Source organism: Nonomuraea sp. IBHARD001 (assembly GCF_056106265.1).
The window spans coordinates 56,588-109,207 of the sequence record NZ_JBWBBW010000002.1; the positions used below are offsets into that span (position 1 = coordinate 56,588).

Sequence of the window (52,620 nt, forward strand, 5' to 3'; positions counted from 1 at the left end):
GGCCGCCGTCGAACGCGGAGCGCCGGTCGAGGTCGTCGCCGAGGTGGTGAACGTCGTGCTCGGCATCCGCGACGATCTCGGCGTCGCGGGTCAGGCCGCGCCGGTCCGGCTCGCCGACGCCCTGCGCGGGCGCTCGCCGCTGCTCGTGCTGGACAACTGCGAACATGTCGTCGAGCCGGTCGCCGAGCTGGTCGCGGTCCTGCTCGCCGCCTCGCCCGGGCTCCGGGTGCTGACCACGAGCCGGGAGCCGCTGGCTCTCACCGGTGAGGTCGTGCTCGCCGTACCTGCGCTCGAACTTCCGGATCCGGCCGCCGGGCCCGCCGAGGTGCTGCGGTCGGACGCCGTGCGGTTGTTCGCGGCCCGTACGGCCGCCGCCGCGCCCGGTTTCACGCTGGGGGAGCACGATGCCGAGGCGGTGGCCGCGATCTGCCTGCGGCTCGACGGGCTGCCGCTGGCGCTGGAGCTGGCCGCGGCCAGGGTACGCGTGATGGGCGTGCGGGAGCTGGCCGACCGGCTCGGCGGGGGCGACGACAGGTTCAGGCTGCTGGCCGCGGGACACAGGGGCGCGCCGCCCAGGCAGCGGACGCTCAGGGCGATGATCGACTGGAGCTGGAACCTGCTGGCCGACGACGAGCGCGTGCTCCTGCGCCGCCTGACCGTGCATGCCGACGGCTGCACGCTGGAGGCGGCCGGGTTCGGCGAGCTCGACGTCCTCGACCCGCTCGGCAGGCTGGTCGACAGGTCGCTGGTGAGCGTCGTGGCGGGCCCCCGCTACCGGCTGCTCGAATCGGTGTCCGCCTACGCGGCCGAACACCTGCGCTCATCGGGCGAGGACCACCGGGTACGGCAGGCACACGTGCGCTACTACCTGGCGCTCGCCGAACGGGCCGAGCCGTACCTCAGGGGCGAGGGCCAGGCCGCATGGCTGCGGAGGCTGGACCGCGAGAGCGCCAACCTGCGTGCGGCGCTCGCGGCGGCCGACGGCGACCAGGCGGAGCGGCTGACCCTCGCGCTGGCCTGGTACTGGGTCCTGCGCGGTCGTCTGGGCGAGGCGCACCGGGCGTTGGCCGAGGTACGCGGTCGCAGTGCCAAGGCCGGGGTGTGGCATGCCGCGATCGGCCTCATGCTCGGCGGCGAGCCCGTCGAAGGCGTCGAGGAGTGGCCCGCCGATCCCGCCGACGCCTGGCTGCTCGCCTATGCGTACAGGGGGTTCGACCTCGACCGCTCGGCGGCGCTCGCCGAACGGGCGCTGGCCGGGTTCGGCGAGAACGGCGATGTGTGGGGCACGGCCGCCGTGCTCGCCGTACGCGCGACCGTGGCGAGAGCGAGGGGCGACCTGGCCGATGCCGAGCGGGACGCGGCCAGGGCCGAAGGCCTGTTCGGGCAGGTGGGCGACGGGTGGGGTCGGCTGCGGGCCACCAATGCGCTGGCCGAGCTGGCCGAGATCGGCGGCGACTACGACCGGGCCGCCCGGCTGCACCGGGAGGGGCTGGCACTCGCCGAGGAGTTGGAGCTCTGGACCGAGGCGTCCTACCGGCTGTCCGGGCTGGGGCGTATCGCACTGCTGACCGGCGATCTCGACGCCGCCGCCGCATTGCACGAGCGGGCCCTGGAGCTGGCGCTCGCCCAGGCGGACAGGAGTGCGCAGACGTTCGCCGCGATCGGCCTGGCGCTGGGCGCGCGGAGGCAGGGCAGGCTGGAGGCGGCCGAGACCCACATGCGGGCCGGGCTGCAGTGGCTGCGCATGGCCGGAGGGGAGCCGGGCGCGGCTCTGGCGCTGGCCGAGCTGGGATTCGTCGCCGAGTTGAGGGGGGACACCGAGGCGGCCATCGCCCTGCACACCGAAGGCCACGCGGTGGCGACCGGCCTCGGCGACCCTCGTGCTGTGGCCCTGGCGTGCGAGGGGCTGGCCGGGGCGTGGGCGCTGGCGGGGGAGTACGACCGGGCGGCCGATCTGCTCGACGCCGCGACGGCGATGCGGGCGTCGGTCGGCGCTCCGCTGCCCGATGGCGAGCGCGGCGATGTGGAGCGGATCAGGCGTCGGCTCGACGAAGCCGGATATGTCAGGACCGGAGACCGGGCCCCGGCTGCTCGTGCTGTGGCCGACGACGAGCAGCGGGGCGCCGAGCGTGAGCGCTCCTAGGCGTCACGACGGCGAGAGGTAGACGACCTTCCAAGCGCGTGCGTAGAGGCAGTGGTCGGACGGCTTGCTGGTCCTCGCGCCCGCGCAGACCTTGACCTCGACCTGGTAGACGTTGTGGTCGGTGAAGGAGAAGCTCTTGGCCGAGTTGTAGCTGCAGTCGCGGTAGCTTCGATGCTTGAACGGCAGGTTGCCCTGCTTGAGGTAGGTCACGCGGAACACCACCCAGCCGCAGCTCGACGCCTTGCGTGCAAGGTCGGTGAGCTTGCCCGAGACCTTGAGGGAGTCGGCGGTGGGGATCGTCGCGTGGTCCTCGCCGGTCGCGGTGACCGTGCCCTTGGCCTTGGCGAGGTTCCCGGAGGCGTAGTAGGTGCCCCAGGACTTGGTGCCCTGGGCCTGGGCTTGGGCGTGGGCCGGGGTGACGGATAACAGGACGGCTGAGGCGACGGCTGCCGTCGTCAGCAGACGGAGAGCCTTCATTGGCACGTTCCTTTCGAGGAGCCGAGCGGGATGCATGGGCAAATATGTGCTTTTCATCACGCTTCGCCTAGAATCACGCTATTTCGGCATACCGACGTTATGATGAATATAACGATATTCTTCCCATTGTGGTCAAGAAGCGGAGCTATCAATCCCCGCTGCGTGAGGACAGCGCCCGCCGTACCCGGCAGACGATCGTCGCCGCAGCCGCCGAGCTGTTCGTCGCGCGAGGGTACGTGGCCACCTCCCTGGCCGAGGTCGCCGCGCATGCCGGTGTCGCCAGGCCCACCGTGACGGCCGCCTTCGGCTCCAAGCCCGCCCTGCTGCGCACGGTCCTGGACGAGGCCATGGCCGGGGACGACGAACCCGTGCCCGTCGCACAACGCCCCTGGTTCAAGCCCGTCTGGCAGGGCGCCACCCCCGCCGAGGTCCTCACCGCGTACGCCCACGTCTGCACCCTCGTCGCCGCCCGCGCCGCCGCGATCGTCGAAACGGTACGGCGAGCGGCCGACAGCGGGCCCGAGATGAGCGAACTCTGGGCGAGCGTCCAGGCCAACCGCAGGACCGGGGCGCGCATGGTCGTCGAACACGCTCGATCACTCGGCGCGCTCAGGCACGAGGGCGAACGCGCCGTCGACGTCATGTGGCTGCTGAACGACCCCGCCCACTACCGGTCGATGGTGGTGGAATGCGGCTGGCGCGAGGACGACTACCGCCACTGGCTGACCACCACGATGCGCACGTCACTGCTGTAGCGGTGCATGGTCATGGGCTCGGACGTACGACACGACTGGCCCGATGAGCCCAAATACGTGACGAGACACCGGTCGAACGTCCAAGATAGGACACGGGATGTCCAAGTTAGGACATCAGGAGGACAGCGATCACCTGTGCCTCACCTGGACCGATGCCGCGTCTCGGCCGAATTGGTCCAAGCGTGCAAGGGGGAGCACGCCCAACCCTTGCTAGGCTGCTTTGCAACCGTTGGAACCGGGCGTTGTCTCACCCCGGCAGGTGAGACCGTCGAAGAAGTGGGGTCACACCGTGAAGAAGCTGCTCATCCTGGCACTGATCGCTCTCGGGGGGCTGCTGGTTTGGCGCAAGGTCCAGGCTGACCGCGCCGAGCTCGACCTCTGGACCGAGGCGACCGGCAGCGAGAACTAAACCGGCGTGGCGTGAGCATCAAACTCGCCTGTCTTGATCTCGCCGGGACCACCATCGGCGACATCGCGATGGTGGAACGGGCGTTCGCCGAGGCCATCGCCACCCAGGGCATCGTCCCCGGCACCGGTGCGTACGCGCGGGCCATGGTCCACGTGCACCGGTCCCGGGGCTGTCCGAAGATCGAGGTCTTCCGCGGCCTGTTCCCCGACAACGAGCCACAGGCCCAGGCTGCCAATCTGACGTTCGAACGTTCCTACGAGGGCGCCATCGAACGCGCCGGACTCGTGCCGCAGCCCGGCATCCTCGACGTGCTCGACAAGCTACGCGGCTCCGGCGTGCGCGTCGCCCTGATCACCGGCTTCTCGCGCAACACACTGAGCCGCGTGCTCGGCGTGCTCGGCTGGGTGGACAAGGTCGACCTCGCCATCTGCCCCGAGGACGCCGGCCGCGGCCGCCCCTGGCCGGACATGATCCTGCACGCCGTCCTCCGCCTCGGCATCGAGGACGTACGCGACGTGGCCGTGCTCGGCGACTCCGAGAACGACATGCTCGCCGGCCGCCGCTCCGGCGCCTCGATCGTCGCCGGCCTGCTCAACGGCGTCCACTCCCGCGAACGCCTCGTCAAGGGCGGCGCCACCCACATCCTCAACTCCACAACCGACTTCCCCACCCTGATCCTCACCGACACCCCCGACACGCACCAGGTAGCCGCCACGGCCCGGTAAGCTATGTCATGGTGAAGGGGCCTTAGCTCAGCTGGCAGAGCGCCTGCTTTGCAAGCAGGATGTCAGCGGTTCGAATCCGCTAGGCTCCACCAGCCAAAACGCCCCGTTCCGGATCTTGGAACGGGGCGTTCGTGCCATTGACGTGCCATTAGCTGTCCGGCCCTGCCTCCTTGCGCCGCCGCTTCTTGGCCTTCTTCCTCGCCGCCTTCACCTGTGCGCTCAGCGCGTCGGCGATCCGCTGGTCGGCATCCTTCGTCGCGTGCTGGTAGATCAGGGCAGCCCGGTCGCTGTCGTGTCCCATGCGCGCCTTGAGGTCGGCCAGGCTCGCCCCTGACTGCGCGGCGAGCGTGTTGCCCGTGTGCCGCAGGTCGTGGAAGTGCAGACCGGTGAGGCCCATCTCCTTGAGAGCTTCGGCCCACTTGGCTTCCCGCCTGAAGTTCCCGCCACGCAGGAAGGCACCACGCTTGCCGAGAAACACGAATGCGTCATCGGCTGTATCGACGTAGATCTCGAGGTGCTAAGCGAGCACCGGAACGATCACCGAGAGGATTGCGACCGCCCGCTTGCCGGCCCGCGACTTGGGCGGTCCGATACGCATAACTCCGCCCTCAAGTTCGAGTAGCTGTTCCCGAACCCGAACCGTGCGTGCCGTCAGATCAAGGGCGGCGCTCCGCCACGCGGCCCGCGCACGCCCGCACGCTGTGCGTGCGGCCTGGGGGCGTTCTCTCGCGCGACGCGCCCGGGCCGCGAGATGTTCCACCAGAGGCATGGGCGTTCTACGACGGTTCCTGCTGATCGTTCTGGCTCATCGGACGCTCCTCCCACTCACGCTGCTGTGTCACGCGTTCCGCCGTCACGCGCTCGTGGCGAGCACGATTCTCCGATTCCCGCGAGCTCGGTTGCCGCCCATGATTTCTCTCATGCCTTATGGCCAGCCGTATCGCCCAGTAGACGAGGAAAAAGAACAGCGCTGCTATGAGCGCCCATGACACAAGCGCCATCAGAGCCGCGGAGACTTCGAATCGCAAGGTAGATCAGCCTTTCATGAGGGAGCTCCAGCCTGCCGGAACTGGCAACTCAGGTCTAGTTGCCTCCGGCGGGGGTACTCCGGCTCCGGGATGACCCGATCCGCTCCCCCTTCGGGCGGGACGACGGCAGACGGGAAGATCCGGCAGGGAGGGTGTGCGCGTTCGCGCAGGAAGGGCGAGTGATCGCCGTGCCACTAGCGTGCCATTGAGGGCGGTCAACAGCGGTCAATCACGGTACGTCGTGGAGGTCCCGCCGCCCAGGTCAGCCCCACCGACGTGCATGATCCGGTCGATTTGCAGGCAGGATGTCAGCGGTTCGAATCCGCTAGGCTCCACCAGCCAAAACGCCCCGCTCCAGATCTTGGGACGGAGCGTTCGTGTTGTGGATGGTGATCGCGCCGCTCCTGCCGCACCGACGCCGCAGATTCCGGTATCCAGGCCGCAGTGGACTTCTCGCAGATCCGGGCGCTACAAGGGGGCCGCAGACCGGCCTGTCCCCGGTCGACCGAGGACGGACCGGCGGCAAACACCACGTGATCACCGACGCTGGCAGACAACGTGGGTCGTCGAGCAGACCTGCGCCCTTCTGCGCGTTCTCCTGATCACTCAAGAACCGGTTCATCCTCAGCAAGCGCCTTTGTTACCGGCTCCATGCATTCGAGTTACGTAAAGTCATCGCCGTACTGCACATCTGTGAGTGCGTTCGAGAATGAAAAGAATCAGTAGACCTCTTGATATGACTGTATGCCGCTAGTAGGCTGAACAAACAAGATCATCCATACTGCACAGTCAACCAGCAAGACGATTCCTCAAGGAGAACGCATGCGATTCCACCTTGGATCGCTGGCACTGGTCATGGGTTTGACAATGGCGGTGACCGCCCCGTCGCAAGTGGCGAACGCGACTTCGGTCTCGACACTTGCCCACAACACGGTTGTTGCTTATGCGTATGACCAGATCGGCAAGAGCTACTGCTACGGCGGCACTGGTCCGACGTGCTTCGATGCTGCGGGACTGACCAAGAAGGCATGGGCTGCGGCGGGAGTGTCCCTTCCCCGGACGACCGCAGATCAATACAGTGCCACTCGCCGGGTGTCGCTCTCCGACCTGAGGCCTGGAGATCTCGTTTTTTTCGTCGACAATAGAAGTCATGTGGGAATATATGTGGGCTCGGGGTATTTTATTCATGCCCCTCATACTGGTAGCTTGGTCGAAAGATCCAGCATGACCAGTGGATACTATCGTGCGAATTACTATGGAGCGGGCCGCCCGTAGGGCCGCATCTTCGAGCGGGACGAGCACCCTCAGCCTCGATATCTGCCGCTCCTGTGAAGTGAATGCAGCTTTCCCGGCATGGCCTTACGTTCAGGAGTCGAGGACGGCGGCGACTGCTTCGATCTCGACGAGTTGGTCGGCATAGCCGAGTACGGTGACGCCCAGCAAGGTGCTTGGTGCGTCGTGGGTGCCGAACGAGTCCCGGACCACCTTCCAGGCGGTTACCAAGTCCTCGCGTCTGGTGGAGGCGACGAGAACTCTGGTGCTGATGACGTCCTGCAATGATGCGCCGGAGGCGGCGAGGGCTGTCTGCATGTTCTCGATGGTTTTGGCCGCCTGCCCGGCGAAGTCGCCGATTGCCGCCGTTGAGCCGTCCTCGTTCAGGGGGCAGGCGCCGGCGAGGAAGATGAGGCGTGACTCGGCGGGTGCCGTGGCTGCGTAGGCGTACTGGGCGACGTCGGACAGTGATGTGGCGCGGATCAACGTGATGGCGCTCGGCATGGTCGTTCAGTCCTTTCACGTCAGGTGCAGGGCGATCATCCTCACAGAGGCATCCTGATCGCCGCCTCCCATTTACGCAGGCCAAGACGCCCGACCACCAATGGCTGCTAGCGGCAGCCGCCTTCGGACTTTTCCGCGGCGACGATCTGTTCGATGGACTTCGTTCGGTAGGGGGCCAGGGTTTCCGGCTGGGGTGCGAAGCGCCATTTGCCGGACTGGTAGGCCAAGGTGTAGTTCTCGACCAGGATCAGGCGGGCGGCGCGGACTGTCGCGCGGGTACCGCGTACGGTCACGGCCTGGATGGTCCAGCGGATTCCCTGGGCGCTCTGAGGGCACAGTTTGAAGCGGCGTACATAGTCCTTGCGGGACACCACCTGCTGGGCCTGCCGGGTCCACGTGTCCCAGAATCGACCGTAATCGCCGACCGAGTAGGCGTCGAATGCCCTGGCCGCGGTCTTCTTCGCGGCTGCCCTCGTCCGGGGTTCGGTTGGTGGGCGAGGCTTGGGTGGAGGCGTCGACGCGCTCGCAGAGGGGGACGGGGTGACCGCTGTGGCTGTGGCCTGCTGAGGGACGGGCCTGGTCAGGAGGAGTACGGCGAGCACGACCGCGACCAGGGTGGCCACCACGGCGACCAGGGTGGCGACGATCGCGACCGTTCGGTCAGGGCCGCCGTGGTGGGGGCGCCGCTCGGGCATCACCTCGTAGGGCGGGTGGTTCACCAGTGCCTCCGGCGGTTCGAGGGACTCATGAGACAGCGGTCGTCACGCAGGAGGACGCCTATGTGCGCACGATGGACCAGGGGCCGTCGGCGCTGACCGTCAGGTACTTCGTGCCCGGGGGCAGGGCGACGCGGCCCTTGTAGGCGCCGACGTCGTTCACCAGCAGGGAGTCGGCTCGGCCCGACGCGCTGAGTGCCCAGATCGCGAAATGGCCCTCGCCCGAGTGCCGGATGGTGAGGGTTCGCAGGCCGCGGGTGGGAGTGGCCAGGCGGAGGACGTCGTCCCCTGCGCCCTTGGCGGTGATCGGCCAGGAGCGGGCCGAGCCGATCGGCAGGATCTGGAGTGTCCACGCCCCGTCCGCGTTGATGGTGAAGGCGGCTGTCGAGGTCGATGCGTAGAAGAGGGTGTTGAACGCCCTGGTGCCCTTGTACGCCCCGACCGTGTTGGCCAGGAGGTCGTGCTGCTTGCCCTTCGGGGTGAGGGCCCAGACGGCGAAGTGCTGCTCTCCGTTGTGGGAGATCTTGGCGATACTCGGCTTCGAGGTCGTCTTGATCGTGACCACGCTGTCGCCGACTCCGCGATAGATCCGGGGAGCCGTGGCGGTATGACCGGGAGCCGGGGCGGCGACCAAGGCGACGACGAGCGACAAACCGACGGCGACGATACTCCGCAACCCGCGCATGGTGACTCCTGGGAGAACTGTGACAGGACGTTCAGGAGACGCGCCGCCCCGCACCGAGGATGACCACATCACCCGGAACGTGATCGAACCGGATTGCCATCACGCGGCCGAAAAACCTGGACACTCACCCGTGCCTGAGTCGGCCCAGGTAAACGCGGAAAGCGTCGGCGAGCACGCGATCGCGGAGTTGCTCGGCGGTGAGACCGGCCCGGGCGGCGGCGGCCAGGGCGTGTGCGCTGAGGTCGAAGGCGACTCGACCGCCAGGCGGGCACGTCAGGAGGGCGTCGAGCGCCTTGAGCAGCATCTCGTCGTAGGCGTCGCCGGGTGCGGGAGTCCATAGCCTGTCGAGGGGGATCATGCGGCATCGTCCTGTCCCATGGCAGGGACGGTAGGCCGCAGCAGGAGCGAGCGGAAAGCACAGTGCGTCAAGATGCGCACAGCGTCGAGCACCAGGCTTCCCCGAGCACTGTGAAGCACCTCGACTACAGAGCAAGACCGGCAGCGGCGCGCTCGATGACCTCCCTGGCCTCGCGGCCGTAGACCGCGCAGTCGGCGAGCCGGGCGAACGCGGTCAGAAAGGTACCGACCTCCTGAGGCTGGTCGACGGTCACGGCGGCGGTGAGTGTTTCGACCGATACCTGGCGATCGTCGAAGATCCACCAGCCGTGTACGGGCGCGACGGGATAGACGACCTCGAACGGAATGACCCCCATGTGGATCGAGCGCAACGTCGAGGCCACCGAGAGCTTCTCCAACTGCCCGAGCAGGACGTCGGGCGGGCACAGCCGTAGACGCAGTACGGCCTCGGTCATGACGAAGTGGAAGCGGCGCCCGCTGTACAGGATCTGCTGGCGATGCATACGGGCGGCGACCGCCTCATCGAGGTCATCGTGGGCCCCGTCGTACGCCACGGCCTCGGCCAGGCGGTATCGGGCGTACTCCGGCGTCTGCAGCAGCCCGGGAACGAAGCAGGTCTCGAAGTTGCGGATGAACGCGGCTCCGGCCTCGGCCTCGGCGAAGGTGTGTTGCCGACCGGTCATACCGCCGCGAAAGAGACGCCGGAACTCCAGGTACTGGCCCTCCAGCGAGCGCAGAGCGGCAATGAGTTCGGGAGTACGCTCCGGAACGCCACACGCCGCCGCCCACGCTTCGAGATCGGCGTCCGACGGCGTCTGCTTGCCGGTCTCGATCTTGCTGATCTTCGTACGGTGCCAGCCGTGGGCCTCGGCGATGTCCTGGCCGTTCAGCCTGGCGTCTCGCCGAAGCTCACGGAGGCGGAGCCCGAGCGCCTCACGGGCCTTCTGGAACGTCGACACTCACATACTCCTGCCAGGGGACGGCGTAGTGCTGGGCCACGTCCCGGTAGTAGCAGTGCTTCACCACGATCGCCGGGTCGGTCACCAGATCGGCTCCGAGCAGGATGTCATCCTCCGCGAACCGCAGGATCAGCAGCAAGGACGAATCGACCAGCCAGAAGTCATGACCAGGCAGGTCGAGCCCGTGAGCCCGGTCGCGAGACAGGTAGCGAATGTCCTCTCCGGCCGCGATGTTGTGCACGGCCAGGCGCAGCCCGAAGCGCGTGTAGTCGGAGTGCGGCCGCGACACCACCCGCACACGCTCCATGCGCTCACCACCTGCGGTGCGCGGGGCGAACTCGGCGATCCAGTCGTCCATGTACGTGCCGTCGACCTCGCCCGTCGCCAGGAATCGGCCCAGGACAGGCCGCTCGCCGGGCTCGTCGTACCGATCCCGGACTTCGAGCCGGAACGCGGTGTGCCTGAAGGCGTGCAGTGCGGCGACGAACCCCGGGACGTCGACGAACGTCTTCACTTCGCCCCTCGCGGTACGAAGTTCAGGAGTTCGGCCGGGACCTCGACATAGAACTCGTCCTCCCGCAGGCCGGCGAGGCCGGCGAGTGCCTCCTCGTCGTGTACGTACTTTCCTTGGACGACGTAGGTGCCGCGATCGGTCGCGTAGAGGGCCGGACAGCCGTTCTTGCCGCTGGAGACGCCGAGCAGGGTGAGCTTCATGAGCGACCTTCCTGAGCGTGTGGATGTCATCGCCTTGATGCTCAGATGTGCATGTGAATGCGTCAAGGTGCTGTCCGAGTGACAGTGGAGTTCCGTGGGCAGGCAGCATTTACCATCACGATGAGGAACGAGGAGAGGGGGTGCCGATGGCCGAGGTGATGGTTATTGGGTTGGATCCGGCCAGGATCGATGGTTGGGATCCTGGGCCGGTGCAGAGGGCAATGGTGCGGGGGCAGGAGCGGTTCGACGAGCGGGGGATCGAGGTGGATTGGTGTTTGGTCACGGCCGATGCGGAGGGGGAGGCGGCTGTGGTCGAGGCGTTGCGGGGGAAGGCGTACAGGTGTGTGGTCGTCGGGGGTGGGATTCGTAAGCACGAGCCGTTGCTGGAGTTTTTCGAGACGGTCGTGAATTTGGTTCGCAGACATGCGCCCGAGGCGGCGATTGCGTTCAACAGGAGTCCTGTGGACTGTGTGGACGCGGCGTTGCGGTGGTTGCGCTAGACGCAGCCGGGAAAGCGGGTTGTCGGAGCCCGGAAGGCGAAGCCAAGAAAGCGGACTGTCGGAGCCCGGAAAGCGCGGCCCGCCCCGCCTTACCGATCGGTGTCCCTCACCCCAAGGCGTACCCGCCCTTCGGGTGCGAACGGCAGGCCGGTCATCAGGGCGCGCCAGCCGAGGGTGGCGGCTTCGCCGAGCAGGCTGACGCCGATCGACAGCGTGATCGGTCGTGCCTGCTCCGCGACTCCGGCCGATGAGGCGAGTGCGCCGATGCCCAGGTTCGTCGCCATCGACGCGGCCCAGACGAGCAGGGTCCAGATCGTGTAGCGCTGCCAGAGGTGGCCGTGCCTGGCGAACAGGCGTGGTGTGAGTCCGCGCACCGCGCCGAACGCCAGTCCGGCGACGGAGGCGCCCGCGACCCAGGCGATGTCGCGACCGCTCGGATGTACGGTCCTGACCAGGCCGAGCACGCCGATCCCGACCAGGACGACCGGCGGCAGGAACAGGTCGCGTGCGCTGAGCGCCGTCCCCATGAACCTCCTGACGACCACGCCGATCACCAGCGCGGCCACGACGACGACCAGCAACGGTCCTTCCATGAGGTCCTCCGGGGAAGTTTGGTAGCACGTACATGCTAAAAAAATGTAGCACGACCGTGCTATAAAAGAAGGGTGCCGAAGCTCGTGGATCCGAAGGAGCGGCGTCTCGCCGTGGTCGAGGCGGTGTTCCGCGTGGTGGAGCGCGACGGCCTGGAGCAGGCGTCGCTACGCCAGGTGGCGGCCGAGGCGGGGCTGGCGATCGGCTCGGTGCGGCATTACTTCACCTCGCACACCGAGCTGATGGTGTTCGCGATGCGGGCGATGAGCGAGCGCGTCTCCGAGCGTCTGACCGCCCATGCCGAACGCCTGCTGGACACCACCGAGCCCCTCCCGCCGGACGAACGCCGTGAAACGGTCGTGCGCATGCTGTCGGAGGTGCTGCCGCTCGACGACCGGCGGCGGCGCGAGAGCATCGTGTGGCTGGCCTTCATCACCGCCGCCCGTACCCAGCCCGACCTGCGCCCGCATACCGACGAGCTCTACGACGGGCTGCTCGCGCTGACCACCCGCGTGCTGGAGGGCGCGCACCGCACCGGCCGCCTGCGCCCGGGCACCGACATCCCCCTGGCCGCCCGCACGCTGTGCGCGCTGATCGACGGCATGTCCCTGCAGGCCGTACTTCATCCGGGCCGCCTCGACCCGGACACGATGACCGCCGCCCTGACCACCCACCTGGCCGGCCTGACCACCGGTGATCAGCAGAGCTTGTAGTCCGCTCGTGAGGAGTTGTACGCGCACGAGTCGACGACCCGGCCGGAGGCGTTGCGGAGGTAGCCGATGTCCTTGGTCTGGTTCCAGATGTAGGTGAAGGTGCCGCTGCCGCTGCGGCCCCAGTACTTGGTGGTCGTGGTGTCGCGGCCGACTCCGGTGCGCAGGGTGACGGTCTTCCCGGCGCGCAGGGTGTAGGCGCCGAAGACGTAGACGTGGTCGTCCCTGGTGGTGTCGTCGTGGACGCTCCAGCCCTTGAGGCTGACCGCCCGGCGGGTGGTGTTCTTGAGCTGGATGTACTCGCCGTTCACACTGCTGTTGGCGCCGTTGTCCGGCGAGCCGGGGGAGTCGTAGTAGATCTTGGTGATCTGTACGGCGGGGCCGGCGGCATGGGCGGGCTGGCCCGCAGCGCAGATCACACTGGTCACACTGGCGGCGAGGGCGGCGGAAATGGCCAGGGAACGGGTACGCATGGCATTTCTCCGAAGGCCGGGGACGGCATGAGCAAATCGCATGATATTCCCGGCGATTGCCGTACTTGGAACGTTCCCGTATCGGTTTGATATCTCCGGATATGCCGCCAAGCTGGGGTTCCTATTGGAGTTCGTCGAGTTGTTGCAGCGCGTACGAGCGGATCTCCTCGTCCTCGGCGGTCGCCGCGTGGGCCAGCAGGTTCGTGTCGCCCTCGTCGGACAGGCTGGAGGCGGCGGCCGCGGCGAACAGCCTGACCACGGCGTCGTCGCCCTCCAGCCCGGCGACGATCTCGCGCGGGTCGTAGTCCTCGCTCTCCAGGCGTACCAGCCAGTCGGTGAGCTCCTTGAGCTGCTCGTCAGCCACGGACGCGGCCCCGGCGGTCAGCTGTTCGGTCGAGGCGGTGGCGAGGAAGCCGAGCACCTTCCAGCGCACGGCGTCGTCGGGGTCGCGGCTCAGGGTCAGCACCTGGGCGATGACAGGCCCGTCGCCTGCGCCCGCGTTCGCCATGACGGCGTCGACGGCGAAGAAGCGTCCCTGGCGCAGCGGGCCGGCCAGCAGGACCGGAACCTCGCTCATCAGCGGCGCCGCCAGGTCGCCGAGCTCCGACAGCAGCCACGCGCCCGTGCGCACGACCTTGTCGTCGTCGCTGTGCAGCAGCCTGACGAGGTTCGCCACGTCGTAGCCGTCGAAGAACGCGCTCAGCAGGTCGTTGGACGCGGGACCGACGACGGCGTCGTCGGCGGAGTGCGTGAGGAGGAGCTCGATCAACTCGTCACCCGTGTGCGTCGGCATATCCGTTCCCAGTCGTGTCGGCCAAACTCTGGCGCAGTTGTTTCCCATGGTCGCCCGAACTCCGGCGTAGCTGTTTCCGAAGGTCCGTCAGCTCTCCCGGGAAGGTTCCGAAGGTCTATCAGCTTTCCCGGGAAGGTTCCGAAGGTCTATCAGCTCTCCCAGGAAGGTCCGGCGAGTCCTCTCCCGAAGAAGGTGCACCGAGTCCCGAAGAAGGTGCACCGAGCACCCGCCTAGCCTCTCCCGAAGAGCCTTCTCAAGGCCCCCTCTTCGCGTCTCACTCTCTCCGCATGGCCGGTCTCGACGCCCAGTCTCTCCTCCTCCTTCTTGCGTGTCCTGATGCTGGCCTCCAGGTCGCGCTTGAGTTTCTCCTTCTGGTCGGCCGTCATTCCCCTCGTGCTCTGCGGGATTTCGCCGTGGAACTTGCCGGTCTCGTCCATGCCGCCCGACTGGCGACCGCCGCCTCTGCCGCCTCTGGAGTTGCCGTCCGACCTGTTGTTGCGCCGGCCCATCTGGGCGATGCCGTCCCGGACCGAACGAGGGCCCTGGGGGTTGCGCAGTCCGGAAGGACGCAGCGGTACGCCTCCTCGCGGACCGGCGACGGCCAGGCGTGGGCCCATCGGGCCGCGGGGCAGCTTGAGGTTGTCCAGGATGTCGCGCATCCGCTGGGTCGACTTGGTGCGCAGCAGCGGCGCGATGACCTTGCCCGTGCCTTCGCCCGCCTCGCGCAGGGCCCTGCCGTACGCCTGGCGTCTCATGAGGATGCGGGCGGTGGCGGCGGTGGCGCCGGTCAGGCCGCCGAACATGAGCAGCCTGGTCACCTCGACCGTGGTGAACATGGCCTGGGTGCCCGCCACCACCTTCACCGCTGACACCACGCCCGCCGTGCCTTCGAGCGCGATGGGTGTGATCTTCAGCGCGGCGTTGGCCTGCGCCATGTGGCCGTTGCCCGCGCCGGTCGTGTCCCAGTACGAGGCCATCGCGGTGGCCGAGCGGCCTTGGTAGGCCTGCTGGGTGTTGCGTACCGTCGCGTCGGTCCCGGCCGAGGCCTGCGCGGTCGTGGCATGAGCCGTGCGTACGGCGTCGCGTTCCTTACGGATCTGGTCCTCGTCGATGGCGGGAAACGGGCCGAGCATCGACATCACCCCGGCGAGCGCCGGAGGCAGGGTCACCGCCATGACCGGCCGAGGTCGTCGACGGCGGCGGCGTTGAGCGCTTCGACGTCGCGGGTGCTCACGGCCGTCTGCCGCAGGCCGTCGCCCGTCGTGCCGATCACGGTGTGCAGGGCGTCGAGCGCCGCGACCGAGGTGTCACGGCATTCGGCGTAGACGTTGGTGAACATGGCGAAGAGGCCGCAGTCCCCCCACGAGGACACGCCGTCGCCGCCGGTCCGCAGGGTGCCGGGCGCGGCGCCGTAGTCCTCGCCATGGGTCCTGATCCGCGCGGCGTAGGACTCCACCTCGCCGGTCGCGATCTCAATTCCGGTCATGCCAAACGACCATATAGGACGGTATTGCGGTGTTTGCGGCACTTCCTGGACATGAGAGATAGATCGCTTAGACTCGTGCCCGCTCGTCTGTCGAAGGAGGTCGATATGCCGGTACCCAGGCCGGAGGACGACGTCGAATATCTCGCCGCGTACGTCGCCCAGGGGCAGGGCATCGTCCGCGACCTCAAGGCGGCGCAGGCTGCGATCATGCAGGTCGAGGGCAGGGCGCGCAGCGACGACGGATACGTGGAGGCCACGGCCGACGGCCAGGGCGGACTGACCTCGCTGTCCATCGACCCCAGGGCGCTGCGGCGCGGCGAGGCGGCACTCGGCCGCGAGGTCACCGCGGTGCTCCGCGCGGCCCAGGACGAGGCGGAGCGCATGGCCCGCAAGATCGCCGATGAGGCCGAGGCCGGCATCGGCGCCCTGCCGGAGCCGCTGGACGCCGCCTTCGTCCGCGAACGGGTCGAACAGGCAGCACGGGATCTACTCTGAGTTCGGAGGGCGAGTGTTCGAGCACGGGTACGACCCGGCCGACATCAGGCAGAGCGACATCGAGGAGGCCGCCCGCCAGGGTGAGCGGCTGCTCGCCTGGCTGGAGGACGCCCAGGACGAGCTCGACCAGATCGTCGGCACGGCCGGGGCCCCGTCCGGCCAGGTCACGGCCACGGTCGATGTGAACGGCCGTGTGCTCCGGATCGCCTACGGCCCGCGCGCCGTCCGCACGGCGAGCGCGGAGCTGGCCCGGGAGACGCTCATCGCGGTCCGTATGGCCTGCGACGACGCCCAGCGCCAGACCTACAACCTCATGCGCGAGACCATACCCGGCTACGACCCGGCCGAGGCGAACGACCACCTGGAGCAGCTGCTGTCCGAGTGGGAGTGAGAAGCCCGGAGGTGTGTGAGATCAATCCCGTGAGGGTCTTGCGCTCATCGCGGTGGCCGCAGTGCAATAGGGCGCCTCTTGATCTTTCGCTGGTCGTCGTGCCTCAGGGAGTCGTGCATGACACGGGATCACATCGAACACGCGTTGCGCCGGGCCGAGGCGTTGGCCGACGAGGCGGAGGGCGGGCTCGACCGCGTGGTGGCGCTCATGGCGCAGGACGTCTGGACCGGGCAGGCCGCCCAGCGTTTCGGCCAGGACCTGGCAGGCCAGCGGCAGGTGCTGCTGCGGGCGAGCCGCCAGGCGGTGCACGAACTGCGGGCGCTGCTGGCCCGTACTCCCGCCGACACGCACGGCTGAATCCGTGACCGGGCTCGAGGGCATGGTCCCCGATGGTGTCAGATCGCTGAAGGACGCGCTGAGCAGTGCCGAAGCCTCCCTGGCCGAGATCGGCGAGGAGTTGTGGGAGGTCATGCGCGAGGCCCTGCTCCCGCCGCTCGCGGCCGACGCCATCCGCCAGGTCGCCGCATGGGCGGGCGAGCAGGGGCCGCAGATCCACCGGCGGCTGCTCCTGCTGGAGCGGATGGACCTCGACGGCAAGGGCGCCGAGCAGGTCTATGTCGACTCCGCCCTGGTCGCGCCCGGGGCCGTGCTGCCCACGCACGGCAGCATCGCCGAGCAGGCGGGCCAGCGGCTGCGGGACCTGGCCGACCCGGACCTGAACTCGGGCAACCCCGTCGCCGAGCAGGCGAAGGGCCTCGCCGAAGGCGTGATCGACCTGACCAGGGCGGCCATCGAGCTGTCGCCCAACCGCCTGTTCGTCGACCGGCTCGGCTGGGAACGCACGGTCGACGACCTCGCCCAGGCCGTGCTCGCCGCCGTACGCGACCCGGCCTCGGCCGCCGGGGCCGCCATCGGCCTGGACACCTTCGCCACCAACCCCGACCGGGCCGTCGGCGGCCTGCTGCCCGGCCTGGCCGCGTCCCTCGCCACGGGCGCGCTGGGCAGGGCGGCGGCGGCCAAGGTGAAGAAACCGCGGGCACTTCCCTGAGACGTACAACCCTTTCGCCGGTCCCTGACGTTGGGACGGGCGAGGGGTGATGACATGCGAGATGAAGAGGGCTTCAGGGAGTTCGTGCTCTCGCGTCAGCAGGCGCTGATGCGGGCCGCCTACCTGCTCACGGGGGACGCCCACCTCGCCGAGGACCTGCTGCAGAGCGTGCTGGCCAGTGTGGCCGGGCATTGGCACAAGCTGTCCAGGAACGGCAATCCCGAGGCGTACACCCGTAAGGCGCTGGTCAACCAGTACATCTCCTGGTGGCGGCGGGCCAGACCCGAGGTGTCGAGCGCCGCGCCGCCCGAGCGGGGCGTCTCCTACGACGAGGCCGTGCTCGACCGGATCGTCCTGCGGCAGGCGCTGGCCAAGCTCACGCGCAAGCAGCGTGCCGTACTCGTCCTGCGCTTCTGGGAGGACCTCACCGAGGTGCAGGCCGCCGAGACGCTCGGTTGTTCGGTCGGGACGGTCAAGAGCCAGGCGCATCACGCGCTGACCAGATTACGTACGGTCGCGCCGGAGCTGGCGCATCTGCTGATCGATCACCAGGTCAAGGAGGTGGCCCGATGAACAGGCTGCACGAAACGCTGGACGCCATCGCCGACGAGGCGCCTTCGGTGAATCTGGTCGAGGGGGCCATCACCGTCCATCGGCGCAGACGGCGAGGCGCCGTGCTGCTGAGCGCGGTGGCGGCGGTCGCGGTGCTGGGGGCGGCGGCGGCCACACTGACCCTGCCGCGTACGCAGGCCGCCGAGGTGGCGACGACCAGCGGGATGAACACCAGCGGGATGGACACGGTGCCCGTCCTGCCCGACGGGAAGGTCGGGGCGATCAACCTGGCCTACATGCCGACGTGCACGGAAGGGGAGAAGGCGAAGAAGGGGCCTCCCGACTGCACAGGCGTCGACTGGCGGGTCGTCACGCGTGCGGCCGGGACCTACAGGGTTCCGGACGCGCTGGTCAGGCCGTACGGCAAGGGCATGCCGGTCGCGATCAGCAGGGACGGGCGATGGTTCGCCTACTACAGTGTCAAGGCCGGTGCGCACGTCGTCCACGACCTGGTGGAGGGGCGCAGGACGATCTCTCCCGTCAAGATCGAGGAGAAGCGCCTGGGGCCGGGCACCGAGCTCGCGCTCTCCGACGACGGACGCTACCTGGCCTTCGACCCGCGCGTCGGCAGCAAGGAGCCGGGTCAGCTGATCGACATGTCGACCGGCAGGACGACACCGATCGACTACCGGTACCGGCTGCTCGGCGTCAAGGACGGCGTCGTCGCGCTGATGAGGTACTCCAAGCAGGATCTGTGGCTGATGCCCATGGGAGGCGGAGGCAGGAAGGTCAGGCTGGACAGGCTGTACCTGCCCTCCAGCGAGCTCGCCCCCGACGGCAGGACGATCGCCGCATTCGACTACCACACGAAGGACTGGTCGAAGGGAGTGATCAGCCTGGTCGACGTCAGGTCGGGCCGCCTGGTCAGGAAGGTCGTCGTCCAAGGGCTGCCCAAGCCGACGAGCGGCGGCATCGAGAACCTGTCGTTGTGGCGGAGCGCCTCGGAGCTGCAGCTGCTCTGGACGGGCAGGTCGGGCGCCTTCGGCTACCTGGTCGACCTCACCACGGGCAAGGCCCGCGTGGTGACCAGCTACCTCCTCAACACGGCCCAGCTCGTCCTGCCGGGCACGGTGAACAACTAGGGCCGGTCACGCCCCTGACGGGGATAGGTCGTCGTGGGGACGTAGTGCTCGGTGGGTACCTGTTCGGCCGAGCGCATGCGCAGCAGCGTGTCGACGGCGACCTCGGCTATCCGCTTGGGATCCTGGGCGATCGTCGCCCGGAAGGGCGAGGTGTCGGCGTTGATGGTGGCGAGGGCCTCGGCGATTCCGTCGACCCCGATGATGACCAGGTCGTTGGGCACTATTCCGGTCGCCGCATTTTCCTGTACGGCGTCGAGAGCGCCCAGTGCCATTTCGTCGTTCGTGCAGAAGATGGCGTTCACGGTCTCGCCCGGCTGGCGGTGGCGTAGATGGTGGCCGACTATTCTGCGCGCCTGTTCGCGGGCGAACTGGCCCAGCAGGTTCGTCTCCAGTTTCACCGAGGGGACCATTTCCTTAATACGTTCGGCGAATCTGGTGCTACGGCCTGCCTGGGCGTCGCCGCCGACGATCAGGACGGAGGGGTTCTCGATGGGCCGGTCGGTCAGTTCGTTGGCCACCCATTGGGCGGCCTTCTCCCCGATTTCGTAGGCGTCGCAGCCGACGAACGCGGCGTTGTCGGGGTAGGCGTCCTCGCTGGAGAAGGGCCGCACATCGATGAAGACGACCGGGCGGTTGATCGCCTCGCAGAACGCGGTCAGCTCGCGTGCGATCCGGACGGGCTGCTCGGGCAGGATGAATCCACCGATGTAGGCCGGTCTGCGCCTGCGGATCGTGTCCAGGTGCATGACCTGGCTCCTGCCGCTGTGGTCGTGCGCGGGCAGCTTCACCACCAGGTCGACGCCGTGCTGGTCGAGCGAGCGTGACAACGAGTCGAGCACGTCGCCCTGCCACCGCGTCTGGCTGAACGCCGACATCACGACGAAGGCCTGGTCGGCGTTTCCGTACAGCAGGTGGCGGGTCAGGAAGAACGTCAGCAGGGCCGTCGTGGGAATGGCCGCGATCAGCAGCCACAGCGGGAGCGAGCCGGTCGGGACGGGCATGACGGTCATGGTGAGGCCGTTGGCGCCCACTGCCAGGATGAGGCCGCTGGTCAGTGATATCAGCAGCTCAGTGAGCAGGTCTTTTCGCCGGCTGGTCTCCGATTTCAACCGCCCGCCGACCCCGGATTTCCTTCTCGCTGATTTCAACCTGGCTCCTGGGCGGCCGGGTGACTTTGTGGTACCCGTCACTCTCGCGTACGCCTTGGAGACTGTAAAGGCTCTGCGACCGCATCGGCATTTCGATCCGATTTCACGGCCATCAGGGCGACGACAGGAGAATGTCGGTGCGAAGGGAGCTTTGTGGGCGTCTATTACGCCTACTATCGGGCAACCGCCGGGCTACGGCACGCCGGGAGGAATTCCGGGAAATATGCCGGTCGGGGGCGCCTGTCGTGATCGAGGCGCCCCCGCAGGGCGAACGGCTACCAGGACCCGATCAGGCGGGCGATCCGGCCCTGCTCGCCGGAGGCCCAGCAGCCCGCGTACGCGGTGCAGGTGATGGTGTCGTACGAGCCGGTGTCGAAGGTTTGCCAGGTCTTGCCGCCGTTGTGGGTGATGTCGCTGCCCGAGGGGCCGACGGCGATGGCGGTGGCGGGGAGTTTGGCCAGCCAGCTCACGCCCGAGCGGTAGGCGGGAGGCGGCGTGCTGGCGGGTGTCCAGGTGCGACCGCCGTCGCGTGTGGTGGCCCCGGCTGAGGGGGACTGCTGGTCGGGCCGGTAGTCGCCGCCCACGGCCACACCGTGGCGCGGGTCGCGGAAGGCCAGGGCGAAGACGCCCTTGGCGGGGTCGGCCGCGGGAAGCGGGGTGTCGGCGACCGTCCAGTTCAGGCCGCGGTCGCGGGAGTGGAACACCCGTGAGCGCTCGGCGCCGCCCGTGGCCAGCCAGACGTCACGCTCGCCCGAGGTGACCAGGCACTGCCCGCTCGCGGCGAACCCGGCCTCGCCCGGCAGTGCGGCGGGCATGCCCGCCGAGGGGAGCACCTGCCACGAGCGCCCGCCGTCGCGCGTCGACAGGATGCGGAACTTCCCGTCCACAGGATCGCTCATCGCCAGCCCGTGCTCGTCGTCGAAGAAGGCCAGACAGTCGTAGAACGCCTGAGGCTCGCCGTTCCTGAAGGTTTCGGTCCACGTACGGCCGGCATCGGCCGTCCGATAGACACGCGAGTCCGTGCCTTCGCCGATCGACAGGACGACCGCACGCCTGGCGTCGAACGCCTCGATGTCGCGGAACTGCAGCGCGGCCGTGTCCGGCGGTCCGACGCGTTGCCAGGCCTTGCCGCCGTCGGTCGTGCGGAGCACGGTGCCCTCGCTGCCCGATGCCCAGACGACGCGCTGGTCGACGGGCGAAAGGCCGCGCAACCTGGCCGTCACCCCGGTGGGCTGGAGCTGCCAGGCCAGGGGTTGGGCCCGTTCGCCGATGCTCGTCGCAGGGGCGGCCGAGGTGGCCGCGGCGGGGGTGGTGAGGGGGACGCCTGCCAGGAGGGTGGTGGCGGCGAGTGTCGTCAGGAGGGGTCTGAGCCTCATGCGGGGCAACGTAACCCAGACGATCAAGGCCGTCCAGACCTACCCTAGAGCGGGTTATGGACATTCCGAAAATGCCGTTTGCCGAATATACCTCTGTAGTGGGGGTCAGATGATACCTCTTTGTCATCTGACTTTTCCGTGACATGTAAGGGCCAGGTCATTAGTATCGGCATTTGTGTCTCATGATCCTATTGTCAAGATCTTAGACGATTGTCGTGCCAGCCTCTTTGACTACTGCCTTTCCATTGCCGGGGCCTATGACGTGGCCCTCGACGGCTGGGAGGCCCTGGAGGCAGCCGCGCGACGGCAGGCGGAGCAGGCATCGGCCGACACGGTCACCCGGGCCTGGCTGTTCCGGTTGGCCCGTGAGATATGCCATGAGAAGTCCCGAGTCGAGGCCGCCGCCGTGCCGATCTCCGACGAGGAGGTCTCCGAGGCGCTGGAGAAGCGCAGGGACCTGATCATCGGCGGTCTGCTCTCGATGGACCCCGCGCTGCGGGAGATCCTCGACCTCGCCATCAGGCACGAGCTGACCGAAGCGGAGATCGCGCACGTGCTCGGCCTGGAGCCGGGCGCCGTCGAGGCGTCGGTGGCCGAGGCGAAGACGCAGCTCATGTCCTGGGTCGCCGCCATCCTCGCCGCCAAGGCCGCGCCGGGCGCCGACGGGTGCGGCGAGGTACGCGGGCTGGTCGCCGCCTGGGAGGCCGATCCCGACCAGAGCCTGGCCCTGGCCGACCACGTGCGCGCGTGCACCGCCTGCGAGGCGCACCGCACGCGGCTGCGCGTCGACGTCGTCACCATGCTCTCGGTGCTGCCGCTGGTCGAGCCGCTGGAGGAGGACCTGGCCCGCATCGCCGAGGCCGGAGCCGCCACGCCCGAGCCCGCCCCCGAGCCGGCGCCGGTCGCCAAGCCCGGCCAGGCCGCACTCGCCCAGGCCCTGCTGCCCAGGTCGCCGCTCCCGAAGCCGGCGACGCCGGAGGCCAAGCCCCTCGCCGCGTCCGCGCGCCAGGAACCGGGCGCCGACAAGTCCGACACGGCCGACCAGCAGGTGGCCTCCTCCGGCAAGCGCGAGGAGCCGGAGACCCCGCCGCTCCTGGCCCCGCTCGCCCCCCTCGGCCCGCTGGCCCCCTTCGGCCGCCCGAAGAGCGAGACACCGAGCGACACCCCGGCCGCGACCTCGGTCCCGAACTATCTGCTGGCCGTCCCCGCCACCACTCCGGAGCCGGACCCGGGCGACGTCGAGCCCCTCCTGCCCCGCCCCCGCCGCGACTCGCCGTACGCGAGCATGCGTGACGACGCCCCCGCGGCCCGCGGCCTGGTGCTGGCCGCGCCCGTGCCGGGCGCCGAGCCGGACGAGCCCGAGGAGCTGAAGGCGTGGGACACGCGGAGCAACCGGTGGGAGGAGTTCTGGCGTGACCGGCCGGACGAGGCCGACCCCGAGGCGAAGATGTCGTTGCGCCCGATCCTCCGGGTGGGCGCGCTGACCGCGGTCGGCATGGTGCTCGCCGGTCTGGTCTGGATGGGCATCCACGCGAGCGGCGCCCAACCCAAGATCATGGAAGCCTCTCCCCGGGACGTGCCCGTGCTGGGCGACCCGGGCAACTCCGACGAGTCGCTGCAGTTGCCGCCGGAGATCACGCCGGGCCCCGGCCTGCCGACCGGTCAGGTGCCGGTGGGCTCGCCCACGCCAGGTCCGGTGAGCACCCGCGTCGGCGCCACGCCGACCGGCCGCCCGACCACGAAGCCGACGACCAAGCCGGCCACGGTCACCTCGTCGCCGAAGGCGAAGAAGACCAAGAAGGCGGACGACGGCGGTCCCAACGACCCGCCGGGCCAGCCCCAGTCGCAGCCGCAGGCCCAGCCGCAGTCCTCGCCCACCACGGCGACCGCGCAGAACCAGCCGCAGCAGCAGGTCAAGGCGGCGCCTCCGCCCCCGCCTCCGCCGCTGCCCAAGCCTCCCGCGCCCAGAGGACAGGTGTCGCCGACGTCGATCAACCTGGGCTCGGGCCGTTCGGGGTCGTTCTCGGTGAGCATCTCGCCCGGTACGGGCACCTCGTCCGCGTCGGGGTCGGGTGCGATCTCGGTGTCGGGCGGCTCGTTCACGGTCGACGCGCCTCGCTCGCGCCCCGGCTGCGGCACCACGCCGATCACCGAGTCCGGCTCGTTCAACGTCTCCTGGTCGGGGTCGAACACCGGCAACGGCACCACCACCGAGGGCACGACGACAGCGAGTGGTTCGGCCAGCGTCCGGGTGACCTGGACCGTCGCCATCGACCAGGGCTACAAGGTCGGTGACGGAAATGGCGGAGAAAAGTGGTCGAACTGTCCATAAATCATGAAATGTCCATTACTGCGGGTCTGACTCCCCAGGCTGGATAGTCGCCGGATGAACCGACGCGAAGGAATTCACGCGATGAGACAATTCTTCGACGGAATCACGCGAAGGGAAAAGCTGTTCGCGCTGGCCGGGATCGTGGTCATGCTGCTGATCCTCCCCGTGTTCAATGCCTTCGCCGATCCGGACATGGAAGTGCCGCTGGACGTCCAGCAGGGCCAGTCGTGCAACGACCTGCTGCCCGCGGGCACGCCCAGCTTCGTCACCTGCCGCTGGCTCACCCCGCCGCAGGACGCCCTTGAGGTCGCCACCTTCTGGGGCGAGAACGACGGCGCCCGCATGGAGCAGGCCACGCCGTACGGCGAGGTCATCCGGTGCAACAAGCCGACCGACCTGGCCAAGACGCAGGGCGTGTGCAACGGCGGCGAGACGATCTGCAAGATGCAGGCCGACTGGAGCTGGATCTGCACCGACCAGGTGACGGGCAAGGTCACGGTCAAGAGCAAGTACGAGGTCGCCAAGCCGTGCCCGGAGAACCCGACCGGCGAGTGCGGCCCCGTGACCGACGAGAACACCGGCCAGGCCCCCGCCGAGGACCCGGGCACCGGCGACGACCCGGCGACGGGAGCCAAGGCCAAGGCCGCCAAGACCCCGGCCGCCGTACCCACCGATCCCACGCTCGTCGAGCCCATGGATCCCTCGCAGCCGGTCGCCAAGCGCCCGACCGCCGCGGCCAAGCAGCCCACGACCCCCGACGCGAGCGCCGCTCCCTCCGCGAGCCCCAGCGCGACGGCCTCGTCGAGCCCGAGCCCGACCGCGTCGGCCAGCCCAAGCCCCAGTGCCAGCCCGAGTGCGAGCCCGTCCGCCAGCCCCACCGCGAGCGAGCCCGCCCCCGAGCCCGGCTCGGTCACCGACGCCATCGCCGCGGCCAGGCAGGCCAAGCTGCGCACGTGGCTGGAGGCCGACCTGGTCGGCGCCTGGAGCGCGGGCACGGCCCAGTTCAAGCAGGCCGTCGACAACCTGGCCAGGTACGGCAAGCAGCGCGGCGTGAGCGGGGTGAAGTTCGCCGACTCGCTCGGCTTCAGGGGCTTCAAGTCCGCGGCCGACGTGCAGCGCTTCATCGCCGACTCCACCTCGGCCCTGCGCACCGCGCTTCCCGGCAGGAAGCTGGCGATCGGTGTGGTCGTCCCCGAGCTGGGCTGCGGTTCGTCCGCCGCCTGTGTGAAGGACATGCGCACGCGCTACCCGCTGGTGACCAAGGCGCATGTCAACAGCTACCTGCTGGCCAACACGGTGGACAGTGTGTACGTGGCCTCCGGCCTGTTCGGCAAGGACTACGCGCGACACAAGATCACGGTGAACGGCAAGTCGCAGCAGATCTCGCCCGCCATCGCGGCCAAGGCGCAGTGGCTGAGCATCAAGTCGCTCGGCTGGGACACCTTCGTCCACGTCGGCTCGCGGGAGTTCGGCCTCGCGCACCAGGGTGACAAGTCCGCCTGGAACGCCACCAGGGCCAAGTCCGAGGTCCGCTCCAGGGTCGGGGCCGCGCTCGGTCTCGGCGCCCAGACGGTGACGCTGTGGCCGCACAGGCAGAGTGACGCCTCCGGCACCTGGCGGCTGCTCGACGCCGGGCTGAACACCAACGCCACCTGGCAGGAGCTGTCCACCCAGGGGCTGAAGAACCGCCTGGCGATCGTGTTCAACCCGCACACGCCCGAGCAGAGCGTCACGCAGGACATCGCGGAACTGGCCACGGTCGTGGGCGAGATCTTCATCTCGACCAGCTGACCGTCGCACGGCCTGAACGCGAGAGGGAGGGGAGCGCGGCTCTCCTCCCTCTCGCGTTCCCCGCGTTCAGCGCCTGCGTAGCCCGGTCACGGTGATGAACGCGCCGAGCAGGGCGGCGACCAGCGGCACCACGAGCGCCGCCCGGAATCCGCCGAGCCCGCCGCCCGCCGTCGCGTAGACCGCCGTCACCACCGAGAGCCCGAGCGCCGAGCCGAACTGGAACGCCGTGTAGAGCAGCCCGCCCGCGAGCCCCTGCTCCTCCTCGGCGACCCCCTCGGTCGAGGCGATCGTCAGCGGCCCGTACGCCAGGGCGAACGCCAGGCCGAGCAGGATCATCGTCGGGAACATCGCCGCATAGCTCCAGTCCATGCCCACCGGCAGGAACAAGGCGTACGACAGCGCCGCCAGCAGCATGCCGCCGAGCACGACCTTGGCGGTGCCGTACCTGGCGACCAGGCGGGGGGTCAGGGTGGGGGCCAGGATGGCGTCGATGCCGACCGCGAGGAGGGCCAGGCTGGTCTGCATGGGGCTCCAGCCGCGCAACTCCTGGAGGTAGAGCGTCACCACGAACTGGAAGCCGAAGAACGAGCCGCCGAACATCATCGCGCCGAGATTGGCCCGGACCAGGCCGCTCGCACGCAGGATGCCGAGCCGTACCAGGGGGACGGCCGAGCGGCGTTCGACGGTGACGAAGACGGCGAGCAGCGCCAGACCGGCCACGGCGGCGGCGAGCGTCAGGCCCCAGCCCCGCGCCGGGTGTTCGAGGCGTACGACGGCATAGATGAGCAGCAGCATCGCACCGGTCACACTGGCCGCGCCGAACAGGTCGAAGCTCTGGCCGCCGCGTTCGGGCCTGCCGTCCCTCGGGATGAGGGCGAAGGCCGCCAGCAGCAGGGCGGTGGCCAGCAGGACGGGGGCGAAGAACACCCAGCGCCAGCCGATCGCGGTCAGCAGGCCGCCGAGTACCAGGCCGAGCGAGAATCCGGCGGCGCCGGTCCCGGCATAGACGAGCAGTGCCTTCTCCCTGAGACGGCCTTCGGGGATGCCGGTCGTGATGATCGACAGTCCGGCCGGTGTCATGAAGGCCGCCGCCGTACCGGTGACAAACCTGGCGACGATCAGCATCCAGCCCTCGGTGGCCAGTCCGCCGAGTCCGGAGAACACCACGAACACCGCCAGCCAGAACAGGAACATCCTGCGCCGTCCCAGCAGGTCGGCCACCCTGCCGCCGAGCAGGGTGAACCCGGCGTATGCCAGCACGTAGGCGCTCATCACCCAGCTGAGCTCGCCGGTGGACATACCGAGTTCGGCCCTGATGGAGGGAAGCGCGACGTTCAGCATCGCGACGTCGATGCCTTCGAGGAAGATGGTGCCGCACAACACGAGCAGGACGCCCCACGAGCGGGCGTCCATCCGGTCGGTTCCCAGGCCGGTGGGAGGCGAGGCGGTCGTTGTCATGGTTCTCCCCGTGTAGGTCGGTTCCCTCTTGTAACAAGAGGCATCCTTAGGCACCATGAGGAGCTATGGAAGAAGGCACTTTGAAGTCACCGACTAACTGCGAAGGCACCGAGGGCGACGCGTTCCAGTGGGACACGCGCGAGGACTGCGAAGTACGCCAGATTCTCGACCGGGTGGCCGACAAGTGGTCGCTGCTCGTCATCGCGCTGCTCGACCGGCGTACGCTGCGCTTCACCGAGTTGCGTCGCAAGATCGACGGGATCAGCCAGCGCATGCTGACCGTGACGCTGCGCCAGCTCGAACGCGACGGCCTGGTCAGCCGCACCGTGCATCCCGTGGTGCCGCCCCGCGTCGACTACGCGCTCACGCCGCTGGGCGCGACGCTGCACGAGACCATCCAGGCGCTGGTCAGCTGGACCGAGCAGCACCAGAACGAGATCGCCGCCGCCCGTGCCGACTACGACCAGCGTGCCGACGTCGAGCAGTCGCTTCAGCGGGCCTGACGCGGCTGCCTGGACATACCGACCGAGGCCGGGGCGGTCTCGGTGAAGCCGAACTTCTCGTAGAGGAACTTCGCGTCGCCGTCGGCGATGAGCGAGACGTAGGCCGTGTCGGGCATGTGGGACTCGATCCTGGCCACCAGCGCGCTCATGATCAACCTGCCGAGGCCGCGTCCTTGGTGCTCGGGCAGCACGCAGATGTCGACGACCTGGAAGTGGCAGCCGCCGTCGCCGATGATCCGGCCCATGCCGACGGGCTCGTCGCCCAGGTAGGCGAGCACGCTGTGCCAGCCGCCCGCCAGGCCGAGCGCGGCGGCCTCGGCGGACTTGTCGCTCAGCCCCGACGCCGTGCGCAGCCCGCGATAGACCTCGACCGACGGCGTCCCGGCTCTCACCTCGTATGACACGCGGTCGAGGATACCGATTCGGATAGCGTGCGCTTCCATGAGCGAGCAGTGGAGCGAGATCGGCGATCGGGTCTATGTACGCAGGCACGAGTCGTTCGACCTCAATGTCGGTCTTGTCGTCGGGGATGGCGGCTGCCTGGTGCTGGACACGCGTATGTCGCACCGTGAGGGCGCCGATCTGGCCGACGCCGTGCGCCGGGTGACCGCGCAGCCGTGGACGGTGGTCAACAGCCATCACCACTTCGACCACGTCTTCGGCAACGCCGTGTTCAGGCCGGCGCCGATCTGGGGTCACGTGCGCTGCGCCGAACGCGTGGCCGGGCAGGGCGAGGAGATGAAGGCCGAGGTCGCGGCGGCGATGCCGGAACGGCGCGGCGAGGTGGAGGAGGTGGAGATCGTGCCGCCCGACCACACCTTCGCCGACTCGGCCACGATCGAGATCGGCGGCAGGCCGGTCCACCTGCGTTTCTTCGGACGCGGTCACACCGACAACGACATCGCCGTGCACGTGCCCGACGCCGGTGTGCTGTTCGCCGGAGACCTGGTGGAGGAGGGGGCGCCGCCCTCGTTCGGCGACGCCTTCCCGCTGGACTGGCCGCTGACGGTGGCCGCCATGCTGGCCGCCGTGCCCGACGAGGTGATCGTGCCCGGCCATGGCGCCGTGGTGGACCGGGCGTTCGTACGGGAGCAGCTGGCCGGGTTGACGGCGACGGCCGAGGCGGCACGCCGTGCGTACGCGGAGGGGCCTGGGGGGCGTGATGGGCGTGATGGGCGTGGGGGGCTGGTTCGGGGGGTTCCGTTCCCGGACGACGTCGTCAGGGTGGCGGTGGAACGGGCGTTTCTTCAGCTCGACGGGGGTGCCTGATGTCGGGTCGTCGGGTTGTCGGGTTGTCGGGTCGTTCTGATGGACGGCTCGGCGGGTCTGGTTGATGCGTGATGCCATAGTGCACAATGCACTATGGCCCGAGAACCCGACCTGACCGCACTCACCGTGCTGGCCCTGCTGTCCCTGCGGCCGAGCCACCCCTACGAGCTGCACCGTTTCATCGTCGACACGCACAAGACCTATGTGAAAGGCCTGCCGCGCAGCCTGTACCACGCCGTCGACAGGCTGCTCGGGGACGAGCTGATCGAGGCGCTGGAGACGGAGCGGGAGGGGCGCAGGCCGGAACGCACCGTCTACCGGCTCACCGGCGAGGGCCGGGCCGAGCTGACCAGCAGACTCGCCGCGCTGCTGGCCGACCCCCGATCCGGCTCCCGCGCCCTGCTCGCCTCGCTCTCGCTGGTCGGCTGCCTGCCCATGACCGAGGCCCTGCGTGCCCTGCGCGGCCGGGCGGCCTCGCTCGAAGGCATCGTCACCGCGCTCGAAGGCCACATCCGCGCCGTGCTCGACGGCGGCCTGCCCGCCCTGCTCGTCCTGGAGGTCGACTGCGAGCGCACACTCCGCTCGGCCGAACTGACCTGGGTACGCGACCTGCTGGCCAAACTGGAGGCCGGAGAGCTCGACTGGCCGGACGCCGACCGGCTCCGCCTTCTCGGCGAGGTGCTCGACCGATGACCCGCCCCGCGAACGCCACCCTCCTGGCCGAGGCGAAAGGCATCCTGACCACGACGCCCACCCGTGTCGCGGCAGCCCTCTTCGCCCCCGCCGCTTCCCCCTTGCTGAGTCCACACACTCCCACGGTCGAACACACGCCCACCTCGCTCGCCGTACAGGGCGGCTGGTGGTATCGCGGCGAGTGGAGCGTCGAGCCGCATCCCGAGGGGGCCCTGCTGGTCCACCGGGTGTACAACGTCGCGCAGTGGATGCGCTGGGGGGTGGGCCCGGCCAACCGATTCTTCATCGGCTTCGACACCACGACTCGCTCCGGCTTCGCCGCCACCCTGGAACACCTGGGGGAGGAACTGGGGTGCGGGACCCGGCTGCTTTAGAGCTGTCGTCGCGAGCAGGCGCGGTCAGTTCCGAAGGGCTGCGGCCGACTCCACCAGGCCGGCACGTTCTAGGGCGTCGAGGATGGCCGCGTAGGTCTTGGGGGGTCGGGTCCGGCTGTTGGCGATCTGGTGCACACCGTCTCTCAGGTTGGAGGTGACGATGACTTCCGCGCCGGCTTTGATCGCGGCGGCGAGGACGTGTCGATCGTCTTCGTCGGGGCGTTTGAGGCCCCCGATCAGCTCCTCGTGGCCATCTACCAGGACGCCGGGGATCGCGGCGTTCATGCGTTCGCGGAGGACCGGCAGTTTGTCCTCGGGGATGTCCGGTCGGTTCGCGGTGAGGTTCCGCAGTACTTCATCGAGGATGTCGTTCGTCCAGTGTGCCCGGACCGCGCCGGACTGGGCGATGCGGATGAGCAGGTCGCGAACCTCGTTGCCGTAGAGGACGTTCGCGTCGTAGACCACGACGAAGGCCATCAGTACAGGCCCAGTTCCTCGCTGAGGGCGACGAGATCGTCGGCGGCCTTGCGGCTGTCGGCATCGGTTCGCTGTTTGTAGGCCATGAGGTCCTCGAACAGGATGCGGCGGTGCCGTCCGACGAGCCGGTGCGGAATCTCGCCCGCGTCGACCAGTCCGATGAGGTAGGGCCGTGACACGTTGAGGATGTCCGCCGCCTGCCGGGTGGTGAGCTCGGCGTGGTTCGGCATCGCCGTGACACCGCGTCCTTCGGCGAGCTGCGTGAGCAGGTAGGCGAGCATCGTGACGACATCCCGAGGCAGGACGAGAACCTCGTCCCCCGCCAGCTCCCCGGTGACGCTGATGTCCTCGATGCCGGGGTGGGTCGCCAGATAGTCCTTGATCCGCCGCATCGCACGAGCCGCGTCCTGCGCGTCCACACGGCCGGCATCCAGGGACTTGGGGGTTCGCACGGTCATCGCCACACACTCCTCTCACATGAAGTATGTGCAACAAAAGCAATAAACGCAATCTCGTCGATCTTGCTGGGCTCCGCTGGGGTGCCGGACGCGGCTGCTTTAGACCGGGATCCCGCTGCGGGGAAAGGTCGCCTGGAGGCCGTTGTCGTGGATGGTGATGGTGCCGTTGTGCAGGGTGACGATGTCGCGGGCTATGGCGAGGCCCAGGCCTGAGCCGCCGTGGTCTCGGGCTCTTGCCTCGTCCAGGCGGGTGAATCGGTCGAAGACGGCGTCCCTGTGTTCGGCGGGGATGCCGGGGCCGTCGTCGAGCACCTCCAGGATCGCGTGGTCGCCCTCGGCGCGCACGCGTACGTCGACGGCGGAGCGGGCGTGCCGCACGGCATTGTCGACCAGGTTGGTGACCAGGCGGTCCAGATGCCCGCGCGACCCCTGGACGACCACGTCGGGCGAGACGTCGAGGCGCACGCGTACGCCGGGGCGTGGCTGGGCGCGCAGGGCCTCCTCGACGGCGGCCTGGCCGAGGTCGAGGTCGGTGGCCTGCAGCGGCTCGCCCGCGTCGAGCCTGGCCAGCAGCAACAGGTCGCCGGCCAGCGCCTGCAGTCTGGCGACGTCGGCCAGCGCCTCCCGGGTCAGGTCGCTCGGCCGGGCCAGTTCGAGGCGGGCGCGCAGGGTGGCGATCGGGCTGCGCAACTCGTGCGCGGCGTCGGCGACGAACCTCTTGTGCGTGCCGACGGCCGTCTCCAGGCGGTCGAGTGTGCCGTTGACCGTGGTGGCGAGTGCGGCGATCTCGTCGCCGGACTCGGGCACGGGCACCCGCTGGTGCAGGTCGCGTGCGGTGATGTCGGCCACCTTCGCCCTGATCGCGGCGACCGGAGCGAGCGCACGGCCGACGGAGAACCACGTCATCGCCGCCACCACCAGCAAAAGGGCCGGAACGCCGGGCAGCAGCACGCTGTTGAGCGTGCGCAGCGCCTCCTCGGCCGGAAGGAAGGAGGCCCTGGCCCACACGGTCACCTCCCCTTGCACCGTGTCCACGGTACGGCTGGCCAGGGCGTAGGGCTCGGCGCTCGACCACTCGGCGGGCGGCGCCACGCCGACCACCTCGGCGTGCAGGAAGGCGCCTTCGGGAGCGGGCGTCGCGGTGGTGAGCGTGACGTCCGGGTCGGCCAGGAGGAGCGAGCCCCCGGCGACGGCCGTGCCCTTGCCGAGGGTGAGTGTGGTGCTGGGGGCGATGGCGGAGTACGTCATCGCGAGGGGGAGCGCGGCTTCGGCCTTGCGCGCGGCCTCGGTCGAGGTGCTCGACTCCAGGCTGCCGCGCAGCGCGGCGACCAGCACGAGCGCGCTCACCCCGAGGGCCAGGGCGACGACCAGGGTGGCCGCGATCGTGGCCCGCAACCGTACCGAACCGGCAGAGGCCGTCCCGCTCCGGCGCATCCGTGCTCTCATGAGGTGCATCCCTGGCTCTCCAGGCGGTATCCGGCGCCCCTGACCGTGACCAGCGAGGCGCGCCCGAACGGCAGGTCGATCTTCCGGCGCAGTGCGCTGATGTACACCTCGACGATGTTGGGATCGCCGTCGAAGGAGAAGTCCCAGGCCTGGGCCAGCAGGTCGGCCTTGGAGACGACCTCGCCCTGCCTGCGTGCCAGGCCGTGCAGCACCGCGAACTCCTTCGGCGTGAGTGCGATCTCCACCTCGCCCCTGCGGCACCGCAGTCCGGCCGGGTCGATCGTCAGGTCGCCCACCGTGATCGAGACCGGCCGCTCCCTGCCGCCCCGCCTGACCAGCGCCCTGAGCCTGGCCAGCAGCACCACGTACGAGAACGGCTTGGACAGGTAGTCGTCGGCGCCGGTGTCGAGCGCCTCGGCCTCGTCGTACACGCCGTCCTTGGCGGTCAGCATCATGATCGGCGTCCAGTTGCCCGCTTCGCGGAGTCTGGCGCAGATCGTGTAGCCGCTCATCCGGGGCAGCATGACGTCGAGCACGATGACGTCGTAGGCGTTCTCCGTGGCCATCCACAGCCCGTCGCGCCCGTCGTAGGCGACGTCGACGGCGAAGCCCTCGCCGGTCAGGCCGCCTTTGACCAGGTCGGCCAGGCGGCGTTCGTCCTCAACCAGTAGCACGCGCACGTGCTCAAGGGTGCCTCAGCGCACCTAAAGGGAACCTGAAGATCATTTCGGGTGCGTTCAGCATGGCTTCAGGTGGCGGGGTGCAGGCTTCGAGGCGTTCGATGACCGCAATCTACGGAGGTTTCATGAGCAAGCGCCGCATCCTGGCCCTGAGCGCGGCCTCGGCCCTGCTGCTGATGGGCGTACTGGCCGGGTCGGCCAGCGCCGCCGACGAGCCCAAGGGCACGTCCGACCTGGTCTGCACCACCAGCGACGGCAAGACGCTGACATTCGCCGAGGCCATCCCCGCGCTCCCGCTGGAGGGCGAGGGCTCCCTGCACAAGGTCGGCGCCGACGACAAGAGCGTCGCCGAGCTGTCGATCACCAAGGTGGCGCCGGGCGAGGCGGGGCTCACGTTCGAGTCCGGCGGCGAGAACTCCTTCGCCGAGGCCGTGCCCGCCCTGCCCACCGACGCGCCGGAGCCGGCCGAGCCCGGCCTGGTGACCTCCGCGGTCGAGGTCGCCCCCGCGGGCGCCGTTGCCGTGGCGAAGATCGTCAAGCTGGAGGACGGCAAGACCGAGGCCGTCACCATCACCTGCAAGTGAGCCCCACCGCCTGCCGCACCGGCCACGGGGGTCGGTACGGCAGGCGGCCCGGAGCCGCCGAGGCCAGGCCATGCTCACCCGAGCGCCTCGGCGTCCCGACACGGGTACGGCGTGCGCCCCGCGCAATGCGGAGCGCACGTCGTCTCGACGTCCTGAACACGGATGCGGAGCGCAGGCCGCATTCGCCTCCTGACACGGGTACGGCGTGCGCCCCGCATTACGCGGGGCGCACGCCGTACCTGTGACCGCCTGAGGATCAGGACAGCTTGCGTGATGCCTCGTCGGCCTTGTCGGAGAGCTTGTCCCCGGCCTTGTCGATCGAGTCGGCCACCTTGTCGCGGGCCTTGCTCGCCGACGCGCCGACCTTGTCGGCCGTGTCGGAGATCGCGCCTCCGGCCTGGTCGGCCTTGTCGCTGACCCACCTCGACGCATCGGCCGCTGAGTCCTTCATGTGGTCGGTCCACTGCTGGGCGTTCCGCCGGTAGAAGGCGAATCCGACGGCTCCGACCGCCAGGCCCGTCAGCAGCACGATGACCGGCCAGCGCCTCGACTTGGCGGGCGTGGGGTCGATCTTGCCTGCGGCCTGGACGAGCAAGGCGCTCACCTTCGGCGCCAGTTGGTCCTCCACGGCGTGGGCGGCTCCTTCGAGCCGCGGCGCAGCCCAGTATCGGGCATCCTCAATGCGGTGCGCGGCTACATCCTTGGCGTTGTTCGCCATTGGCGCGAGCCGATCTGCGGCTCGCATGAACTGGGCCTTCATCTGGCCCATCCGCGTGTCGGGAACTTCTATGACCACGCGGCGTTTCCTGAGTGACAGGGACACGACGACCTCCCCTGGTGTTGGGGCCCCGCAGGCACCCCTTCCCGCCCGAACGCGGCTCAATCATGACCAGTCGTGGGAGGATGCTCGTTGGGCCTACCGCCCGTAGTCAGGAAAACACCACAAATCAACCCTGTGCATAGAGGGGGCAGCGCTCTCGTGGCTGAGAAGCTGATCGCAAATCTGACGACAAACCGGGGCACGATCAAGGTCGAGCTCTTCCCGAACCAGGCGCCGAAGACCGTGCGCAACTTCGTCGAGCTGGCGGAGGGCACGCGCGAGTGGACCCACCCGGGCACCGGCGTCAAGTCCAACGACAAGCTTTACGACGGCACGGTCTTCCACCGCGTCATCAGCGGCTTCATGATCCAGGGCGGCGACCCGCTCGGCGAAGGCATCGGTGGCCCCGGCTACGCCTTCGACGACGAGATCCACCCCGAGCTGTACTTCAACCGCCCCTACCTGCTGGCCATGGCCAACGCCGGTATCCAGATGGGCAAGGGCACCAACGGCTCGCAGTTCTTCATCACCGTCGTGCCGACGCCGCACCTCAACGGCAAGCACAGCATCTTCGGTGAGGTCGTCGAGGGCCAGGACATCGTCGACGCCATCGCCAAGACCGAGACCGACCGCCGCGACCGCCCGACGGAGCCCGTCGTGATCGAGTCGGTCACGATCGAGCGCGTCCAGGCCTGACGGGGACCCGCAGCTGAAGTGTCGCGCCGCGCCCCATCCGTCGCGATGGGGCGCGCGCACATCCCCGTGTACGGCCTAGGCTGGCAGTCAGTGGACAGCGCAGTCGAAGGGGCCAGATGACCAGCCAGCCTCCCACCCCGCCCGGCCAGCCAGGCGCTGAGGCGGTGCCGACCTGCTACCGCCATCCAGGCCGTGAGACCTGGGTGCGCTGCCAGCGGTGCGACCGGCCGATCTGCCCCGACTGCATGCGTGACGCGGCCGTGGGCCACCAGTGCCCCGAATGCGTCGCCGAGGGCAACAAGGGCGTGCGCCAGGCGCAGTCCGTCTTCGGTGGCTCGGTCGTGACCAAGCCCTATGTGACCTACACCGTCCTCGGCCTCGTCGCCGCGGTGTTCGCCCTGCAGTTGCTGTTCGGCGGCGGGGTCACCAGGGCGTTGTCGCTCATCACGTTCTTCGTGGCCGACGGCGACTACTACCGGCTGCTCACCAGTGCGTTCGTGCACGACACGGGCCTGTATCTGCACGTGCTGTTCAACGCCTGGGCGATCTGGGCGATCGGCCCCTATCTGGAGCGGGCTTTCGGGCACGCCAAATTCGCGGCCCTGTACGTGCTGAGCGCGCTCGGCGGCTCGGTCCTGACGTACTGGCTCGGGCCGCTCAACGCCGAGACCGTCGGCGCGTCGGGCGCGGTGTTCGGCCTGTTCGCGGCGATCTTCGTCGTCGGCCGCAAGATGAAGATCGACGTGCGGGGCATCGTCGTCATCATCGTGCTGAACCTGGCGCTGACCTTCGTGATCCCCGCCATCTCCGGCATCGGGATCAGCTGGACGGGCCACGTCGGTGGTCTGGTCACCGGCGGGCTGGTGTCCTTCGGCCTGGCCTACGCCCCCAAGAGCAACCGGACCGCCGTGCAGGCGGTGGTGCTCGTGGGAGCCTTGGCCTTGCTCGTGGTCCTCACGTTGATCAGGACCGCGGCTCTCGTCGGCTAGCCCGTGACCGGGCTGTGGAAAGAGCTAGCGCCAGCGGGTGGAAAGCACCACGCCGAAGATGATGAAGGCGAACCCGATCCCCAGGTTCCAGTTCCCGAGTGTGCCGATGAACGGCGTGCTCGGCGCCACGTAGTAGACGGCGATCCACAGGATGCCGATGATCCACGCGACGACCATGGTCGGGGCCAGCCACCGCGGGCTGATCTTGACCTGCTGCGTCTTCTGCGGCGGAGTGTAGACCGCCTTCTTGCGAGCCTTGGGCTTGGGCACTGAGATAACTCCCGCTGGGGGCCTGGGCCATCCGGATCGTCCACAGGCTGTTGACGCTGGTAAGGATAGTCGCCACGCGCGGGACATGGCGATCCCTGACGGCACACGCTCTCGCGCTTACCCTGGCCGGGTGAGGGCATTGTTGCGAGGGTTCGGTGAGTTGAGCGTCACGGCGGGGGTCGTGCTCCTGCTCTTCTGCGCCTACCTGCTGTGGGGCACCAGCGCCTACACCGAGAGCCAGCAGGTCCTGCTCCAGCGCGAACTCGCCGCCGAGCCACCTGCGAAGACCGGCCTGGACCGGATCGAACTGGGCAAGGCCGTGGCCCTGATCCGCATCCCCAAGCTGGGCAAGGACTACCAGTACGCCGTCGTCGAAGGCGTCGACCAGGAGCATCTGAAGAAGGGACCGGGCCACTACCCGGGTACCGCGATGCCCGGCAAACTGGGCAACTTCGTCCTGTCCGGACATCGGACGACCTATGCCGCGCCCTTCAACCGGATCGACGAGCTCGCCAGGGGCGACGAGATTGTCGTGGAGGCCCGCGAGGCGCGATACATCTACCGCGTCACCTCGCAGGACGTCGTCGAGCCGGACGAGATCGAGATCATCGCCCCGGTGCCCGGCAAGCCCGACATCTCGCCGATCCGATCGATGATCACCCTGTCGACCTGCCACCCCGAGTACTCCGCCGCCCAGCGGCTCATCGTCTACGGCGTGCTGAAGTCGTCGCAACCCAGGAAGGTGTGAGGCGTTGTACGGCTGGATCTGGCGGACGCTGCCCGGAGGCACGGGCGTACGGCTGGCCGCCTGCCTGGTGCTGCTGGCCGCCGCGGGAGCCGTACTCTGGTATGTCGTGTTCCCCCTGATGGAGCCGGCGGTGACGCTGGACGAGGTGACCGTGAGGCGATGAGCCGCATTCTCGTCGTGGACAACCACGACAGCTTCGTGCACACGATCGTGCAGTATCTCCGTGTGCTCGGCGCCGACTGCGACGTGCGGGCGCGTGACGCGGTGACGCTCGCCGACGCCGACGCCTTCGACGGCGTGCTCGTCAGCCCGGGCCCCGGCACCCCGCAGGCCGCGGGCGTCAGCCTGCCGCTCGTACGGCACGCCCAGGAGCGCGGTCTGCCGCTGTTCGGCGTCTGCCTGGGGCATCAGGCCATCGCGGTCGCCTACGGCGGTGTGGTGAGCCGGGCGCCGGAGCTCATGCACGGCCGTACCAGTGCGATCCATCACGAAGGCGCGGGCGTCTTCGCCGGTCTGCCCTCGCCGGTCACCATGACCCGCTACCACTCCCTGGCCGTCGAGCCGGACAGTGTGCCGGCCGAGCTGGAGGTGACGGCGCGCACCGCCGACGGCGTCATCATGGGCCTGCGCCACCGCACGGCGGCCGTCGAGGGCGTGCAGTTCCACCCCGAGTCGATCCTGTCCGAGCACGGCCACCGGCTGCTCGCCAACTGGCTGACCCGGACCGTGTAACGCCGGGGGCGACACCGCCGACTACCAAGTGAGCGTTCCCGCTGTCGCCCCCGAGCAGCGGGAACGCTTCTTTCATGCCCGGGTGCCCCGAACATGACGAAGGCCCCCTTCTCGCTGGTGCGGGAGAAAGGGGCCTTGGCCGGGACGTGCTACTCGCCCAGGTCGCCGGGCTCGCCCTCGCCGAGTTCGCCGCCGCCACCGTCGTCGGTGGGCGGGGGCTCCTCGGTGCCGGGGTCGGTCGGCGGCTCGGTGGTCGGCTCGATCGTGGGAGTGGTGTCGGGGCCGGTGGAGACGACGATGGTGATGGTCGTCTTCTGGTTCTGCTTGCTCCCGGCCTCGGGGCTCTGCGCCACGACCGTGCCGACGGGCTGGTCGCTCGCCGTCTCCTGGACCTTGGCGTTGAAGCCCTCCTGCTTGAGCAGCTTGACGGCCTCCTCCTGGGTGAGGCCCACCACATTGGGCACCTCGACCTGAGCCTTGGGCACCAGGATCTTGATCGTCGCGCCCTTGTCCGCCTTGGCGCCGGCCTTGGGCTTGGTCTCCAGGACCTTGCCCTGCTCACGGCTGGAGACGATGGGACTGATGCTGGACTCGAAGCCCTTGTCCTTGAGCACCGCCTGCGCCTCTTCGACCGACATGCCCGCGACGTCCGGCACGGTGATCTTCTCGACGCCCTTGGAGACGACCAGCTTGACCGTGCTGTCCTTGGCCACGTCGAGCCCGGCCACGGGGTCGGTGCTGACGATCGCACCCTTCTCGATCTCGTCGTTGTAGGCCTCTTCGACCGTCCACTTCAGCCCGGCCTTGGTCAGGCTGGCCTCGGCGGCCTTCTGCGTCTGCGACACCACGTCGGGCACCTTGACCAGCGCCGCGGCCTTCGTGCCCGGCGAGCTGAAGAAGTAGTAGCCGACGGCGATGAAGGCGCCGATGATCAGCAGCGGGATCAGGATCCACGCGGCCGTCTTCAGCGCCTTGTTGCCGCCGCCCTGCTCGGCCCGGCGCCGCGCGGCCCTGCCGCCTCCGCCGTCGTCGGGGCCGTACTCGTAGGGCGGGATCGCATTGGTGCGCTGCGTCGCGGGCCCGGCGGCCGCGGCCTGCATCGTGCGGGTCGCCGAGCCGTAGTTGTTGCTCAGCGCCATCGTCTGCGCGTCGACCGGCATGCCGGACATCGCACGCTGGATGTCGGCGCGCATCTCGCCCGCGCTCTGGTAGCGGTGCGCCGGGTCCTTGGCCATGGCCTTGAGCACGATGGCGTCGGCCCAGTGCGGGATCTCCGGGTCGATCTGCGAGGGCGGGATCGGCTCCTCGCGCACGTGCTGGTAGGCGATGGCGACGGGGGAGTCGCCGGTGAACGGCGGCTGGCCGGTCAGGAGTTCGTAGAAGACGCAGCCGGTGGAGTAGATGTCGCTGCGCGCGTCGACCCGCTCGCCTCGCGCCTGCTCGGGCGAGAGGTACTGGGCGGTCCCTATCACCTGCGCGGTCTGCGTCATGGTGGCGGCCGAGTCGGCCATGGCCCTGGCGATGCCGAAGTCCATCACCTTGACGTCGCCCGCGCGGGTGATCATCACATTGGCGGGCTTGATGTCGCGGTGCACGATGCCGCCGCGGTGGCTGTAGTCCAGGGCGCGCAGGATGCCGTCGACCAGCTCGGCCGCCCGCTCGGGCAGCAGCCTGCGATCGGCCCTGAGCAGGTCGCGCAGCGTGCGGCCGTCGACGTACTCCATCACGATGTAGGGCACGGTCGTGCCGTCGGTGACGTCTTCGCCGGTGTCGTAGACCGCCACGACGGCGGGATGGTTCAGCGAGGCGGCCGACTGGGCCTCACGCCTGAACCTCGCCTGGAACGTGTGGTCCCTGGCCAGATCCTGGCGCAGCGTCTTGATCGCGACGATGCGGTCCAGCCGGATGTCTCTTGCGCGATACACCTCGGCCATGCCGCCGCGCCCGACGACACCGTCGAGCTCGTAACGACCGCCGAGAAGTCGGGGCTGAGTCATTTCCTGCACTGTCCCTTATCGTTGCTCATCGCCGCTTACCGTTCGTCATCGCTGTGCGGTGCCGTGTCCGCCGCTGTCCATCATCGACCCCCTGACGCATCACGTCTCCTCGTTCGGTGGGTTCGTGTCCCCCGGGTCCGGAGTGGCACTTGTCGTCGGAGTCGGGGTCGGGCTGGGACTTGGTGTCGGGGTGGGCGTGCTCGTCGGGGTCGGGGTCGCTGTCGGCGTCGGGCTCACCGTGGGAGTGGCCGTGCTGCTTACGGTAGCCGACGTCGAGGGTAGCGGCCGAGCCGACTTCACCGGAACCATCGGCAGTCTGCTGGCGGGCGGCCTGGTTCTCGGCGCCTTGGTGGTCGTGGTGGTGGCCGGGGCGGTGCTGGGCTCGGCCGGGCTGGCGGCCGGATTCTGGCTCGCCTGCCAGAGCACGACGCCCCCGAGCCCCACGGCCGCCACGCAGCCTGCCGTGGCCATCAGCACCGTGGCCCTCCTGCCCGCGCGGCGCCTGCGCGGCGGCGTGTGGCCGAACTGCGGCTCCCCGACCGTCGTCGCCGCGCCCGGCGCCGCCTCGGTCGTGCTCGGCGTCGTGGCGGCCCGCTGGGGCTCGCGTACACGGAAGCCTGACGGATCGGTGAGCATGCCGAGGTCGGCGGGCACGCCGCGGGTGATCGACTCGCGCAGCGCGTAGGCCCGCTCGGCGATCTCAAGCGCGCTGCCCGGACGGCTGCCCGGGTCCTTGGCCAGCATGCGCATCACCAGGTCGGCCACGGCGGGCGGCACGTCGCCGAGCAGCGGAGGCGGCGGGTCGTTGAGGTGACGCAGCGCGATGGCGACCTGGCTGTCGGCCTGGAAGGGCGCCTGGCCGCGCAGGCATTCGTAGATCACCACGCCGAGCGAGTAGAGATCGGTCGCGGGGGTCAGGGTGAGGCCCTGTGCCTGCTCGGGGCTGACGTACATCGCAGTGCCGAACACCGTGCCCGTCTGGGTGACGGAGGCCGCCTCCATGACCCTGGCGATGCCGAAGTCGGTGACCTTGATCGTGCCCGTGGGGGTGACCAGCAGGTTGCCCGGCTTGACGTCGCGGTGGATGATCCCCGAGCTGTGCGCCGCGTGCAGGGCCTTGGCGCTCTGGTAGAGCACGTCGAGCGCCACCTCGGCCCCGAGTGCGCCGTTGCGCACCAGGATGGCCGACAGCGGCTCGCCCGCGACCAGCTCCATCACCAGGTAGGCCAGCTCCTCCTGCTCACCGTAGTCGAAGACCTGGGCGATGCCGGGATCGGCGAGCCCGGCCGTGATCCGGGCCTCGGTACGGAAGCGGGCGCGGAAGGCGGGGTCGGCGGCGACGTGCTGGCGCAGCAGCTTGACCGCGACCTCGCGGCCGAGCAGCTCGTCCTTGGCACGCCAGACCTCGCCCATGCCGCCCGCGGCGATCCTGGAGACCAGGAGGTACCTGTTGCCGAGCAGGGTGGAGGGGGAGGTCATACCGTCCCCCAACGGTTGAAAGCGGTCATCGGTTCAGCACCGCGCGTGTGACGGTGCTCACCGCTTGAGCACCGCCTCCATGACCGACTTGGCGATGGGGGCGGCCGTGTGACCGCCGGTGGCGTCGTTGCCCGCCGCGCCGGACTCCACGATGACGGCGATGGCGACCTCGGGGTCGCGCGCGGGCGCGAACGCCATGAACCAGGCGTGCGGCGCCTGTCCGCGCACGGTCTCGGCGGTGCCGGTCTTGCCCGCGACCTCGACGTTGTCGATCTTCGCGGCGCCCGCGGTGCCGTTGTTGACGACGCTGAGCATCATGTCGCGCAGCTTGGACGCGGTGTCCTCGCTGACCGCCTCCGACAGCTCGCTGGGGTCGGCCTCCTCGACCGGGTCGCCCTTGGAGTCGGTGATGTTCTGCACCAGGTACGGACGCATGACCGTGCCGTTGTTGCCGATGCCGGCCGCGATCATCGCCATCTGCAGCGGCGTCATCTGGTTGCTGCGCTGGCCGATCGACATCATCGCGAGCGCGGCGGCGTCCTCTTCCTTGCCGATGTCGCTCGCCGCCACGCCCATGGGGATGGAGAGCGGCTCGCCGATGCCGAAGCGGTCGGCCTGCTCCTTCATCTTGTCGTAGCCGAGGTCCATGGCGATCTTGCCGAACGGCGTGTTGCACGAGCGCTCAAGGGCGAACACCAGCGGCACCTGGCCCGCGCCGCACGCCGATCCACCGTAGTTGGGCAGTCCGGCCGAGGTGTTGGGCAGGTCGAGCACCTGAGGGGCGGGCACGACGGTCTGGGCGTCGCGGCTGGAGTCGTCCTCCAGGAAGGCCGCGGTCGTCAGCACCTTGAACGTCGAGCCGGGCGCGTACGTCCGGTCGATGTTGCGGTTGAGCAGCGGCTGGTTCTTGTCCTTGGCCAGCTTGTCGTAGGCCGCGAACACGGAGCCCTTGTCGGTGCCGGACAACGTCTGCGGGTTGTACGTGGGCAGCGAGACCATGGCCAGGATCGCACCGGTCTTCGGGTTGAGCGCGACGACGGCGCCCTTCTTGCCCACGCCCTTGAGCGCGTCGTACGCGGCCTTCTGCGCCCTGGGGATGATCGTCAGGGCGACGTTGGCGCCTCTGGTCGGCTCGCCGGTGAACAGGTCGATGCTCCGGCGCAGCAGCAGGTCGGCGCTGGAGCCGTCGAGCAGCCTGTTGTGCGCGCGCTCGATGCCGGACTCGCTCTCGGGGGAGAAGAAGCCGGTGATGTGCGCGTAGAGCTCGGGATCGGTGTACTCGCGCAGGAAGCGGAAGTCGCCCTTGGTCTCGACCGACTTGGCCAGCACCTGGTCGCCCGCCGTGATCCGGCCGCGTTCGACCTCGTAGCGCTCGAAGAAGTTGCGCTTGTTGCGCGCGTCGTCGCGCAGGCTCTCGGCGCGTACCCCTTGCAGCCAGTTCACATTCACCATGAGCAGGCCGAACATGAGCAGACAGGCGAGTGCCGCGCGCTTCAGGGGGCTGTTCATCGTTGGAACACCTGTGTCAGTCCCTCGTCCTGGATGGCCTGGGGCGCGGGACGGCGCGCCACGTCCGACATCCGGATGAGTAGGGCGATCAGAATCCAGTTGGCCAGCAGGGCGGAGCCGCCCTGCGACATGAAGGGGGTGACCAGGCCGGTCAGCGGGATCAGGTTGGTGACCCCGCCGACGATGATGAAGACCTGCCAGGCGAGGATGAACGACAGGCCGCCGGCCAGCAGCTTGGAGAACGGGTCGCGGGCCGCGATCGAGGTACGCAGGCCACGCTCGACGAGCAGCGCGTAGAGCATGAGCAGGGCCATCAGACCGGTCAGCCCGAGCTCCTCGCCGGTCGCGGCGAAGATGAAGTCGGAGAAGGCCAGCGGGATCAGGTCCGGGTGGCCCTGGCCGAGCCCGGTGCCGAGGATGCCGCCCGCGCCCAGGCCGTACAGGCCCTGCATGGTCTGGTAGCTGCCGCCGTAGGCGCGCTCGTAGAACTCGTTGTTGCCGGGGTCGAGCCAGACCTCGAACCTGTCGCCGACGTGGTCGAAGGCCAGGCCCGCGATGTAGGCGCCGCCGACGAACAGCAGGATGCCGATCAGCACCCACGACGTGCGCTGGGTGGCGATGTACAGCATGATGATGAAGGTGCCGAACAGCAGCAGCGAGGACCCCAGGTCCTTCTGCAGGATCAGCACGCCGAGGCTGACGCCCCAGGTGATGAGCACCGGCCCGAGGTCGCGGGCGCGCGGCAGGTCGATGAACAGCAGTCTGCGCCCGGCCAGCGCCAGCACGTCGCGTTTGGCGACCAGGTAACCGGCGAAGAAGACGACCAGGGCCAGCTTGGCGAACTCGGCGGGCTGGATGCTGAAGCCGCCGACACCGATCCAGATGCGGGCGCCGTTGATCGTGCGGCCGAGGCCGGGCACGAGCGGCGAGACCAGGAGGAACAGCCCGGCGAATCCGGCGGTGTACGTCATCCGCTGCAGCGCGCGATGGTCGCGCAGCACGATCAGCGTGACGGTGAACAGCACCACTCCGGCCGCGGTCATGATGAGCTGGTTGGTCGCGGAGGCGCCCTTCTGGCCCCCGAGTTCGAGCCGGTAGATCATCACCAGCCCGAGGCCGTTGATGATCGTGACCAGCGGCAGGATCAGCGGGTCCGCCCAGGGGGCGAACCTGGCGAGCACCAGATAGGCGGCGAGCATCAGGCCGCCGAGGCTCAAGCCGTAGGTCAGCATCCCCGAGGGGATCTTGTTGTCGATCGCGAGACCGACGTTCGCGTAGGCGCCCATCACGATCAGGACGGCGGCCGCGAGCATGAGGAGCTGCGCCACTCGCCTCTTGGCGGGCAAGGGGACGGGGGAAGCGCTGACCACTTCGTTCATCTAGCGCGACTTGGAAGGGCTCGGGGAAGGGGTGGCCTCGGGTGTCTTGGGCGGCGCCACGACGGGCCTCAGCTGGTTGATGCGCTCGATTCCTTTCTCGGGGGTCTCGACGATGATCCCGCTGCGAACCATCTCCTTGTCGGCGTCGGACAGGGCGTCTATCGACCGGCCCGTGTTCTCCGCCACCTTGAACAGTTGGATCGGTCCCACTGCGCTGTCTATGCCCTGGTAGACGACGATCTCCTCGCCGCTGACCCCGACGAAGTACTGCTCGTCGACCCACTGCAGGCCGAAGTACACGCCGCCGCCGACCAGCACCGCGCCCACGCCGAGCACGGTGACGAGGACCGGCCAGACCCTCCGGCGACGACCCCGCCGCCCGGCCGCCTGGGCGACCGGGGGATCGAAGTCGTCGTCGGAGATCGCCGGTTGCGGCGCGGTGACCGCGCTGGCCCGGCCTGCCGGGGTGTCGGGCGGGCTGTGCCTGACCCTGGTCATACCGGCGGCGCCCACGACGGCGGCGTCGACGGTGGGCTGTGCGCCCTCTCCGACCTCGATGACGTCGGCCACCACACACGTGATGTTGTCGGGGCCGCCGCCTCGGTTGGCCAGGTCGATGAGCTGCCTGACCACGTCGTCGGGATCGTCGAGATTGGACAGCGTGGCGTGCAGCGTCTCCGCGCTCACCACGCCGGAGAGGCCGTCCGAGCACAGCAGGTAGCGGTCGCCGACCTGGGCCTCGCGCAGGGTGAGGTCGGGATCGACCTCTCCGCTGCCGTCGAGCGCGCGCAGCAGGATCGACCGCTGCGGATGCGTGGCGGCCTCCTCCTGCGTGATGCGCCCGTCGTCCACGAGCTGCTGGACGAGGGTGTGGTCGTGGGTGATCTGGTAGAGCTCCCCGCGTCTGAGCAGGTAGGCGCGCGAGTCGCCCACGTGCACGAGTGCGACCTGGGTGCCGTTCCAGAACATGGCGGTGAGAGTGGTGCCCATGCCCTTGAGGCTCGGGTCCCGCCCGACCATCTCGTGCAGCTTGCGATTGGCGTCTCGCACGGCTGCTTCGATGGAGTTGAGCAGGTCACCACCCTGGGGGACCTCTTCGAGAGAGGCCATGGCGGCGATGGCGACGGAGCTCGCCACCTCGCCGTGTGCGTGTCCGCCCATGCCGTCGGCGACGGCCAGTAGGCGGCCGCTAGCGTACGCCGAGTCCTCGTTTCCTTCGCGGAGGAGGCCGACGTCCGAGCGGGCGGCGTAGCGGAGTGCGATGGTCATTTGCGCAATTCAATGACGGTCTTGCCGATGCGGATCGGAACTCCGAGCGGCACCGGGGTCGGACGGGTGACTTTTGAGCGGTCGAGGTACGTGCCGTTGGTCGAGCCGAGATCTTCCACGATCCACTGACCGTCCTGGGGGAAGAGGCGGGCGTGCCGGCTGGAAGCGTAGTCATCGCTGACTACCAGCGTGGCGTCGGTCGCCCTGCCGATGGTGATGGGCGTCTCCGTGAGGTTAATGGTGGTGCCCTGTAAGGGGCCACCGGTCACGATCAACTGGCGTGGCTCCCCCTTCTTCGGCTTTGCCTTTGCTGCCGGTTTGGCGGCTTTGGCGGTTGTGCGAATCGCCGCGGGAGCCGTACGGGATCCGAAGAGGTCCGTGCGGATCACCCCGACTGCGGCAATGACAAAGAACCACAGCACCGCCAGGAAGGCGAGCTTGATCAGCAGCAGCGTGAGCTCGGACATGGACCGTTTGTCTACCTCTAATCGCGCCGGAAAACCAGGGTCGTGCGGCCCAGGGTGACACGAGTGCCATTCTGGAGCTCGATCCTGCGAACCGGCTGGCCGTTGACGAAGGTGCCGTTCGTGGAGCCCAGGTCGACGAGCACGACCTGCTGGCCTTCCACGCGAAGCTCCGCGTGGTGCCGTGAGACCCCGGGATCCACCAGACGAAGATCGCAGTCGGTGCCCCTGCCGAGCAAGGTCACCGGAGTGGTGAGCTCGTAGGAGCGTTCGCCCTGCGGGTCGTCCTGCGTGGACACCAGCAGCCTGGGCCTGCCGCCGAAGGCGTGTGGCCTGGCCGGAGGCAGGTCGCTGACCGGCTGCCTGATCTCGTCCTGTTCGACCGTGGCGCCTCTGATGACGCCGGACCTGATGCGGAACAGGCCGACCGCGAGGTCGCCCGCCGTCTCGAAGCGCACCCGGACCGGTCCGACGAACGAGTAGCCCTGTTCCTTGGCGTACTCCCTGGCGAGGTTGGCCAGCTCGTGACTGATGCTGTCCGCATAGACCTCCAGCCGTTCGCTGTCGGTCGTGGAGAGCTCAACCACGAAGTCGTTGGGCACGAGCGTGCGCCCTTGAGCCACGATCGCCGCGCGCTCGTCCATCTCTCGTTGGACGGCGCTCGCGACCTCGACCGGCTGAAGGTCGGACTTGAACGCCCGCGCAAAGGCCCCCTCAACCAAGCCTTCGAGCCGTCGCTCGAAGCGCTGAAGGACTCCCACCCGGTGCCTCCCTTCATCCCTGCGTTTCCAAGGGGTCAGCTACAGCTTGTCCCCTGCGTGCCTGATGCGATCGTATCCGGGTTCGGTACCACCAGCTCATCCGTGCTACTGTTTCTCCGCACCCAAAAAGGGCGGGTGGCGGAACGGCAGACGCGCACGGTTCAGGTCCGTGTGTCCGAAAGGACGTGAGGGTTCAAATCCCTCCTCGCCCACAACGAAGCCCCGGCTATACGCCGGGGCTTTCTGCGTCCCACAGGACCTGTCGCGTCTCGTGGGACCCATCAGTGCACGTGGTGCGCCCCGGACCGACTGCGTCACATGGGTCAACGTAGTCAGCCGCCTCTCAAGTTAGAAGCCCGTACGGGGCCCAATTTCGCGCCGCAGGGACGCCGTACGGTTTTACCGGGGTCGGCTTGATAGTGACTTTCGTCTCGCTTGCACCTCTGGACCCCCGCGCGTGTCGGGGGCCCAGGGATGTCGTCATCGTCCTGCGATGGCCCGCATGTCGAGAAGTTCGCCCAGCAGGTCGGTCAGGCTCACCATGCCGATCACCGGGCCGCCGGGCCCGGCCGTGACCAGCCCGAGGTGCGCACGCGCCTCCTGAAGGGCCGTGACGGCCTCCTGGACGGCCGTGGTGCACTCCAGACGCGGGAACGGCCTGGCGAGCTCACCGGCCGTCCTGTCGGGCTGTACGACCGCGTCACGGGCGTGCAGGACGCCCTCGACGGACTGCGGGGTGCCGACCAGCAGGCGCAGATGGCCGCTGCGCGCGGCGACGGCCTTGATCCGGCCGGAGTCGGCGTCGGCGGGCACGCTCACGACCTGGTCGATCGGGATCATCAGCGGCTCGATGCCTTCGGCGTCCAGCCGCAGCGCCCGGGTGAGCAGGTCGTGCTCGGTGCGGTCGAGCAGGCCCATCCGCGCCGACTCGCCGACCAGCATGGCCAGCTGGTGCGGCGTGCGCGTGGTGGCGAGCTCGTCCTTCGGGTGCACGCCGAACACGCGCAGTATCACGTTGGTCAGCCCGTTGAGCGAGGCCAGCAGCGGGCGCATCAGCCAGGTGAAGCCGCGGAAGGGCAGCGTCAGCGCCATCGCCGCGGTCTCGGGGTGGGTCAGCGCCCACGACTTGGGCATCATCTCGCCCAGCACCATGTGCAGGAAGGTGACCAGCGTCAGCGCGATGGCCAGCGAGATCGGCACCTGCAGCGACTCGGGCACGCCGACGGCCGCGAACACCGGCTCCAGGTAGTGCTCGATCGCGGGCTCGGTCACCATGCCGAGCCCCAGCGTGCACAGCGTGATGCCGAGCTGCGCGCCCGCCAGCATCAGCGACAGCTGCCTGCCGCCGCCCACCGCCGACTTGGCGGTGATCCTGGTCAGCCTGCTGCCGCCCGACGCCATCTCCTCGAGGCGATGGCGCTTGGCCGAGACGAAGGCGAACTCGGCCGCCACGAACAGCGCGTTGCCCGCGAGCAGGCCCAGGCTGATGAGGATCATCGTCAGCGGGTTCATCGGCTCGCTCCAACGGTCTGGGCCGCCGGGCACAGGCGCACCCACTCGGGCACGCGGCGGTGCAGCGACAGGACGGTCAGGACCGCCTGGTGCTCCTCCTCGGCCTCGGAGAAGGGATCGGTCTCGGGGGTGAAGACGACCGAGACCGTGTCACCGGCCTCCGGCATCCGGCCGAGCCTGGCCAGGACGAGCCCGGCGATCGTGTCGTAGTCGTCGCTCTCGGGCAGTGCGATGCCGGTGGCGCGCTCGATCTCGTCGAGCCTGAGCGTGCCGGGCACGTCCCAGGTGCCGTCCGGCCTGGCGACGACGCCGACGGGCTCGGGGTCGTTCTCGTCGACCAGCTCGCCGACGAGCTCCTCGGCCATGTCCTCGACGGTGATGACGCCCGCCAGGCCGCCGTACTCGTCGATGACCACGGCCATGTCGTCGCCCGCCGTGCGCATGCGCTCCAGGATGAGCGGCAGCGGCAGCGAGTCGGGCACGAGCAGGGCGGGCTTGGTCACGTCGGACACGAGCCTGGCCTCGGGGCCCGCCGTCAGCATCTCGCGCACGCCGGTCACGCCGACGACGTCGCCGTCGGCCCCGACCACGGGGTAGCGGGAGTGGCCGCACTCGCCCATGGCCTCGACCAGCTCGGTGATCGGGTGGTCGGCGCGCAGCAGCACCACGCGGGGGCGCGGGACCATGATCTCCTCGGCGTCGCGGTCGCCGAACTCCAGGGCGCGCTCCAGCAGCTCCGACAGCCTGGGCGGCAGCTCGCCCGCCTGGCTGGACTCGGCGATGATGCGCGAGAGCTCCTCGGGCGTGGCGCCGTGCTCGACCTCTTCGACGGGCTCGACGCCCAGCTTGCGCAGCAGGCCGGTCGCGGCCGTGTCGAACAGCCTGATGACCGGTCCCGCGATCTTGAGGTAGACCAGCGTCGAGCGGGCGAGGAACTTGGCCACGGGCTCGGGCCTGGCGATGCCCAGGTTCTTGGGTGCGAGCTCGCCCAGCACCATCTGGATGACGGTCGCGACGATGACGCCGGTGGCGAGCGAGAGCCCGGTGACCATGGCGGGCGCCAGGCCCGCGTCCCTGAGCCAGGGACCCACGATGGTGGCGATGGCGGGCTCGGCGATGAAGCCGACGAGCAGCGCCGTGACCGTGATGCCGAGCTGCGCGCCCGACAGCATGAACGACAGGCGGGAGGTCACCTGCAACGCCCGCTCGGCGGCGGCGTCACCGGCGGCGGCCTGCTCCCGCAGCAGCGTGCGGTCGGCCGCGACGAACGCGAACTCCTGTGCGACGAAGTACCCCGTCGCCGCGGTGAGGAGGAAAAGGGCCAGAAGGCCGAGATAGGCACTCACCGCAGGAAACTCCCGCGGTTTTCACCAGGACCCGTGCGTTGGCACGGGTAGGTACTCCATGAGTCCGGAGCGGACACGATCTTCCTTTCGACGCAGGTGGTCTTCAACGGTAACGACCGAGGTGGGGTCACTTGTTTCCGGAGTCGGTTTCCGATGATCCGTGTACTTTTCCCTGGTGATTCTTTGGTGAGGGTCATGCACTGGTACCACTTCGACGTAGCGTTGAGGTGATCGAAGGGGAACACGTGGCTGAGGACGACCGCACGCGCGCAATGCGAGCGCCCGGAGAGGGCCGCCCGCTACCCATGACGCCCAAGGACGAACGGCTCCGCGCCGCAGGTCAGCCTGCGCATCCGGCGCCCGGCACGGCGAAGTACCCCTCGCCCGTGCCCGCCCCCGAAGCGCCGAAGGCCACCTCCAAGGTCTACGGCAAGGCCCGCTCGGGCAAGAGCCCGGTCCGGCCGCTCGGCAGGCCCAAGGACTCGCGCTCGCCCTCGCCGGAAGGCGGCGGAGGGGGCGGCTTCGGGTTCGGCGGCAGGGGAGGCGGAGGCGGCAGGCCCGACCGCGGCCCGCGCAGGCGCCCGTCGGGCCGGACGATTCTCAAGATCGTCGCCGGGCTGGTGGTCGTGCTGCTGGTGGCGGGCATCGGGATGATCTTCTGGATCAACTCGCGGCTGGCCGGCATCGAAGGCGTGCTCGACGACTACGAGGGCCGCCCGGAAGACACGCCTGGCACCAACTGGCTGCTCGTCGGCTCCGACAGCCGCAAGGGCCTGTCGGCGGCCCAGCGCAAGAAGCTGGCCACCGGCAGGGCGGCGGGCCAGCGCACCGACTCGATGATGCTGCTGCACGTGCCGGAGGGCAGTGACAAGGCCACGCTGGTCTCGCTGCCGCGCGACTCGGCCGTCACCATCCCCGGCAAGGGCCGCAACAAGCTCAACGCCGCCTACGCCTTCGGCGGGCCCAAGCTGCTGGTCCGCACGATCGAGTCGGCGACCGGCATCAGGATCGACAACTACATGGAGATCGGCTTCGCCGGTTTCGTCGGCATCGTCGACGCGGTCGGCGGTGTGGAGATCAACGTCAGGGCCGACATCGACGACCCGAAGGCCGGACTCAAGCTCAAGAAGGGCCCGCAGGAGCTGACGGGCGGCCAGGCGCTCGGTTACGTCCGCACGCGCAAGGGCGGCGCGCTGCCCGACTTCGAGCGCACCCAGCGCCAGCGGCAGTTCCTCGCGGCCGTGGTGAAGAAGGCGGCCAGCCCGGGTGTGCTGATCAACCCGTTCACCTCGATCCCGCTGGCGATGAGCGCCACCGAGGCGGTCACGGTCGACTCCAGCACCGGGGCCTTCGACCTGCTGTCGCTCGGCCTGGCGATGGGCGAGAGCCCGGTCACCACCGTCGTGCCCTTCGGCGGCAACGAGATCGCGGGCGGCGGCTCGGCGGTCAAGTGGGACAGGGAGAAGGCGCTGCGCCTGTTCAACGCACTCAAGGAGGACAAGCCGGTCCCGAAGGACGCCCTGTCCAAGTAGGAGGCGGCGGGTTCAGCCCGAGCTGCGTCCAAGTAGGAGGCGGCGGGGTCAGCCCGAGCTGCCCGCCACCGCTCCGCTCACCACGGCGGCCGTGATGCCCGCCGTGATGGCGGCGTTGATCGAGGCGATGGCCTTGGCGACGGCCTCACCCGCCCACTCGCCCTCGGCCACCGCCTTGATCCGGTCCCGGTCGGCGCCGGGGAAGGCCTTGCGGTCGAGCTTGGAGGCGTGCAGCACGGCGATGAGCACCGCGGTGCGCTCGTCGGGTTCGGCGCCGCCGAGCACGTCGGCCACGCGGTGCCTGATCTCGGCCTCGACGCTGGGGTCGGCCTCGGGCCAGCGGGTGGTCGGGAAGACGCCGAGCACCTTGCCCTTGGTCTCCGACAGGATCCCGGCGTCGGCGAGCCCGGTCAGCAGGCGCTTGCGCAGCTTGCTGGAGTGCAGCTTGTACACCCACCACTGGGGCTTGCGCTCCTTGCGCTCGTCGGTGACGCGCCGCAGCGCCTCGTCGAGCTCGGCCTCGCCCAGCGGCGTGGGGTCGGTGGTGACGACCCGCTTCTCGGTCAGCTCGATCCGGCCCGCCAGCGCCAGCTCGGCCAGCACCGCTCCGCCGAGCGCCGCGTCGAGTTCGGTCGAGCCGATCAGCTGTTTGCCCTCGTCCTCGCTGTGCGCCAGAAGCAGGACTTCCTCGGCGATGGTCACACTCATGCCCAGACCCTACGCCGTAAGCGGTCGGTAAGGATCGGGGCGGGAAAGGCGTGCTCTGCTGGGATGTATGAGAATCACCGGACGAGCTGTCGCAGGCGTGGTCTCGGTCGTGGTGGCCGCGGGACTGGTGGTGGGGCTGGCGCTGTTCCAGCCGTGGCGGCTGTTCACGACCGTCGTGGTGAACGAGGCCGCGCCGACCGTGCCCGCCGTGGAGCGGGAGCCGGGCCGGGCGCGTGCCGCCACGACGCTGGCCGCCGGTGTGTTCGTCACGCACGAGCACGCCACGAAGGGCCGGGCGAGGGTGCTGGAGCTGCCCGGCGGCGGCAGGGTGCTGAGGATCGAGAACCTCGACACCTCCGACGGTCCCGACCTGCGGGTATGGCTGAGCGACCAGCCGGTCACCGACGACTGGCACGCCTTCGACGACGGCGAGCACGTGGAGCTCGGCGCGCTGAAGGGCAACAGGGGCGACGCCAACTACGCGATCCCGGCCTCGGCCGATCTCGACGCGCTGAGCAGTGTGACGATCTGGTGCCGGAGGTTCGCCGTGTCGTTCGGGGCTGCGACGCTGAAGCCGGCCTGAGCCAGGTTGTCCACAGGCTGTGGACAACCTGGGGCGACGTAGTGTGGAGGCATGCCCGAACTACCGGAAGTGGAGTCGCTCGCCGAGTTCCTGCGTGAGCGGGCGGTGGGCCACACGGTCCTGGGGGTCGATGTCGTGGCCTTCCAGGCGTTGAAGACGTTCGACCCTCCGGTGTCCGCGCTCGGGGGCCTGACCGTGACGTCGGTGACGCGGCACGGCAAGTTCCTCGACCTCGACTGCGACGGCCTGCACTTCGTCACGCACCTGGCCCGCGCGGGCTGGCTGCGCTGGCGCGAGGACCTGTCAGGCGCC

Annotated in this window: 63 protein-coding genes and 2 tRNA genes (2 of these 65 only partly in view); 31 read left to right on the forward strand and 34 right to left on the reverse strand. The window is 69.2% G+C overall.

Annotated elements, in window-relative coordinates:
- On the forward strand, positions 1 to 2,143 hold the 3' portion of the coding sequence (locus ACTWNK_RS02280; protein WP_474301816.1) for an AfsR/SARP family transcriptional regulator. It extends 944 nt beyond the left edge of the window; 2,143 of the gene's 3,087 nt are visible here — the last part of the coding sequence; its start codon lies beyond the left edge, outside the window; the stop codon is at positions 2,141 to 2,143.
- A 3-nt stretch (positions 2,144 to 2,146) separates the two neighbouring features.
- On the opposite strand, the gene ACTWNK_RS02285 is transcribed toward ACTWNK_RS02280, so the two are convergent.
- Positions 2,147 to 2,620, reverse strand: coding sequence for a hypothetical protein (locus ACTWNK_RS02285; protein WP_474301817.1), 474 nt, complete (start codon positions 2,618 to 2,620; stop codon positions 2,147 to 2,149).
- Between the two features lie 128 nt (positions 2,621 to 2,748).
- Between ACTWNK_RS02285 and ACTWNK_RS02290 the strand changes: the two genes are divergently transcribed.
- The 4 genes from ACTWNK_RS02290 to ACTWNK_RS02305 all read left to right on the forward strand — a co-directional run bounded on the left by ACTWNK_RS02290 (position 2,749) and on the right by ACTWNK_RS02305 (position 4,601).
- Positions 2,749 to 3,375: a TetR/AcrR family transcriptional regulator gene (locus tag ACTWNK_RS02290; protein ID WP_474301818.1), complete on the forward strand. Its 627-nt coding sequence runs from the start codon at positions 2,749 to 2,751 to the stop codon at positions 3,373 to 3,375.
- Positions 3,376 to 3,664: 289 nt separating this feature from the next.
- Complete coding sequence (locus ACTWNK_RS02295) at positions 3,665 to 3,784, forward strand: DLW-39 family protein (RefSeq protein WP_474301819.1); 120 nt, start codon at positions 3,665 to 3,667, stop codon at positions 3,782 to 3,784.
- Positions 3,785 to 3,795: 11 nt separating this feature from the next.
- Positions 3,796 to 4,509, forward strand: a complete 714-nt coding sequence (locus ACTWNK_RS02300; protein ID WP_474301820.1) for an HAD-IA family hydrolase — start codon at positions 3,796 to 3,798, stop codon at positions 4,507 to 4,509.
- A 16-nt stretch (positions 4,510 to 4,525) separates the two neighbouring features.
- A tRNA-Ala gene (locus ACTWNK_RS02305) sits at positions 4,526 to 4,601 on the forward strand.
- Between the two features lie 56 nt (positions 4,602 to 4,657).
- On the opposite strand, the gene ACTWNK_RS02310 is transcribed toward ACTWNK_RS02305, so the two are convergent.
- A complete protein-coding gene (locus ACTWNK_RS02310) occupies positions 4,658 to 5,017 on the reverse strand; it encodes a tyrosine-type recombinase/integrase (RefSeq protein ID WP_474310817.1) in 360 nt (119 codons plus the stop codon).
- Between the two features lie 1,342 nt (positions 5,018 to 6,359).
- Here ACTWNK_RS02310 and ACTWNK_RS02315 point away from each other — a divergent pair.
- The gene (locus ACTWNK_RS02315; RefSeq protein WP_474301821.1) at positions 6,360 to 6,812 is read left to right on the forward strand and encodes a C40 family peptidase; all 453 of its coding nucleotides are present in this window, start codon (positions 6,360 to 6,362) and stop codon (positions 6,810 to 6,812) included.
- A 90-nt stretch (positions 6,813 to 6,902) separates the two neighbouring features.
- On the opposite strand, the gene ACTWNK_RS02320 is transcribed toward ACTWNK_RS02315, so the two are convergent.
- The 7 genes from ACTWNK_RS02320 to ACTWNK_RS02350 form a co-directional block, all read right to left on the reverse strand.
- Positions 6,903 to 7,313 carry a RidA family protein gene (locus ACTWNK_RS02320; RefSeq protein WP_474301822.1) on the reverse strand — a complete coding sequence of 137 codons (411 nt, stop codon included), beginning with the start codon at positions 7,311 to 7,313 and terminating at the stop codon, positions 6,903 to 6,905.
- Positions 7,314 to 7,420: 107 nt separating this feature from the next.
- Positions 7,421 to 8,032: a hypothetical protein gene (locus ACTWNK_RS02325; RefSeq protein WP_474301823.1), complete on the reverse strand. Its 612-nt coding sequence runs from the start codon at positions 8,030 to 8,032 to the stop codon at positions 7,421 to 7,423.
- Positions 8,033 to 8,090: 58 nt separating this feature from the next.
- Positions 8,091 to 8,714 carry a hypothetical protein gene (locus ACTWNK_RS02330; RefSeq protein ID WP_474301824.1) on the reverse strand — a complete coding sequence of 208 codons (624 nt, stop codon included), beginning with the start codon at positions 8,712 to 8,714 and terminating at the stop codon, positions 8,091 to 8,093.
- Between the two features lie 124 nt (positions 8,715 to 8,838).
- Positions 8,839 to 9,072, reverse strand: a complete 234-nt coding sequence (locus ACTWNK_RS02335) for a hypothetical protein (protein ID WP_474301825.1) — start codon at positions 9,070 to 9,072, stop codon at positions 8,839 to 8,841.
- A 124-nt stretch (positions 9,073 to 9,196) separates the two neighbouring features.
- The gene (locus ACTWNK_RS02340; RefSeq protein WP_474301826.1) at positions 9,197 to 10,030 is read right to left on the reverse strand and encodes a helix-turn-helix domain-containing protein; all 834 of its coding nucleotides are present in this window, start codon (positions 10,028 to 10,030) and stop codon (positions 9,197 to 9,199) included.
- Positions 10,005 to 10,544, reverse strand: coding sequence for a DUF6879 family protein (locus ACTWNK_RS02345; protein ID WP_474301827.1), 540 nt, complete (start codon positions 10,542 to 10,544; stop codon positions 10,005 to 10,007). Before ACTWNK_RS02345 ends, ACTWNK_RS02340 begins: the two co-directional genes overlap by 26 nt.
- Positions 10,541 to 10,744 carry a hypothetical protein gene (locus ACTWNK_RS02350; protein WP_474301828.1) on the reverse strand — a complete coding sequence of 68 codons (204 nt, stop codon included), beginning with the start codon at positions 10,742 to 10,744 and terminating at the stop codon, positions 10,541 to 10,543. Before ACTWNK_RS02350 ends, ACTWNK_RS02345 begins: the two co-directional genes overlap by 4 nt.
- A 146-nt stretch (positions 10,745 to 10,890) precedes the next feature.
- Between ACTWNK_RS02350 and ACTWNK_RS02355 the strand changes: the two genes are divergently transcribed.
- Positions 10,891 to 11,244 carry a hypothetical protein gene (locus ACTWNK_RS02355; RefSeq protein ID WP_474301829.1) on the forward strand — a complete coding sequence of 118 codons (354 nt, stop codon included), beginning with the start codon at positions 10,891 to 10,893 and terminating at the stop codon, positions 11,242 to 11,244.
- 89 nt (positions 11,245 to 11,333) lie between these two features.
- Here ACTWNK_RS02355 and ACTWNK_RS02360 read toward each other — a convergent pair whose 3' ends face one another.
- Positions 11,334 to 11,837 carry a hypothetical protein gene (locus ACTWNK_RS02360; RefSeq protein WP_474301830.1) on the reverse strand — a complete coding sequence of 168 codons (504 nt, stop codon included), beginning with the start codon at positions 11,835 to 11,837 and terminating at the stop codon, positions 11,334 to 11,336.
- 72 nt (positions 11,838 to 11,909) lie between these two features.
- Between ACTWNK_RS02360 and ACTWNK_RS02365 the strand changes: the two genes are divergently transcribed.
- A complete protein-coding gene (locus tag ACTWNK_RS02365; protein ID WP_474301831.1) occupies positions 11,910 to 12,548 on the forward strand; it encodes a TetR/AcrR family transcriptional regulator in 639 nt (212 codons plus the stop codon).
- Here the strand turns inward: ACTWNK_RS02365 and ACTWNK_RS02370 are convergent.
- The 4 genes from ACTWNK_RS02370 to ACTWNK_RS02385 form a co-directional block, all read right to left on the reverse strand.
- The gene (locus ACTWNK_RS02370; protein WP_474301832.1) at positions 12,533 to 13,018 is read right to left on the reverse strand and encodes a lamin tail domain-containing protein; all 486 of its coding nucleotides are present in this window, start codon (positions 13,016 to 13,018) and stop codon (positions 12,533 to 12,535) included. The two genes, ACTWNK_RS02365 and ACTWNK_RS02370, sit on opposite strands and share 16 nt — an antisense overlap.
- 121 nt (positions 13,019 to 13,139) lie before the next feature.
- A complete protein-coding gene (locus ACTWNK_RS02375; RefSeq protein ID WP_474301833.1) occupies positions 13,140 to 13,811 on the reverse strand; it encodes a hypothetical protein in 672 nt (223 codons plus the stop codon).
- Positions 13,812 to 14,041: 230 nt separating this feature from the next.
- A complete protein-coding gene (locus ACTWNK_RS02380) occupies positions 14,042 to 14,986 on the reverse strand; it encodes a hypothetical protein (protein ID WP_474301834.1) in 945 nt (314 codons plus the stop codon).
- Positions 14,977 to 15,297, reverse strand: a complete 321-nt coding sequence (locus ACTWNK_RS02385; RefSeq protein ID WP_474301835.1) for a hypothetical protein — start codon at positions 15,295 to 15,297, stop codon at positions 14,977 to 14,979. Before ACTWNK_RS02385 ends, ACTWNK_RS02380 begins: the two co-directional genes overlap by 10 nt.
- A 105-nt stretch (positions 15,298 to 15,402) precedes the next feature.
- Here ACTWNK_RS02385 and ACTWNK_RS02390 point away from each other — a divergent pair, with 105 nt between their 5' ends.
- From ACTWNK_RS02390 to ACTWNK_RS02415, 6 genes are all read left to right on the forward strand, one after another.
- Positions 15,403 to 15,792 (forward strand): YbaB/EbfC family nucleoid-associated protein, encoded by a 390-nt coding sequence (locus ACTWNK_RS02390; protein WP_474301836.1) that lies wholly within the window; start codon positions 15,403 to 15,405, stop codon positions 15,790 to 15,792.
- Between the two features lie 13 nt (positions 15,793 to 15,805).
- Positions 15,806 to 16,183: a YbaB/EbfC family nucleoid-associated protein gene (locus ACTWNK_RS02395; RefSeq protein WP_474301837.1), complete on the forward strand. Its 378-nt coding sequence runs from the start codon at positions 15,806 to 15,808 to the stop codon at positions 16,181 to 16,183.
- Between the two features lie 117 nt (positions 16,184 to 16,300).
- Entirely contained in the window at positions 16,301 to 16,540 is a 240-nt protein-coding gene (locus tag ACTWNK_RS02400; RefSeq protein WP_474301838.1) for a hypothetical protein, read from the forward strand.
- A 4-nt stretch (positions 16,541 to 16,544) separates the two neighbouring features.
- Positions 16,545 to 17,231: a hypothetical protein gene (locus ACTWNK_RS02405; protein WP_474301839.1), complete on the forward strand. Its 687-nt coding sequence runs from the start codon at positions 16,545 to 16,547 to the stop codon at positions 17,229 to 17,231.
- 54 nt (positions 17,232 to 17,285) lie between these two features.
- Positions 17,286 to 17,804, forward strand: coding sequence for a SigE family RNA polymerase sigma factor (locus tag ACTWNK_RS02410; RefSeq protein WP_474301840.1), 519 nt, complete (start codon positions 17,286 to 17,288; stop codon positions 17,802 to 17,804).
- Positions 17,801 to 18,925, forward strand: coding sequence for a TolB-like translocation protein (locus ACTWNK_RS02415; protein WP_474301841.1), 1,125 nt, complete (start codon positions 17,801 to 17,803; stop codon positions 18,923 to 18,925). Before ACTWNK_RS02410 ends, ACTWNK_RS02415 begins: the two co-directional genes overlap by 4 nt.
- Here the strand turns inward: ACTWNK_RS02415 and ACTWNK_RS02420 are convergent.
- Together ACTWNK_RS02420 and ACTWNK_RS02425 are read right to left on the reverse strand one after the other, a co-directional pair.
- Positions 18,922 to 19,926, reverse strand: a complete 1,005-nt coding sequence (locus ACTWNK_RS02420; RefSeq protein ID WP_474301842.1) for a sugar ABC transporter substrate-binding protein — start codon at positions 19,924 to 19,926, stop codon at positions 18,922 to 18,924. The genes ACTWNK_RS02415 and ACTWNK_RS02420 overlap by 4 nt on opposite strands.
- Before the next feature lie 422 nt (positions 19,927 to 20,348).
- Positions 20,349 to 21,449 (reverse strand): WD40/YVTN/BNR-like repeat-containing protein, encoded by a 1,101-nt coding sequence (locus tag ACTWNK_RS02425; RefSeq protein WP_474301843.1) that lies wholly within the window; start codon positions 21,447 to 21,449, stop codon positions 20,349 to 20,351.
- A 262-nt stretch (positions 21,450 to 21,711) separates the two neighbouring features.
- Between ACTWNK_RS02425 and ACTWNK_RS02430 the strand changes: the two genes are divergently transcribed.
- Positions 21,712 to 23,781: an RNA polymerase sigma factor gene (locus ACTWNK_RS02430; RefSeq protein WP_474301844.1), complete on the forward strand. Its 2,070-nt coding sequence runs from the start codon at positions 21,712 to 21,714 to the stop codon at positions 23,779 to 23,781.
- A gap of 81 nt (positions 23,782 to 23,862) precedes the next feature.
- Positions 23,863 to 25,572: a hypothetical protein gene (locus ACTWNK_RS02435; RefSeq protein ID WP_474301845.1), complete on the forward strand. Its 1,710-nt coding sequence runs from the start codon at positions 23,863 to 23,865 to the stop codon at positions 25,570 to 25,572.
- 66 nt (positions 25,573 to 25,638) lie between these two features.
- Here the strand turns inward: ACTWNK_RS02435 and ACTWNK_RS02440 are convergent, their stop codons facing one another.
- Complete coding sequence (locus ACTWNK_RS02440) at positions 25,639 to 27,030, reverse strand: MFS transporter (protein ID WP_474301846.1); 1,392 nt, start codon at positions 27,028 to 27,030, stop codon at positions 25,639 to 25,641.
- A 65-nt stretch (positions 27,031 to 27,095) separates the two neighbouring features.
- On the opposite strand from ACTWNK_RS02440, the gene ACTWNK_RS02445 reads away from it, so the two are divergent.
- On the forward strand, positions 27,096 to 27,533 hold the full coding sequence (locus ACTWNK_RS02445) for a winged helix-turn-helix transcriptional regulator (protein ID WP_474301847.1): 438 nt from the start codon (positions 27,096 to 27,098) through the stop codon (positions 27,531 to 27,533).
- Here the strand turns inward: ACTWNK_RS02445 and ACTWNK_RS02450 are convergent.
- Entirely contained in the window at positions 27,521 to 27,937 is a 417-nt protein-coding gene (locus ACTWNK_RS02450; protein ID WP_474301848.1) for a GNAT family N-acetyltransferase, read from the reverse strand. The two genes, ACTWNK_RS02445 and ACTWNK_RS02450, sit on opposite strands and share 13 nt — an antisense overlap.
- Before the next feature lie 37 nt (positions 27,938 to 27,974).
- Between ACTWNK_RS02450 and ACTWNK_RS02455 the strand changes: the two genes are divergently transcribed.
- From ACTWNK_RS02455 to ACTWNK_RS02465, 3 genes are all read left to right on the forward strand, one after another.
- A complete protein-coding gene (locus ACTWNK_RS02455) occupies positions 27,975 to 28,802 on the forward strand; it encodes an MBL fold metallo-hydrolase (protein WP_474301849.1) in 828 nt (275 codons plus the stop codon).
- A 93-nt stretch (positions 28,803 to 28,895) separates the two neighbouring features.
- A complete protein-coding gene (locus tag ACTWNK_RS02460; RefSeq protein ID WP_474301850.1) occupies positions 28,896 to 29,495 on the forward strand; it encodes a PadR family transcriptional regulator in 600 nt (199 codons plus the stop codon).
- On the forward strand, positions 29,492 to 29,869 hold the full coding sequence (locus ACTWNK_RS02465) for a hypothetical protein (protein ID WP_474301851.1): 378 nt from the start codon (positions 29,492 to 29,494) through the stop codon (positions 29,867 to 29,869). The genes ACTWNK_RS02460 and ACTWNK_RS02465 overlap by 4 nt, the downstream gene beginning before the upstream one ends.
- 24 nt (positions 29,870 to 29,893) lie before the next feature.
- Here the strand turns inward: ACTWNK_RS02465 and ACTWNK_RS02470 are convergent, their stop codons facing one another.
- The 4 genes from ACTWNK_RS02470 to ACTWNK_RS02485 all read right to left on the reverse strand — a co-directional run bounded on the left by ACTWNK_RS02470 (position 29,894) and on the right by ACTWNK_RS02485 (position 32,930).
- Positions 29,894 to 30,346 (reverse strand): VapC50 family PIN domain-containing toxin, encoded by a 453-nt coding sequence (locus ACTWNK_RS02470; RefSeq protein ID WP_474301852.1) that lies wholly within the window; start codon positions 30,344 to 30,346, stop codon positions 29,894 to 29,896.
- Complete coding sequence (locus ACTWNK_RS02475) at positions 30,346 to 30,804, reverse strand: helix-turn-helix domain-containing protein (protein WP_474301853.1); 459 nt, start codon at positions 30,802 to 30,804, stop codon at positions 30,346 to 30,348. Before ACTWNK_RS02475 ends, ACTWNK_RS02470 begins: the two co-directional genes overlap by 1 nt.
- Before the next feature lie 99 nt (positions 30,805 to 30,903).
- Positions 30,904 to 32,250: a sensor histidine kinase gene (locus ACTWNK_RS02480; protein WP_474301854.1), complete on the reverse strand. Its 1,347-nt coding sequence runs from the start codon at positions 32,248 to 32,250 to the stop codon at positions 30,904 to 30,906.
- Positions 32,247 to 32,930, reverse strand: coding sequence for a response regulator transcription factor (locus ACTWNK_RS02485; protein WP_474301855.1), 684 nt, complete (start codon positions 32,928 to 32,930; stop codon positions 32,247 to 32,249). Before ACTWNK_RS02485 ends, ACTWNK_RS02480 begins: the two co-directional genes overlap by 4 nt.
- A 125-nt stretch (positions 32,931 to 33,055) precedes the next feature.
- Here ACTWNK_RS02485 and ACTWNK_RS02490 point away from each other — a divergent pair, with 125 nt between their 5' ends.
- Positions 33,056 to 33,514 carry a hypothetical protein gene (locus ACTWNK_RS02490; protein WP_474301856.1) on the forward strand — a complete coding sequence of 153 codons (459 nt, stop codon included), beginning with the start codon at positions 33,056 to 33,058 and terminating at the stop codon, positions 33,512 to 33,514.
- Between the two features lie 256 nt (positions 33,515 to 33,770).
- Here the strand turns inward: ACTWNK_RS02490 and ACTWNK_RS02495 are convergent, their stop codons facing one another.
- Positions 33,771 to 34,142, reverse strand: a complete 372-nt coding sequence (locus ACTWNK_RS02495) for a hypothetical protein (protein ID WP_474301857.1) — start codon at positions 34,140 to 34,142, stop codon at positions 33,771 to 33,773.
- Positions 34,143 to 34,145: 3 nt separating this feature from the next.
- Between ACTWNK_RS02495 and ACTWNK_RS02500 the strand changes: the two genes are divergently transcribed.
- The 3 genes from ACTWNK_RS02500 to ACTWNK_RS02510 all read left to right on the forward strand — a co-directional run bounded on the left by ACTWNK_RS02500 (position 34,146) and on the right by ACTWNK_RS02510 (position 36,019).
- Positions 34,146 to 34,328, forward strand: a complete 183-nt coding sequence (locus ACTWNK_RS02500; protein ID WP_474301858.1) for a hypothetical protein — start codon at positions 34,146 to 34,148, stop codon at positions 34,326 to 34,328.
- Positions 34,329 to 34,493: 165 nt separating this feature from the next.
- Positions 34,494 to 35,030 (forward strand): peptidylprolyl isomerase, encoded by a 537-nt coding sequence (locus ACTWNK_RS02505; RefSeq protein ID WP_474301859.1) that lies wholly within the window; start codon positions 34,494 to 34,496, stop codon positions 35,028 to 35,030.
- A 116-nt stretch (positions 35,031 to 35,146) separates the two neighbouring features.
- Entirely contained in the window at positions 35,147 to 36,019 is an 873-nt protein-coding gene (locus ACTWNK_RS02510; protein WP_474301860.1) for a rhomboid family intramembrane serine protease, read from the forward strand.
- A gap of 24 nt (positions 36,020 to 36,043) precedes the next feature.
- Here the strand turns inward: ACTWNK_RS02510 and ACTWNK_RS02515 are convergent, their stop codons facing one another.
- Positions 36,044 to 36,289, reverse strand: coding sequence for a cell division protein CrgA (locus ACTWNK_RS02515; protein ID WP_474301861.1), 246 nt, complete (start codon positions 36,287 to 36,289; stop codon positions 36,044 to 36,046).
- A 130-nt stretch (positions 36,290 to 36,419) separates the two neighbouring features.
- On the opposite strand from ACTWNK_RS02515, the gene ACTWNK_RS02520 reads away from it, so the two are divergent.
- The 3 genes from ACTWNK_RS02520 to ACTWNK_RS02530 are packed head-to-tail and all read left to right on the forward strand — an operon-like array spanning position 36,420 to position 37,769.
- Entirely contained in the window at positions 36,420 to 37,037 is a 618-nt protein-coding gene (locus ACTWNK_RS02520) for a class E sortase (RefSeq protein ID WP_474301862.1), read from the forward strand.
- A gap of 4 nt (positions 37,038 to 37,041) precedes the next feature.
- Entirely contained in the window at positions 37,042 to 37,200 is a 159-nt protein-coding gene (locus ACTWNK_RS02525) for a hypothetical protein (protein WP_474301863.1), read from the forward strand.
- A complete protein-coding gene (locus ACTWNK_RS02530; protein WP_474301864.1) occupies positions 37,197 to 37,769 on the forward strand; it encodes an anthranilate synthase component II in 573 nt (190 codons plus the stop codon). The genes ACTWNK_RS02525 and ACTWNK_RS02530 overlap by 4 nt, the downstream gene beginning before the upstream one ends.
- Before the next feature lie 149 nt (positions 37,770 to 37,918).
- Here the strand turns inward: ACTWNK_RS02530 and pknB are convergent, their stop codons facing one another.
- The 7 genes from pknB to ACTWNK_RS02565 form a co-directional block, all read right to left on the reverse strand.
- The gene (gene pknB, locus ACTWNK_RS02535; protein WP_474301865.1) at positions 37,919 to 39,766 is read right to left on the reverse strand and encodes a Stk1 family PASTA domain-containing Ser/Thr kinase; all 1,848 of its coding nucleotides are present in this window, start codon (positions 39,764 to 39,766) and stop codon (positions 37,919 to 37,921) included.
- 99 nt (positions 39,767 to 39,865) lie between these two features.
- Complete coding sequence (locus ACTWNK_RS02540) at positions 39,866 to 41,245, reverse strand: serine/threonine-protein kinase (RefSeq protein WP_474301866.1); 1,380 nt, start codon at positions 41,243 to 41,245, stop codon at positions 39,866 to 39,868.
- A gap of 57 nt (positions 41,246 to 41,302) precedes the next feature.
- On the reverse strand, positions 41,303 to 42,754 hold the full coding sequence (locus ACTWNK_RS02545) for a peptidoglycan D,D-transpeptidase FtsI family protein (protein WP_474301867.1): 1,452 nt from the start codon (positions 42,752 to 42,754) through the stop codon (positions 41,303 to 41,305).
- Positions 42,751 to 44,133, reverse strand: a complete 1,383-nt coding sequence (locus ACTWNK_RS02550; protein ID WP_474301868.1) for an FtsW/RodA/SpoVE family cell cycle protein — start codon at positions 44,131 to 44,133, stop codon at positions 42,751 to 42,753. Before ACTWNK_RS02550 ends, ACTWNK_RS02545 begins: the two co-directional genes overlap by 4 nt.
- Complete coding sequence (locus tag ACTWNK_RS02555) at positions 44,134 to 45,402, reverse strand: Stp1/IreP family PP2C-type Ser/Thr phosphatase (RefSeq protein WP_474301869.1); 1,269 nt, start codon at positions 45,400 to 45,402, stop codon at positions 44,134 to 44,136. It lies immediately after the preceding gene.
- Entirely contained in the window at positions 45,399 to 45,869 is a 471-nt protein-coding gene (locus ACTWNK_RS02560) for an FHA domain-containing protein FhaB/FipA (protein WP_474301870.1), read from the reverse strand. Before ACTWNK_RS02560 ends, ACTWNK_RS02555 begins: the two co-directional genes overlap by 4 nt.
- Positions 45,870 to 45,886: 17 nt before the next feature.
- Positions 45,887 to 46,627 carry an FhaA domain-containing protein gene (locus ACTWNK_RS02565; RefSeq protein WP_474301871.1) on the reverse strand — a complete coding sequence of 247 codons (741 nt, stop codon included), beginning with the start codon at positions 46,625 to 46,627 and terminating at the stop codon, positions 45,887 to 45,889.
- Between the two features lie 129 nt (positions 46,628 to 46,756).
- Between ACTWNK_RS02565 and ACTWNK_RS02570 the strand changes: the two genes are divergently transcribed.
- Positions 46,757 to 46,839, forward strand: a tRNA-Leu gene (locus ACTWNK_RS02570).
- 268 nt (positions 46,840 to 47,107) lie between these two features.
- Here ACTWNK_RS02570 and ACTWNK_RS02575 read toward each other — a convergent pair.
- Both ACTWNK_RS02575 and ACTWNK_RS02580 read right to left on the reverse strand, forming a co-directional pair.
- Complete coding sequence (locus ACTWNK_RS02575; RefSeq protein ID WP_474301872.1) at positions 47,108 to 48,139, reverse strand: hemolysin family protein; 1,032 nt, start codon at positions 48,137 to 48,139, stop codon at positions 47,108 to 47,110.
- Positions 48,136 to 49,485 (reverse strand): hemolysin family protein, encoded by a 1,350-nt coding sequence (locus ACTWNK_RS02580; RefSeq protein WP_474301873.1) that lies wholly within the window; start codon positions 49,483 to 49,485, stop codon positions 48,136 to 48,138. Before ACTWNK_RS02580 ends, ACTWNK_RS02575 begins: the two co-directional genes overlap by 4 nt.
- A gap of 305 nt (positions 49,486 to 49,790) precedes the next feature.
- Between ACTWNK_RS02580 and ACTWNK_RS02585 the strand changes: the two genes are divergently transcribed.
- Positions 49,791 to 51,017 carry an LCP family protein gene (locus ACTWNK_RS02585; RefSeq protein ID WP_474301874.1) on the forward strand — a complete coding sequence of 409 codons (1,227 nt, stop codon included), beginning with the start codon at positions 49,791 to 49,793 and terminating at the stop codon, positions 51,015 to 51,017.
- A 48-nt stretch (positions 51,018 to 51,065) separates the two neighbouring features.
- Here ACTWNK_RS02585 and ACTWNK_RS02590 read toward each other — a convergent pair whose 3' ends face one another.
- Complete coding sequence (locus ACTWNK_RS02590; RefSeq protein ID WP_474301875.1) at positions 51,066 to 51,725, reverse strand: GOLPH3/VPS74 family protein; 660 nt, start codon at positions 51,723 to 51,725, stop codon at positions 51,066 to 51,068.
- A gap of 67 nt (positions 51,726 to 51,792) precedes the next feature.
- Between ACTWNK_RS02590 and ACTWNK_RS02595 the strand changes: the two genes are divergently transcribed.
- Positions 51,793 to 52,308: a DM13 domain-containing protein gene (locus tag ACTWNK_RS02595; protein WP_474301876.1), complete on the forward strand. Its 516-nt coding sequence runs from the start codon at positions 51,793 to 51,795 to the stop codon at positions 52,306 to 52,308.
- 51 nt (positions 52,309 to 52,359) lie between these two features.
- On the forward strand, positions 52,360 to 52,620 hold the start of the coding sequence (locus tag ACTWNK_RS02600) for an Fpg/Nei family DNA glycosylase (RefSeq protein ID WP_474301877.1). Its footprint extends 615 nt past the window's final position; 261 of the gene's 876 nt are visible here — the first part of the coding sequence; the start codon lies at positions 52,360 to 52,362; the stop codon falls past the right edge of the window.

What these genes read in the sequence shown, in the direction of transcription:
- ACTWNK_RS02285 (WP_474301817.1), bottom strand. Translation starts at nt 2,620, where the DNA reads ATGAAGGCTCTCCGTCTGCTGACGACGGCAGCCGTCGCCTCAGCCGTC.
- ACTWNK_RS02315 (WP_474301821.1), top strand. Translation starts at nt 6,360, where the DNA reads ATGCGATTCCACCTTGGATCGCTGGCACTGGTCATGGGTTTGACAATG.
- ACTWNK_RS02320 (WP_474301822.1), bottom strand. Translation starts at nt 7,313, where the DNA reads ATGCCGAGCGCCATCACGTTGATCCGCGCCACATCACTGTCCGACGTC.
- ACTWNK_RS02330 (WP_474301824.1), bottom strand. Translation starts at nt 8,714, where the DNA reads ATGCGCGGGTTGCGGAGTATCGTCGCCGTCGGTTTGTCGCTCGTCGTC.
- ACTWNK_RS02335 (WP_474301825.1), bottom strand. Translation starts at nt 9,072, where the DNA reads ATGATCCCCCTCGACAGGCTATGGACTCCCGCACCCGGCGACGCCTAC.
- ACTWNK_RS02350 (WP_474301828.1), bottom strand. Translation starts at nt 10,744, where the DNA reads ATGAAGCTCACCCTGCTCGGCGTCTCCAGCGGCAAGAACGGCTGTCCG.
- ACTWNK_RS02355 (WP_474301829.1), top strand. Translation starts at nt 10,891, where the DNA reads ATGGCCGAGGTGATGGTTATTGGGTTGGATCCGGCCAGGATCGATGGT.
- ACTWNK_RS02360 (WP_474301830.1), bottom strand. Translation starts at nt 11,837, where the DNA reads ATGGAAGGACCGTTGCTGGTCGTCGTCGTGGCCGCGCTGGTGATCGGC.
- ACTWNK_RS02370 (WP_474301832.1), bottom strand. Translation starts at nt 13,018, where the DNA reads ATGCGTACCCGTTCCCTGGCCATTTCCGCCGCCCTCGCCGCCAGTGTG.
- ACTWNK_RS02375 (WP_474301833.1), bottom strand. Translation starts at nt 13,811, where the DNA reads ATGCCGACGCACACGGGTGACGAGTTGATCGAGCTCCTCCTCACGCAC.
- ACTWNK_RS02380 (WP_474301834.1), bottom strand. Translation starts at nt 14,986, where the DNA reads ATGGCGGTGACCCTGCCTCCGGCGCTCGCCGGGGTGATGTCGATGCTC.
- ACTWNK_RS02385 (WP_474301835.1), bottom strand. Translation starts at nt 15,297, where the DNA reads ATGACCGGAATTGAGATCGCGACCGGCGAGGTGGAGTCCTACGCCGCG.
- ACTWNK_RS02390 (WP_474301836.1), top strand. Translation starts at nt 15,403, where the DNA reads ATGCCGGTACCCAGGCCGGAGGACGACGTCGAATATCTCGCCGCGTAC.
- ACTWNK_RS02400 (WP_474301838.1), top strand. Translation starts at nt 16,301, where the DNA reads ATGACACGGGATCACATCGAACACGCGTTGCGCCGGGCCGAGGCGTTG.
- ACTWNK_RS02410 (WP_474301840.1), top strand. Translation starts at nt 17,286, where the DNA reads ATGCGAGATGAAGAGGGCTTCAGGGAGTTCGTGCTCTCGCGTCAGCAG.
- ACTWNK_RS02415 (WP_474301841.1), top strand. Translation starts at nt 17,801, where the DNA reads ATGAACAGGCTGCACGAAACGCTGGACGCCATCGCCGACGAGGCGCCT.
- ACTWNK_RS02420 (WP_474301842.1), bottom strand. Translation starts at nt 19,926, where the DNA reads ATGCCCGTCCCGACCGGCTCGCTCCCGCTGTGGCTGCTGATCGCGGCC.
- ACTWNK_RS02425 (WP_474301843.1), bottom strand. Translation starts at nt 21,449, where the DNA reads ATGAGGCTCAGACCCCTCCTGACGACACTCGCCGCCACCACCCTCCTG.
- ACTWNK_RS02435 (WP_474301845.1), top strand. Translation starts at nt 23,863, where the DNA reads ATGAGACAATTCTTCGACGGAATCACGCGAAGGGAAAAGCTGTTCGCG.
- ACTWNK_RS02440 (WP_474301846.1), bottom strand. Translation starts at nt 27,030, where the DNA reads ATGACAACGACCGCCTCGCCTCCCACCGGCCTGGGAACCGACCGGATG.
- ACTWNK_RS02445 (WP_474301847.1), top strand. Translation starts at nt 27,096, where the DNA reads ATGGAAGAAGGCACTTTGAAGTCACCGACTAACTGCGAAGGCACCGAG.
- ACTWNK_RS02455 (WP_474301849.1), top strand. Translation starts at nt 27,975, where the DNA reads ATGAGCGAGCAGTGGAGCGAGATCGGCGATCGGGTCTATGTACGCAGG.
- ACTWNK_RS02460 (WP_474301850.1), top strand. Translation starts at nt 28,896, where the DNA reads ATGGCCCGAGAACCCGACCTGACCGCACTCACCGTGCTGGCCCTGCTG.
- ACTWNK_RS02465 (WP_474301851.1), top strand. Translation starts at nt 29,492, where the DNA reads ATGACCCGCCCCGCGAACGCCACCCTCCTGGCCGAGGCGAAAGGCATC.
- ACTWNK_RS02470 (WP_474301852.1), bottom strand. Translation starts at nt 30,346, where the DNA reads ATGGCCTTCGTCGTGGTCTACGACGCGAACGTCCTCTACGGCAACGAG.
- ACTWNK_RS02475 (WP_474301853.1), bottom strand. Translation starts at nt 30,804, where the DNA reads ATGACCGTGCGAACCCCCAAGTCCCTGGATGCCGGCCGTGTGGACGCG.
- ACTWNK_RS02480 (WP_474301854.1), bottom strand. Translation starts at nt 32,250, where the DNA reads ATGAGAGCACGGATGCGCCGGAGCGGGACGGCCTCTGCCGGTTCGGTA.
- ACTWNK_RS02490 (WP_474301856.1), top strand. Translation starts at nt 33,056, where the DNA reads ATGAGCAAGCGCCGCATCCTGGCCCTGAGCGCGGCCTCGGCCCTGCTG.
- ACTWNK_RS02510 (WP_474301860.1), top strand. Translation starts at nt 35,147, where the DNA reads ATGACCAGCCAGCCTCCCACCCCGCCCGGCCAGCCAGGCGCTGAGGCG.
- ACTWNK_RS02530 (WP_474301864.1), top strand. Translation starts at nt 37,197, where the DNA reads ATGAGCCGCATTCTCGTCGTGGACAACCACGACAGCTTCGTGCACACG.
- pknB (WP_474301865.1), bottom strand. Translation starts at nt 39,766, where the DNA reads ATGACTCAGCCCCGACTTCTCGGCGGTCGTTACGAGCTCGACGGTGTC.
- ACTWNK_RS02540 (WP_474301866.1), bottom strand. Translation starts at nt 41,245, where the DNA reads ATGACCTCCCCCTCCACCCTGCTCGGCAACAGGTACCTCCTGGTCTCC.
- ACTWNK_RS02545 (WP_474301867.1), bottom strand. Translation starts at nt 42,754, where the DNA reads ATGAACAGCCCCCTGAAGCGCGCGGCACTCGCCTGTCTGCTCATGTTC.
- ACTWNK_RS02550 (WP_474301868.1), bottom strand. Translation starts at nt 44,133, where the DNA reads ATGAACGAAGTGGTCAGCGCTTCCCCCGTCCCCTTGCCCGCCAAGAGG.
- ACTWNK_RS02555 (WP_474301869.1), bottom strand. Translation starts at nt 45,402, where the DNA reads ATGACCATCGCACTCCGCTACGCCGCCCGCTCGGACGTCGGCCTCCTC.
- ACTWNK_RS02560 (WP_474301870.1), bottom strand. Translation starts at nt 45,869, where the DNA reads ATGTCCGAGCTCACGCTGCTGCTGATCAAGCTCGCCTTCCTGGCGGTG.
- ACTWNK_RS02575 (WP_474301872.1), bottom strand. Translation starts at nt 48,139, where the DNA reads ATGAACCCGCTGACGATGATCCTCATCAGCCTGGGCCTGCTCGCGGGC.
- ACTWNK_RS02585 (WP_474301874.1), top strand. Translation starts at nt 49,791, where the DNA reads ATGACGCCCAAGGACGAACGGCTCCGCGCCGCAGGTCAGCCTGCGCAT.
- ACTWNK_RS02590 (WP_474301875.1), bottom strand. Translation starts at nt 51,725, where the DNA reads ATGAGTGTGACCATCGCCGAGGAAGTCCTGCTTCTGGCGCACAGCGAG.
- ACTWNK_RS02595 (WP_474301876.1), top strand. Translation starts at nt 51,793, where the DNA reads ATGAGAATCACCGGACGAGCTGTCGCAGGCGTGGTCTCGGTCGTGGTG.